Genomic DNA, 57671 nt, shown 5'->3' with positions numbered 1-57671 from the left:
GCGGCGAGCAGTCTGCCGTTGCAGCGCGCCCAGAGGGCCGTGAGGTTGAGGGCATAGGTATCCCACGGCCGGATCGCTGCCAGAAGCGGTATGCGGGGGTAGGGATGACTTTCGTAATGATCGCGGACGGCATCGTTCACGCAGGCGTCCCTGCCGGCTGGGCGCTGTCGGGCTCCCGGTCCATGGTTGCCAATCGCCTGCCATCGGCTACACTGTTTTTGAGCATCATCATGCAATCCGGAAACGGATGAGATATCTTCAGAGAGGAGAGAAACATGCAGGAACGTACCGGCATCATCACTTTCAAAGGGAACCCCATGACCCTGCTCGGCCCGGAACTCAAGGTGGGAGACCGTGCACCCGACTTCCGGGTGGTGGACAACGGCCTGGCCCCGGTAACACTGGCCGATCTGAGCGGCATCACCATCATCAGCTGCGTCCCGTCGCTGGATACCCCGGTCTGCGACACCGAAACCCGGCGGTTCAACCAGGAGGCGGCAGCACTCCCCGACCAGGCGACCCTGCTCACCATCAGCCTCGATCTCCCCTTTGCCCAGAAACGGTGGTGCGGCGCAGCGGGCATCGACAAGATCAAGGTCCTCTCGGACTACCAGGACCGTTCCTTCGGGCAGGCGTACGGTGTGCTGATCAAGGAGCTGAAGCTGCTGTCGCGCTCCATCTTCGTCATCGACGGCACTAACACCATCCGCTACATCCAGCATGTGCCGGAGGTTACCCAGGAGCCCGACTACGCCGCGGTCATCCAGGCAGCTAAGGCGTTGCTCGCCTAGTTTCCGTCCGGAAAAGGTCCTTTTCCGCCCTGGCGGCGTCAATCTGCGGGATTCCTTGTACGGCGTACCGATGTACGCCTCCGCGCAATCCCTTGATTTCCTTGCCAGGACGAAAAATCCCTCCTTTCCGATCCGGAAACCATCAGTTTCTCATCCGGAGTTTCCGGATGGAAACTCGCCTAGCTCTTCACCCCAGAGTCCCGGAACGAAAAAAAGCCCCGGTCGCGGCCGGGGCTTTTTCCGTTGCCGGAACTACTGCTGCACCTGCTGGTTGGGGATGATGGTGATGGTCACCCGGCGGTTCATCTGCCTGCCGGCTTCGGTGTCGTTGTCGGCAATCGGCCTGGTCTCGCCGTAACCGATGGTCGCCAGCCGGGCGGCAGCGACGCCATGCCCCGTCAGTGCGCTCTTGACAGCCAGGGCACGCTTCTCGGACAGCTTCTGGTTCAGTTCCTCCGAGCCGGTGCTGTCGGTGTGGCCGGCGATCTGGACCGTGGTCTGGGGATACTGGTTCAGGACCCTGGCGACCCTGGTGATCTCGTCCTGGGCTCCCCCCTTGAGGGCTGCGGAGCCGGTGCTGAACATCAGATCGGACTTGAAGGTCACCGACAGCACGTCCTGGGTCCGCTGGATGGATGCCCCTTCCACATCGGCCAGGGCCTGCCGCATCTCTGCTTCCTGCTTGTCCATATAATTACCGATCATGCCGCCGGTCAGCCCGCCGACGGCAGCACCGAGTGCTGCTCCGATCAGGGTCGAGCCGGTATCGCGGCCGATGGCCTGACCGAGCGCGGCGCCTGCCGCAGCCCCGGTGCCGGTGCCGATCAGGGTGCCTTTCTGGGTCTTGGTCATGGGCTCGGCACAGCCCGCTACGAGAGAAACTCCTAGAAGCAGCAGAGCGGTACGCTTCATATCGTTGGTCTCCTTTTGCAATGGATTTGCCTATTACATAGCACACCCCGGCGCAAATGCAAACCTTCAAGGCCGCACCATGATGCCGATTGCGCGCTGACCATCTTGCGGCTACAATAAAGAGGAAGCGCCGGTTTCCCTTTACCCTGCACACACCGCACCCGCTCTGTCGATCACGAGGACCCTTCCATGAACAGCCGACGCAAACTCCTGATCATTATCGCCGCCATCCTGGCCGCACTGTTCCTCTTCACGACCCTGATCCTGCCGGGAATCGTCCGGAACAAGGTAATCCGCAGCCTGGAAACCGCCACCAGCCGCAAGGCCGAACTTGCCGGTATCTCTCTCAATCCGTTCACCCTCAGTGCCAAACTCCGCGGTTTCCGCCTCTGCGAGCGCGACCGGTCGACGACCTTTGCCTCCTTCAGCAGTGCGCGGATCGCCGTAAGCCCGGCATCGATCTTCCGACAGGCCCTGGTGGTCTCGTCCGTTACGGTCCGGGCACCCTACCTGCACCTGGAACGGACCGCACCGAACAGCTACAACTTCTCCGAACTCCTGGTCCGCAAGGAGCCGCCAAAGCCGGATGCGAAACCGTTTCTCTTCTCGATCAACAACATCGAGATCGACCGCGGCTCCGTCGACTTCATGGACCGCGCCGTCGCCACCCCCACAGCCCACACGGTCCGCAACCTGGAGCTGGCCGTGCCGTTCGTCAGCAACGTCCCCTACCTGGCCGATCGCTACGTCGCCCCCCGGATCAGCGCCAAAGTCAACGGCACCGAGCTTTCAGCCAGCGGCAAGCTGAAGCCGTTGAGCAGCGCAATCGAGGCATCGCTCCACCTCTCGTTGCAGGGTATCGATCTCCCCCATTACCTGGCATACCTGCCCAAAGAGGTCCCGCTCCGGATCGCCAGCGGAGAGCTCACCACCTCCCTGGACCTGGCCTACCGGGTTTCCGCCGCCAACAAGCCCGACCTGACCCTGAAGGGGGACCTGGCCCTGGACAAGCTGTCGGTGACGGAAAAGAGCGGGGCTCCGCTGTTCAACCTCGGCCGGGGGGCGATCAGGATCAACGAGGCCGCGCTGTTTGCCCGCTCCTTCGACCTTGCCCGGCTGACCGTCGTTGACCCGGAAATCTTCCTCGACCGCGCCGCCAACGGCAAATGGAACCTGCAGCGGCTTACCCCGGAACAGCCCGCGGCTCAGTCCGTCAGCCCGAAAAAGGAAGAGTCTGCCGAAAAAGGGATTCCCGCCGCCAAAGAGAAGACCGTGAAACCCCGCATCAACCTCGCGGCCCTGCAGATCACCGGCGGCCGGTTCCACTTTGCCGACCGGCTCCCTGCCAGCGGCTTCCGCACCGACCTGGAGGGGATCGACCTCAACGTGCGGGGGTTCTCCACCGATGCGGGACGCCGGGCAACCTGGACCGCAGCCCTGAAGAGCAGCCGGGGCGAATCGCTCAACGGCAGCGGCGAACTGACCATGGAACCGCTGGCCGTTACCGCCCGCGTCACCCTGGAAAAGATCATGCTCGCCCCGGCCTACCCCTACCTTGCAGCGTACCTCGCCAGCCCGGTCAGCGGCACGGTCGATGCGAGCACCACCCTGGCCTACTCGCCTGCCGGGGGACTTACCCTGAGCGATCTCACCCTTACCGGCCATGCCCTGGCCGCGCGTTTCGGCGACAAGGACGGCATCAACCTGCAAACCCTGACCGTGAGCGGCGCTAATCTGGACCTTGCCAAGCGCACGGCAGGCGTTGAGCTCGTTGAGATTGCCGGTGGAAGCTGCAGGGTATCCCGCATGCCCGACGGCACGATAAGCGCAGCCCGGATTGTCGTTCCGGCAAAGCCCAAGGCCGCCGCACCACCGTCATCCCCTGCGCAGCCCTTCAGTTACCGCATTGCCAAGGTAGCGACCAGCGGCCTGACCCTCGGGTTCAGGGACCTGACCCGCAGCGATCCCCCCGAGTTCACCCTGAGCAGGGTAGCGTTCGCCGTCTCCGAGATCACCGGCCCCCGCACAGCAGCCATGCCCTTCTCCCTGCAGGCGGTCTACGGCAAAAACGGCACGGTCAAAAGCATGGGAACCGTGACCCCGCAACCATTCAAGCTGAAAGGGAAGATGGATATCCGGCGCATTCCGCTGCGCGACTTCGAGGCCTATCTCCCCGACGACCTCAATCTCTTCGTGGCGGACGGCTCGCTGGACAGCCGGATGACGATCAGCCTTGCCAAGGGGAGCAGCGGCATGACCGGCACCTTTGCGGGAAACCTGGGTATCCGCTCTTTCTACTGCCTGGACACCGTCGAGAACGAAGACCTGCTCAAATGGGAGAGCCTGCAGCTTGACGAGGTGAGCGGTGCCATCTCCCCCTTCACCCTGTCCATACGCCAAGTGGCTCTCAGCAACCCCTACGCCCGGGTAGTGATCAACAAGGACGGTTCCCTCAACCTGCAGAACCTGAAGGGGACGAAAGAGGCGGCTGCCACGGTTCAGCCCGGCGCGACCCCGGCGGTGGCACAAGCTGCCCCTGCTCCTGCCTTGGCGGCAGTTCCGGCTCCGGCACCGCGGAAGATCAAGGTCGATACCATCACCGTCCAGGACGGCACCCTCTCCTTTGACGACCGGCACCTCCCGACCACCTTCGCCACTACCTTTTTCAACCTAGGAGGGCGCGTCACCGGGATGTCCAGCGACGAGCGGCAGCAGGCCGATGTCGACCTGCGCGGTAACCTGGAGAACCATTCGCCGCTCAGGATCACCGGCACCCTCAACCCCCTCTGGAGCGAACCGTTCGTCGACCTGAAGGTCAGCTTCACCGACATCGAACTCTCCCCCTTCACCCCCTACTCCGGCACCTATCTGGGGTACACGGTGGACAAGGGAAAACTGTTCCTCGACCTCAAGTACCGGATCGAGAAAAAGACCCTCAACTCCGAGAACCGGCTCTTCTTCGACCAGTTCACCCTGGGGGAGCGGGTTGAGAGCGAAAAGGCCACCTCCCTGCCGGTCCGACTCGCGCTGGCCCTGCTCAAGGACCGCAAGGGAGAGATCCATCTCGATCTCCCGGTCACGGGCCGGACCGACGATCCCAAGTTCAGCGTCTGGGGGGTTGTCCTGCAGATGTTGAAGAACCTGCTGGTAAAAGCCGCCACCTCCCCCTTCTCCCTGCTGGCATCCGCATTCGGCAGCGGGGACGACTTCAGCGTCGTCACCTTCCCTCCCGGCTCGGCCCGACTGGAAACAACGGAACAGGAAAAGCTCGCCAAGCTCGCCAAGGCGCTGGAAGACCGACCCGCCCTGAAACTGGAGATCTCGGGTTTTGTGGACCGGGAACGTGACAGCGAGGGATACCGGCAGGAGCAGCTGCTCCGGAAGCTCAAGACCGAGAAATTCCTCACGCTCAGCAAGGCACGCAAGAACCAGCCGGGTCAGACCCCCGACAATGTGGAGGTTCTCCCCGCAGAGCAGAGCGCTCTCCTGAAGGCTGTCTACGCCAAGGAGAAATTCCCCAAGCCGCGCACCGCCCTGGGGTTCGTCAAATCGCTGCCGGATGCGGAGATGCGGAAACTGATCCTGACCAACACCCCGGTGGGGGATGCGCAGCTGCAGGCTCTGGCCCGCGAGCGGGAGGAAGCGGTCCGCAGCTTCCTGCTGCAGCAGAAGCTGCCGGCAACGCGGCTCTTCCAGAAGAGCGCCGACATCTACAAACCGGCGGAAAAAGAAGGGGTGAGCAACAGCAGGGTGGAATTCGGGGCAGGAGCCAGCTAGTTCCCGTCCGGAAAGGGTTCTTTTCCGCCCTGGCGGCGTCAATCCGCGGGATTGCTTGTGCGGCGTACCGATGTACGCCTCCGCCCAATCCCTTGATTTCCTTGCCAGGACGAAAAATCCCTCCTTTCCGATCCGGGAACCGATAGTTTCTCATCCGGAGTTTCCGATCTGGAAACCTGCGGTGATCCTCCGGTCAGGGAAGGCGGGGCGACAGATAGAGCGCGGTCTGCTTGTCCACGGCAAGGATATGGTCCCGCAGCCATTCGATCAGCATCTGGTTGACCTGCAACGCCACGTCGCTCCCTCCCCCCTTCGTCGCCACCTCTTCCTTCAGAAGGAGGAGCCGCCGGCGAAACAGGTCGTGCTGCTGCCGATGAAACGGCAGGCCGGGGTAGGCAAACCGCTCCTGCAGCACCTCCTCGGTCCGGAAATGCAGCGCCACGTAGTCGTCGAGAAATGCCAGCATGTCGATCACCTCTTCTGCCGCCTTCCCGGCCACGCACGCCTCCAAGAGCGTCTCCATCCGTCTGAACAGTTCACGGTGCTGATTGTCGATCTCTTCCAGCCCCAGGCTCAGTTCATCGTTCCAGCGTGTCATGACCTCTCCTTTCCATCTCCCGGTAACCGAATCCCTTCCGCAAGCTGCTGCAGAGATCTGGCTATAATAATATGCGGATATCCCGCAATTTCAACCTACCCCCCTGATCCATCGCAAATAATCGGTTGCAATGCAGGGTCGACGCTGCTATAAAAGACAAATATGGTCTTTTTTGTACGCAACCTCCCCATTCTGAAAGGAGCGCAGTTCCATGAAACAACGTATCCTCACCATCTTCTCCGCCTGCCTGCTGTCTGCCGCCAGTATCGGCTCTTCTCCCGCCACCGCAGCCACCGTCCTCTTCGATCAGGGGCACAACCAGCGCTTTCTGGCCGGCGAGACCGGCCCGTTGCAGCTGTCCGGTCTTGCCGGGCAGTTCACCCAAAAGGGGTTCACGGTTACCACCCAGAACGGGCCGCTCAGCAAGGAGGCGCTGGCCGGCGTCACGGCCCTGGTCATCTCCGGGCCGTTCGCACCCTACACCCCGGCAGAGGTCGATGCCATCGTTGACTTCGTCGAGCAAGGGGGCCGACTGGCCATCATGCTCCACATCGGCTCGCCGCTCATCCCCCTCCTGGACCGTCTCGGCGTCGTGGTTTCCAACAGCGTCATCCACGAGCAGGAAAACATCATCAAGGACGATGCCCTGAACTTCCGGGTGACCCGGTTCGAACCGGGACCGCTGAGCCAGGGGCTGCAGCAGTTCAGCATCTACGGCGGCTGGGCCCTTTTGAACAATGGGCCGAACACCGCCGTGGTTGCCCGTACCGGCGACAAGGCGTGGGTAGACCTCAACCGCGACCGGACGCTCACGCCGGGCGATGCGGTCCAGGCCTTTGCCGTTGCGGTTTCCGGGACAGCAGGAACCGGACGATTCGTCGTATTCGGCGACGACGCCATCTTCCAGAACCAGCACCTGGACGAAAGCAATTCCATCCTGGCCGCCAATCTGGTATCCTGGCTGGAATGATCGCCTATACCATTACCGTCCAAGACCATTGCCGACCGGTGGGGAGCTGGCTGAGACTACTGCTCCCCACCGCTCCTGCCGGTTATCTTCACCAACTGCTGAAAAAGGGGCATCTTGCCGTCAACGGGGCAACGGTCCGGGAATCCACCCTGCTGCTCCTCTCAGACCGGGTGACCCTCAAGGAGAGCGCCCGGACTCACCAGTTCCTCGCTGCAGCGGCCCCCTTCCTCGACATCCTCTTCGAAGACAGCTGGCTGGTGGCCATCAACAAGCCCCCCGGCCTCCCGATGCACCCGGCAGCAGAAGTCGGCCCCGACAACCTGGTGGATCTGGCAACCGCCATCCTGCAGGAACGGGCGCTGCTCCACGATCCCGACCACCCCTCCACCCTCCGGCTGCGCCCCATAAACCGGCTCGACCGGGGAACCTCCGGTGCGGTCCTGCTCGCCAAATCCTCCAATGCCGCCGGCATGTTCGGCCGGATGGTCATGGAAGAGGGGCTGGGGAAACTCTACCTGGCGGTCGTCTCCGGCAGGTTGCCGGGCAAGGGGGAGATCTCCGCCCCAGTCGAAGGCAAGGAGGCGATGACCGTCTTCAGCAGCCTCTACACCGGCAGGGAGACCTCCCTGGTGGCGCTCTGGCCCCAGACCGGCAGGATGCACCAGCTTCGCCAGCACCTGCGCCACATCGGCCACCCGATCATCGCCGACCGCCGCTACGGCGGCAAGCCTCTCCCCACCTATGCCGGACATGCCCTGCATGCCTTCCGCACCTGGTTCCGCCATCCGGACAGCGGCCAGAACGTGGATATCTGCGCCCCCCTGCCGGAAGGGTTCCTCGACCTCGTTCAGGCGACAGCCGGTCCCTCGTTCGAGCAGCTCCTGGCGGAACTCCCCCGTCTCACCCCGCCGTAGCGACGCTGTTACGACGTTTTATCCCATTACGGCACCACCCTTCCCCAGCGCATTTTGCAATTCTGCAAATGAGTGTAACCCGTGCATTTCATTTGCGACAATCAGTAGAACACCGTTAATACCCATAGTTAGCAAGCGATTTCCCCTGCTTCACAGCCTCTTCCGGGGGGATCGGAGTTGCAGCTCTGCGAAAATCAGGGCAGCCCGCTCCAAGCCATTTTATCCACAAGCAGGCAAATTAACCTGCATCATCGGCTGGTTATATGACTTGCCATTATAAATAAAACAAAGGTATGGAATTTGCTACAAAAAGGGAAGCAGACGTTGATCTATACGTTCAGATGTTCCGCCAAGGAGGATCGCTATGGATACGACAACACGAGGAAAAGGAACGCAGGGCAGTGCTGCGGTAAAGAGGGCTTGCCTGGAGAAACTGCCGTCGGGCCGGTTCATGGACTGCTTCCTCAAGGGTTTCGGCGTCCTGTTCGGCTTCGTCCAGGGACCGGTTCACACCTCACCCCGCAACGGGTGGTGAAAAAAATTATAAGACGCCCCCGGCATGCCCCAAGGGCGTCTTCTGTTTTCAGGCACGTACAAGCTCTTCCGCCCGGCGTTCAGATGCTCCGGCGATGGATGAACCAGTAGGCAAAGGCAACGAACACCACCCCGCCGAGGATGTTCCCCAGGGTCACCGGCAAGAGGTTGTCCAGCAGGAATCCCCCCCAGGTAAGCCCCGGCTCGCTCCGCTGCAGCTCTCCGGCCAGCAGGAGACCGGTCGGAATGAAGTACATGTTGGCAATGGAATGCTCGAAGCCGCTGGCGACAAAGGCCATGATCGGCATGTAGCAGGAGAGGATCTTTCCGGTCACGTCCCGGGCTGCCGTGGCCATGAAGACCGCCAGGCAGACCAGCCAGTTGCAGAGGATTCCCCTGACCAGGGCCACGCCGAAGGGGAGATTGCACTTGGCAGCCGCAATCCGGATGGCATGATCGGCCATCGCCCCCCCCTCCCAGAGCCGCGATTCGAACATCAACCAGGCAAAGAAGAGTGAGCCGATAAAGTTCCCCAACAGCACCACGATCCAGTTTTCCGCGAGCTTCCCCCAGGGGATGGCCCCGTGCAGGGCCGCATTGGTGAGCAGGCTGTTGCCGGTGAAGAGCTCGGCGCCGCAGACGACCACCAGCATCAGGCCGAGGGAGAAGACGCTCCCGCCGAGCAGCCTGGAAACGCCGACCCCCAGGTGTACTGCCGCATCCTGCGTCACCACGGTCGCCAGCTGCGCGCCAAAGGCGATGTAGAATCCTGCCAGAAGGCTCAGGACAAAGGTCCGCGATTGAGATTGGGTAAGCACCCGCTGCCCGTTGGCCACGATCGCCGACACCGTCTCTATTGGCGTGAGAAAGCGCTTTTCCATCGTCTATGCCCGCCCCGTCATCTGCCCCGTTTCGACCGTCCCTGCTTTTTATGCCGCTTCAGAGAGGTCTTTTTCTTCTTGTGCTTTCCCGCATGTTTGCCGTTGTCGACATGCACGTTGCCACCAACGACCACCCCCGGTGCCGGCAGCGGCAGGCCCGGCGGTGGCGGAGGTATCGGCAACCCACCCTGAACGTTCACGTTCACGTTCGCCGCCAGGGAAAGGGAAGCACCCAGCACCAGTATCAGCCCTGCAAGCAGGGCGCGTTTTCCATAAGATCGCATCGTGTGTCTCCTTGTTTCTTCCGGTCAGTAACGGATCTCGAATCCGCTGAATGCGCCGCAGCACGGCTCTTCATGGACGATGAGGTTATCCACCCGCGCCGCAGCCGGGCCGCGGCGGCACCATTCCACCAGCGCCAGGACAGCCTGCTCGTCCCCCTCGAAACATCCTTCCACATCGCCATTGCCCAGGTTTCTCACCCAGCCGTCCACGTTCAGATTCCGGGCCGTGAGCTGGGTGTTGTTGCGAAACGCCACCCCCTGGACCCGCCCCTGCACCACCACTCTCCTGCAGACCTTCATTGCTGCAACCTCCCTTATGACTTTCGACCGGTGCGCACCCGTCAAAGACGGGCACTCAGCCACGCATCAGCTCCAGAAACTCGTCCTCGCCCAGGACCGCGACCCCGAGCTGACGGGCCTTGTCCAGCTTGCTGCCGGCCTCAGCGCCTGCCACCACGTAATCGGTCTTTTTCGAGACCGAGCCGGCCGCATGCCCCCCTTCCGCCTCCACCAGCCGCTTTGCCTCGTCGCGCGTAAACCGGGTGAGCGCGCCGGTAAAGACAAAGGTCTTGCCGGTGAACCGCCCGCCAACCCTCTTTTCCTGAGCGGACGGCGCGACACCTGCCGCCAGCAGGCGCTCGATCACCTCGATATTGGCCCGGTTGCGGAAAAAGGTGGCAATACTCTGCGCCACCTGGGGTCCGACTTCCCGGATGGTCAACAGCTCCTCCTCCGACGCCTGCTCCAGGTTCCGGATGCTGCCGAAGGCGGAAGCGAGCAGCTTTGCCGTATGCTCGCCGACGTGGCGGATGCCGAGGGCAAAGATGAAGCGGGAGAGCTCTCGCTGCTTGCTCCCCTCGATGGCGGCCAAGAGGTTCTCAGCCAGCTTCTCCCCCATCCGCTCGAATTTCATGAAGTCGTCGCGGCTGAGGCCGTAGAGGTCGGCCACGCTTTTCACCAGCCCCAGGCGCAGGAGCTGCTCGATGTATTTCTCCCCCAGGCCGTCGATGTCCATGGCGTGCCGGGAAGCGAAATGGATGATCGACTCCCGGATCTGGGCCGGGCAGGAGAGCCCCATGCAGCGGACCGCCACCTCGTCCGGGATCTTCACCACCTCGGAGCCGCAGGCCGGGCAGACAACGGGGATGGCGAGCTGCCGCTCGCTGCCATCCCGCTTATCGGTCAGGACCTTCACCACGGCCGGGATGACGTCGCCGGCCCGCTCCACCACCACGGTGTCGCCGATCCGGATATCCTTCTTCTCCATCTCCTCCCAGTTGTGCAGGGTGGCGCGGCTTACCATCACCCCCGACACCTCGACGGGGCGGAGATGGGCCACCGGCGTGATCACCCCGGTCCGCCCCACCTGGGGCACGATATCCTCCACCAGGGTGGTGGCCTGGCGGGGTGGGAACTTGATCGCCACGGCCCAGCGGGGCGAACGGCTCTTCTCCCCCAGTTCCGCCTGGAGGGGGTAGGAGTCCACCTTCACCACCACGCCGTCGATCTCGTAGGGGAGTGTTTCGCGCTGTGCAGCCATCTGCCGGTAATAGGCGATGATGCCGTCCACCCCCTCCACCCTCTTGATCAGCGGGTTGACCGGCAGACCCCAGGCGGCAATGGTGGCAAGAAACTCCGACTGCGAGGCAAAGCTCCCCCCCTCCACCAGGCCGGGGGCATAGCAGAAAATCGTCAGCGGCCTTCTGGCAGTCACGCGGGAGTCGAGCTGGCGGAGCGAGCCGGCAGCCGCATTGCGCGGGTTGGCAAACGGCGCCTCCCCGGCCTCCTCCCGCTCGGCATTAAGCCGCCGGAACGGCTCCAGCGGCAGGAAGACCTCGCCGCGCACCTCGCAGAGAAGCGGGGGGGAGTCCGTATCCAGCCGTAGCGGCAGGCTCTTGATGGTCTGCAGGTTCTTCGTGATATCTTCGCCGGTGAAGCCGTCGCCACGGGTTGAGCCCGCCGCGAAGCGCCCCTGTTCATAGACCAGTTCCACCGCAATGCCGTCCATCTTCGGTTCGCAGACGTAGGCCAGCGCAGCGCCGCTCTCCATACCGAGAAATCGTTTCACCCGTTCGTCGAAGTCGAGGATATCGGCCTCGGTAAAGGCGTTCTCCAGCGAAAGCATGGGGAGGCGATGGGTGATCTGGGCAAACTTCTCCAGCGGCGCGCTCCCGACCCGGCGGGTGGGCGAATCGGCTGCGGCAAGCTGGGGATACTGCTCCTCCAGCGCCACCAACTCCCGGAACAGGGCGTCGTACTCGGCATCGGAGATCTCCGGCCGGTCATCCCGGTAATAGAGGCGGTTGTGGTGCTCGATCAGTCTGCGCAGCTCTGCTATCCGCTGCGGGGCGGCAAAGAGGTCCATCTACTCCTCCGGAGGGGAAAACTACGCTGCTTATAGCACAGCGGCTCCATATTGGCAACGGAGCCGACGGCCGGAACGAAAGAACCCCCGCTGGCATGGCGGGGGTCCGGTGTCACGATGGAAGAAAAGGTTCTCTGACCCGTAGCGGTTCGACCGCTCAGAAATCGATCTTGAACGTAGTCGGAAGGGCGTCGTTTTTGGTTATGATCGCCTTTCCCTGGGGCGACTGGATGAACTGCAGGAAACGCCTGATGGCAGGAGACTTTCGCTGTCCCAGCACCAGGGTAAACTCCTTGACCATAGGCCAGTTCCCCCTGGCAACCGCCTCCGGGGACGCCTTCTTCCCGTTGAGGGCAAGCGGCCTGATTTTCCCGCCGGATTTCGCGATCACCACCGAATCCACGATACCGATGGCATTGGAGACCCTGGCAAGTTCGTCGGCCATCTCCTTGGATTTGAGCAGAACGCGCACCCTGTCCCCCTTGCTGTTGGAGGCGAAACAGCCGAGTCCTTCCGCCACCGCCAGATAGGTGGAATCGGTGTCTGGGCGCGAGAGCAGGGCAACCGGGGCATCTCCACTGCCAAGCTGTCGCCAGTTTGTGATCCTGCCGGCATAGAGATCGCAAATCTGCCGGTCGGTAAGGTTCGTTACGGTCACGGCACGGTTCACCCCGAATTCCACCGGCACCCTGGCTATTTCGAACTCCTTCAGCTTGAGAGCCTTCAACTCGCGGCTCAGACGTTTGGCGGTCATGCCGATATCGACAGCATTGTCACGCGCGGCAAGGATGCCTCCCACCGTTCCCAGCGATTTCTGATCCACTTCGATGATTTCACCCGGATACTTCTTCATGTAGGCGCCGGCAAGGTCGTTCATCAAAGGGATCATCCCCCCGGAGCCGGCCATCCTGATGGACTCCGCACCAGCCGGCGGGCTCAGAACCGTTACCACAAACAGTGCTGCCAGAATGATCTTGATCATATCCGCTCCTTCAGTGAGGTTGCATGCCCGGCAGCGCCGCCGGAAGGATTAATGATATCACATTATATGTATATCGCATCATGCAAAGAAAACTTGATTATCCTCTCGGGCCACTTGAAGTAATCGTGCTGTAGAGCGGCCAGGGAAGATGGGTGAGGGACCTGCCGGCAAATCCCGGCGCTACGATGGGTTGGCACGGATATCGCCTTGTTGCTTTTCCGGCACCGCTCTGCTATCACAACCGTACAGCCGGATCGCAAGATCCGGCTGTCGTGCGTCCAGGAGGCTCCATCACCGTGATCGATCTGCAATCATTGAACCCCCAGCAACGGGCCGCCGTCGCCCATAACGAAGGACCGCTCCTGGTCCTTGCCGGTGCCGGCTCCGGCAAGACCCGCGTCATCACCAGCCGGATCGCCTATCTGGTCCAGTCCAGGGGGGTCGCCCCGGAGCAGATCCTGGCGGTGACCTTCACCAACAAGGCTGCCCGCGAGATGCAGGAGCGGCTGCAGGAGCTGGTGGGGGGCCAGGCAAAGGGGATGGTGGTCTCCACCTTTCACTCCCTGGGGGTGCGGCTTTTGCGCCAGGAGATCGAGCGGCTCGGATACAAGCGCAACTTCTCCATCTACTCGGGCTCCGACCAGCTGGGGCTGATCCGCCAGGCCCTGAAGGAGGTGAACGACAGCGACCGGAAGTTCGATGCCGACAGCCTGCTCTGGCGGATCTCCGGCGCCAAGAACGCCCTGGTCGGCCCGGACCGGTTCACACCGAGCCACGGCGACGACATCGACATGATGGCGGCAGCGGTCTACCCCCGCTACCAGGCCCTGCTGAAGAGCTGCAATGCCGTGGACTTCGACGACATCATCATGCTGACGGTGGAGCTTTTGCGCGACCATTCCGACGTGCTGGAGCGCTGGCAGGAGCGGTTCCGCTACATCATGGTGGACGAATACCAGGATACCAACCCCTCCCAGTACCTGCTCATCTCGCTCCTGGCGGCAAAGTACCGCAACATCTGCGTGGTGGGGGACGACGACCAGTCCATCTACGGCTGGCGCGGCGCGGACGTGGAAAAGATCCTCTCCTTCGAGCGGGACTACCCCGGCTGCCGGGTCATCACCCTGGAGCAGAACTACCGCTCCACCGGCACCATCCTCGATGCGGCCAACCACGTCATCAAGAACAACAGCAAAAGGAAGGTCAAGTCGCTCTGGACCGATGCCGGGGCCGGGCGCCCCATCGACCTGCTGGTTGCCTGCGACGAGGAGGAAGAGGCGTCAACGGTGGTGGAACGGATTCAGCTTCACTGCTTTCGCGACAAGGCGGGTTACGGCGATGTCGCCATCCTCTACCGGACCAATGCCCAGAGCCGCCCCTTCGAGGAGCAGCTCCGCTTCGCCGGCATCCCTTACGTGCTGATCGGCGGGACGCAGTTTTACGAGCGGAAAGAGGTGAAGGACACCATTGCCTACCTGCGGGCCATTGCCAACCCCAGGGACGAGCAGGCGCTCATCAGGATAGTCAACTTCCCCAAGCGGGGGATCGGCGACACGACCATGCTCCGGCTCAACCAGTGGTCCCTGGAGCATAACGTGCCGCTGTTCGAGACGCTGGGGAGGGTGGCGGAGATCGAGGATATCGCCGAACCGATGCGGGAGAAGATCCTGGCATTCCACGAACTGCTGGAAGAGGAGCGGGAGCGTTTCCGCCGCCCCGGCAACCTGGCTGCCCATGCCGACCGGTTGTTCAAGCGACTGAAGATCGAGGACGAATTCTACCGCTTGAGCGACGATCCGGCAGCGGCCCGGCGGAGGATCGAAAACATCGAGCAGGTGGTCAACTCGCTGGCGGCCTTCGAGTCGCAGACGGTCGGCGTCACCCTTTCCACCTTCCTGGAAAAGGTCACCCTCATGGACGAGGACCGCTTCCCCGGCCGGGACAAGAAAGAGCACGGCAAGGATGCGGTGACCCTGATGTCGCTCCATTCCAGCAAGGGGCTGGAGTTCCCCTACGTCTTTCTGGCCGGGCTGGAGGAGGAGATCCTGCCGCACAAGAAATCGATCTTCGAGGAATGCTCTCTCGACGAGGAGCGGCGGCTCATGTACGTGGGGATCACCCGGGCCCGGTGCCACCTGACCATCACCCGCTGCCTGAAGCGCAAGCACTACGGCAAGCTGGAAGAGCGGGTTCCGTCCCGGTTTCTGGAAGAGATACCGGCCGGGCTCGTGAACCGCCTGGACCTTGAAGGCTCACCCGGTCCCAGCGCCGAAGATGAAGAAAAACTGGCCGGCGATTTCTTCAGCATGATGAAAGGGATGCTTGGCCCCTGAGCGCCCCCTATGTTCACGCATCCAGCACCTCACGCACCTTGACCGCCAGGTCGGGCAGGGAAAACGGTTTCGAGATAAAGTGCACATCCTCGTCGAGCACGCCGTGGTGGGCAACGACATTTGCCGTATAGCCGGACATATACAGGCTCTTGATCTTCGGGCAGACCTGCAGCAGGTTTCTGGCCAGGTCCCGTCCGTTCATCTCGGGCATGACCACATCGGTCAAAAGCAGCCGAATCTCGTCTGCATGCTTGTGCGCCAGCTCGATCGCCTCACTCGGCGTGCTTGCAGCCAAGACGTTGTAACCCTGGCGTTCGAGCAAGGTGGTGGTCATGGTGAGGATGCTCGACTCGTCCTCCACCAGCAGGATGGTCTCCTGTCCGGTTAAAAGGGTCTTTGCAGTATTTTCTATCGCAACCGGGGCGCACTCCCCCTCGTACCGGGAGAAGTATATCTTGAATGTCGTTCCCTGGCCCGGCTCGCTGTACACCTTGATAAAGCCGTTGTTCTGCTGCACGATGCCGTACACCGTGGCAAGTCCGAGCCCGGTCCCCTCGCCGAGACCCTTGGTCGTGAAAAACGGTTCGAAGATGTGCAGCATCGTTCCCTTTTCCATGCCGCATCCGTCGTCGCTCACGGCAAGCATCACGTACTCTCCCGGGATGAATCCGAAGTTGGCATCGCAATAGTCCTTGTCAAAGGTGCTGTTTCTCGTCTCGATGGTGATCTTGCCGATGTCGACGATGGCATCCCTGGCATTGACGCAGAGATTTGCCAGGATCTGGTCTATTTGCGCCGGGTCCATCTTGACCTGCCACAGGTTCGCGGCAGGATGCCAGTTGAGATGGATGTCCTCACCGATGAGCCGTTGCAGCATCTTGAGCATGCTCGTCACAGTCGCATTCATGTCCAGCATCTTTGGCGCAATGGTCTGTTTCCGGGCAAATGCCAGCAGCTGCTGCGTGAGATCGGCAGAGCGCTCGGCAGCATCTCGGATCGCAGCGATATCATCCATGAACAGTCCGGACTGGTTCATTTTCAACAGGGCCAACTCGGCATGACCGAGGATGACCGTCAAAAGATTGTTGAAGTCATGGGCCACCCCTCCGGCCAGCCGCCCCACCGATTCCATCTTCTGCGCCTGCAGGAGTTGGGTTTCGAGTTTGGCTTTCTCCTCTTCGGCCCGCTTCAGTTCCGTGACATCGGAGATCAGCACGAAGAAACCCCGTGCAGTGCCGTCGATCAGATCGGGAATATACTGAGCCCATGTATAGCGAGATTCGCCGGAAGTTTTCACCAGGGTTCTCTCGAACTGCTGCGGTTCTCCCTGCAAAACGCGGCGCATATACGGTTCATTCTTGTTGAACAGCTCTTCCCCCAGCAACTCCCGAACGGTAATCCCGATCAGCTGCTCCGATGTCCTGCCGAACCATTCCCAATATGCCTTGTTGGCGAAACTGCAGCGAAGGTCATCGGTCCAGTACCCCACCATCCCGGGCAGATGGTCGGTCAGCGTCCGGAGGAACCGTTCGCTGGCAATCAGTTTCTCCTCAGCCTGTTTGCGCAGCATGGCCTCGCCGATGTTTTCGGCGATTTCTTCGAGTGTCTCTATCCCTTCCAGGGTAAAACAACCCGTGCGGTGATCGTTCAGTTGGAGCAGCCCGACAATCCCCCCCTTGGCCCGGATCGGAATCAGGGCGACCGATGCGAATCCCTGATGTATGCATTCGTCGCGGGGGTTAGTTCTGGGATCCTCAGCTGCAGCCCCATGGAGCAAGGGAAGAGAATTGTTGGTCCAGGCACTGCCGCCGCTGGTAAAGAGCGGGTTGGAAGGATCCGTTTGCCCGGAAATCACCAGGCCGCAGGTGCATTCCAGACAGACATTGCCGCAATCGTCCCGGCAAACCCCTCCGTCCCGGCTCCTGGCAAGGAGTGAATTCTCTTTTTGCAGGAAATCCTGCGGAAACCCTTCCTGGTAGAAATAGGGGAAGTCGTCCCCATCCTCCAGGCGGATACCCACGGCATCGACGCCGGTTGCCGATTTCAGCAGACCGATGACATGCTGGATTGCCGTGTGCAGATTTTCCTCTTCACTCAGTTCGAGCAGGATCTCCTGCCCCATGCTGCGGTAGGCTTCGGATCGTTTCTGGTCGGTTATGTCGCGGGCAACCACCACGGAACCGACGATCCCGCCATCCTTGTCGCGTATGGGGCTGAAGCTGTAGCTCCCGACCCACGTTTCGCCCGTATCTTTGCGCCGAAGGGTGTATTCGGCATTGGTGGCGGTCTCGCCCCGCAATGCTCGCGGAACTGCCCACATCTCGACCGGGGCCGGTTCTCCGCTTGCCATGAAGACATCGAGGAAACCGGGATATTCGGCAAACGTCCTGGCGCACTCGGACTTGTTCCTGAACCGGTGATACGTGGCAAAGGCATCGTTGAAATCGAGAAATTGGCCGGAAACGTCGGAGATAAACACGGCGTCCGTCATGCTTTCCAACGCCGCCTCCAGTTTCGCCCGGCTTTCCCTCAGCACCTCCTCGGTTTGCTTCCGTTCGCTTATGTCCCTGACAACGGCAATGATTCTCTCATTGCTCTGAGTTGTAATTTTCCGTAAGGAAACCTCGGCCCAGAAGAATGTCCCTGACTTTCTGCGACAATGCCATTCAAAAACCTGTGGTCCTTCAGTCAGTGCCTTACGCACCTTCTCGATCGCTTCTGCCTGCGAATAGGGGGGGGTCCCCTCTGACAGCCGACCGATATCGGTGGACAGGGCCTCGTCACGCGTGTAACCGTAGATCTCCAGCATGCGGTCGTTTATCTCCAGGATGCGCCCGGTCCGAGCCTCATGCACAAAGATGGCCTCGTCCGTCGCATTGAAGATGGCCTGATAGCTTTTCAAGCTCTCGGTCCGGCCACGTTCGGCAATAGACAACTGCTGGACGAAGCGGCTGATCAATGCATACAGGAGCGCTGCCGTGCACAGGATGAAAAGAGAGCCTTTCGCGACAGCCAGTTCCACCATGATGGTCGGATCATGAACCAGCCAGCCGAGCAGCGTGTCAGAACCGTAGATCCATGCCAGTCCAAAAACTGCATATACTGTTACAATCCTTACCGTTTCCAGTCTACGTCCCTGAAGAGTCTGACAAATCATGGTCTGCTCCCCATCATTACCTGCAGCACAATTATTATATGGCTATATCTCATTCTAGAAATGTAATCGATTATGTCAAATGAATACTTACCAACCATAAGCAAGCAGTTCTGCTGTGACTGGCCAGAAAATCAGCTTGCAACGGTTATGCTGGTTTGAGCAAGTACAGGTATCCGGACCTGACTGTTCAGCGTCGACCAGGGCGGGCACTTTCCGAGGCCGGAAACAACAAAGGCCGCCCCGGAACAAGCCGGGGCGGCCTTCATATTGGCATCGGGAGGGAACGGCTATTTCACCGTGTACCCCTCCTTGATCACGTTCATCTCTTTGTGGGTCTCTTCCTTCATCTCCTTGAGCTGTTTCTTCTTGGTCTCTTTTTTCTTCTTCAGCTCCTTGGCGTTTTCCTTGGTCTTTGCCTTTACCTTCTCACCTTCGGCCGCGGCATCACCCTTCGCCTTCTGCAGTTCCTGTTTCTTCATCTCCATTGCCTTCTGCCGTTCCAGCTTCCTCTTTTGCATCTCCTCCTGCTGCTCGGCCCGTTTCCTCTCCATCCCGGCGGCCTGGTCTTTCAGTTGCTTGTCCTTTGCGTCGACCTTCCCCTTGAGCTCCTGTTCCTTCTTGAGAAGAGCACCGGCCGGCGAATACTGCTCGGAAGCCATGCCAACGCCGGCCAGAGTGGCGCTGACGGTAAGTGCCGCAACCATGCAGAGAATCTTTTTCATCGCATTACCTCCTGGGGATATAGTTCCCTCAACTTTAGCAGATAAGCAGGCCAGGGCAAGCAGGGCGGAACGGACAAACGTCCGGCACGGTTCCCGGCAGCTGCTGCGATTATGGAGTCGCCGCCGTGGCCTGGCTGCTGTACGGGCCTTCCCAGACATCCGAGCAGACAGAGACCTGCTGCGTGGCAAAGGTCCGGGCATCGACCGACGGAGAAGGCTCGGTCGAAGCCAATTTGCGGACATAGAACGCCCCGAGGGAAAACGTCAGGTCAGAGGCCCCGTTTTCCTTGCCGAAAAGTGCCAGGCCATTCAAGGGGATATCGCTGTACGATCCACCGATGGCGCTCCAGGAAGAGTTGTTGTAGCTCCCCCAGAACGAATACTGCGTGCCCGTTCTCCTGACCCCCAGATAGTACGGCGCCGTGGATATGGAGCCGGTGGCAATCGCGGTGCCGTCGTTCTTTTGCAGGCTGAAATTATTGTATGTTGCCGATTGGGTCCGCCCCAGGAGATAGGCGCCGGTATCGGTGCCATACACGCCCATGCCGGCAAACGACTGGTCAGTGACGGTATAGTCGTTGAGCTTGACCGCGGCAAAGAAATCACCGGCTGGGAGGCTGTTCAGCAGTAATGCCGCCCCTTGTCTCCCACCGGCATTCCAGGTGTTGTCCTGGGCACCGGAGTAGTTGAAATTCAGGGCGCTGCCGCTTTGCTGAATGGTTCCGTTCCCGGAAAGCAGGGTCCAGAGGCTGCCCAGCGAGCCGGCGCTGAAGTCGTCGAAGATTTCGAACGTTGCGGTGCCGTTGCTGGCGGATAGCGCATTCTGGTTGCCGAAATACATGGAAATGGTGTTGGTCGCCCCCGACTTGTACCAGACCGTTGCCGTGGCGCTGCCATCAGTCCCGTAGGCAATCTTCTCCAGCCAATAGGGAAGCTCCTGCCTGCTGGTTTCGTCGTAAAACCTGATATCGCTGAAGTCCGGCCGCAAACCGGGTGTCAGGGTTGGCGAGAAGTAGATCGTGATCTTGTTCTGGTAATTGGGCTGGAAGTTGGACGACAGGTAGACGGACGTCTTTTTCGTCCAGCAGCCACTGGATGCGAACAGGCCGCTGTTCCATGCCCGCACCCGATATTGGTACGTCTGGCCGCTTTCCACGGAGGTATCCGGATACGAGGTCACATTCGCGCCGACGAAGGCAATCTGGGTGAAATCCGTGCAGTCGGCACCCAGGCAGCGCTCGATCCTGAATCCGGATTCGGCAGCGGTCGTGTCTGTCCAGGCAAGATTGATCTGGGTCGCCGAAACAGGGGTGGCAATGAGGCCTGCAGGGGGGACCAGGGCAGCCGTTGCCGTTGCCGTGGGGCTGTAATCGCTCACCCAGTTGCAACCAGCAGTTGCCTTGTAACCTCTGACGCGATAGCTGTAGCTGGTGCCGTTGCTCAGGGCATCATCGCTGTAGGCCGTCACATCTGCCCCCACCGTTGCGATTTCGGAGAAATCGGAGCAGCCCTCCCCACCGCATCTCTCGATCCGGAATCCTGTTTCATCCGGCGTCTGCGCCCACGAGAGATTGATCCGGGAAGGCGACACGGTAGTCGCGGAAAGCGAGACCGGGGGCACCGGCGTCGGCGTCGTGCCGGTGATGGCGCTGCTGTAAGGCCCGTTCCAGGTTGCCCCGCAGATGGTTGACTGGACTTTTGTTGCGTAATCGAAATAGACGGTCGGCTCTTTTGCCGCCAGCTTGCGGATATAAAAGTAATCCAAGCCGAACGAGAGGGAATTGCTTCCCCACTCCTTGCCGAACAGGACAATCCCGTTGAAGGGGACATCATTGTAGGTATTGCCTTTCTGCTGCAGGTAGAAATTGTCGGTGCCGTAGAAAAACGAGTAGTTTTGCCCCGTCTTCTTCACGGCAAAGACCTCCGGCAGTGTCGACGACGAATAGGAACCGATCAAAACACCGTCGAGCCGGGTCAGGCCGTAATCTTCCGGCGGGCCGCTGTATCTCCCCCACAGATAGGCGCCAGTATCCGAACCATAGACCCCGATGCCGGCATGGGTGGAGGTAGCGACCGTATAGGTGTTCATCTTCACTGCCGCCAGGAAGTCGGTGGCAGGCAGCGAATTCAGGCGAAGTGCCGCCACCTCCCGCCCTTTGGCCGCTGACCAGTCATTGGCCCCGGCACCGGCATAGGAGAAATTGAGAGCCCCACCGCTCTCGCTCACGGAACCGTTGCCCGGAAGCAGCGTCCAACGTGCCGGATCGATGGCGCCGTCGTCGAAATCGTCATAGACCTCGAAGACGGCAGGGCCATTGCTCGCAGATGTGGCGCTCGGATTGCCGAAGTACATGTAGACCGCATTGCTGGCACCGGTCTTGACCCAGACGACCGCACTATAGGAATTGGTTTTGCTCTCCAGCCAGTAAGGGAGCTCCTGACCGGTCGCGGCATCGTAGAAGCGCACATCCGCGAAATCGGCCCGGACTGCGGCGTTGGAGGAGATGGTCACCCTGGTCTGGTAGTTGGGCTGGAACGAGGAGATGTTCAGCGGCACGCGCCATTGCCAGCAACCGCCGCCGCTGTTTGAAAATCCTCTGCTCACGGCATTGACCCGATAGCTGTAGCTGGCCCCGGTGCAGACCGAAGCATCGGCGTACGCGCTGCCGACAACCGTTGCGATCGCCGTGAAATCGCTGCAGGCGTCCCCCAGGCAGCGTTCGACGTTGTACGCCGTTTCGGACCGGGCATTGTCCAGCCAGGAGAGGTTCAGTTGCGTGGTGTTGTAGGGCGTAACGGTCAGTGCGGGCGCCAAAACGGCGGTAGTTCCGCCGGTAGGCTCGCTGTACGGGGTTTCCCAGGCGCAGGACGCGGTTTTGTACGCTTTGACCCGGTACGAATAGGTCTCGCCGAGAATGAGCCCCACGTCGCTGTACGTTGTCACTCCGGCTGCCACGGTCGCAATCTGGGCAAATGAGCTGCAGCCCGCTCCCTGGCAGCGTTCGATGACGAAGCCGCTTTCGTCGGTGGTATGTCGCGCCCAGGTCAGATCGATCTGGGTGTCGTAGAGCTTCAGGGTCAGGGCGTCGGGCGCTTCCGGTGTCGGTGTGGTAACGGTCACCGCGGCGCTGTACGGATTTTCCCATCCCAGCGTGAGGCACGATGCCAGCGCCTCTTCGGCGCCAATGGCCGCGGTCGGTTCGGTAGCGGCATACTTCCGCACATAGAAATCATCCATGGAAAAGGACAAGGCATTCGTGCCGTTCGTGGTCTCCTTGCCGAAGAGGGAGAGGCGGGTTGGAGTCAGATCGCTGTAGGGGCCCCCGACCAAAGTCCAGTTGGCATTGTCGTGACTGAGGAAAAACGAGAAACTACTGCCGGTCTTTTTCACGGCCAGGTAGGCCGGTGTTGCCGTGGCAGCAGAGCTGGCGGCGTTGCTCCCGTCCAGTTTTTCCACCCGGAACGAATCTTCAGGGGTCGCATCGTTACGGTACCGGCCAAAGGTATATGCCATGGCCGTGTTGGAGAGCGCAATCCCGGCAAAGGTCTGATTGTTGGCCGTGTAGTTGTTCAACCTGATCTGGGCGTGGAAGTCCGTTCCCAGGCTGGAGCATGCCTCAAGAATCTCTGTCCTTCTCGTTGCGGCAGTCCAGGTGTAATCGTAGCCGGAACCGTAGGCAAAATTGGCGGTACCGTTGCCGGCGGTTATGTAGAGGTAGCCGTTGTCGTTATTATACGACCAGATGGTATCCAGCCATTTGGGCCGCTCGCTGTAGGCGAGGCTGATGGCGTCGCGGAAATCGTCGAAGACCTCGAATGTCGCCCTGCCGTTGCTTGATGAGAGGGCAGCGGGGTTGCCGTAATAGAGATAGATGTCGTTGGTTGCTCCTGTCCTGAGCCAGAAGGTAGCGGTCTCCCCGTCGGTTTTCGAGTCGAGCCAATAGGGGATTTCCCTGCCGGCACGGACATCGTAGAAGCGCAGGTCATCGAACGTGCTCTTCATATCCGGGGCATAGGGGACAACCACCCGGGTCTGGAAGTTGGGTTGGAAGTCTGTTATCGCCAATGGCGCACGCTTGCTCCAGCAGCCGCCACCGGCATTGGACAGCCCTTTGTTGACCGCCTTCGCCCGGTACCTGTAGGTGGTGGCACTGCAGACCGATTGGTCCGCGCTGCTCTGATACCGGGCCAGCACCTCTGCTGCCGACAGGGCACGGCGATAGAGCACCGCCCCGTCTACCAGCCCCTTGTAACGGTTATGCTCCCCGACCGCATACCCTTTGCCTGCGCCGAAAATCGCAACCAGCGCCTTGTCGGTCTGCACCAGGTTTATCATCTGCCTGTTGACAAAGGCCCCATTGCCATAGGTTCGCAGGCGGGTCCCGTCATAGGTGAGCACGACATGCGTCCACTGGTTGTCCGGTGCCGTTATCTGGCCCGTGGTGCTGGAACTCGTATAGGGGTTTGTACCGCCGATGTAATAGGAATATCCCCATTGCACCGTGCCGTTGCTGTTCCGGATGAGCCGGATGAATGGGGTGCTGGTGTCAACGGTCGCCGAATCCCCCCACTGGAAGATCATTTTCTGGGCATTGAGCGGTTCCGGCCTGATCCACATCTCGATGGTCCACTGGTAGAAACTCCTGCCATCGACACCTGCCGCAACATAGCCGTCTATTCCGTCAAAACTCCCGGCCCTGCCGGATTTCCCCCCGGCAACCGTGGTTGCCCCGCCAAAGGCGGTCCCGTGGTTGTCGTTGCCCGAACTGTCCGTCACTTCACCTGCCGCGCCGGTCCAGCCCGATTCGTCCAGGTTCAGGGAGAGCACTGTGGCAGGGTCCTTGTCGAGGGAAGCGATCTGCGTGAAATTTTCGCACCCGGCGCCTGAGCAGCGATCGAGCGTGTAGCCTGAAACCCTGGTGCTGTTGTCCGTCCAGAAGAAGTTCGCCGTGGTCGTGTCGCCGGCAGCAACGGCAAAATCGTTGAGCAGAGGGGCAGAGCTATCCGCTGATGCGAGAGGCGTGTAATCGCTTTCCCAGGGGCATGCGGCATCCTTGTAGGCCCTGACCCGGTACGAATAGCTCCCCGGCGCAATGCCGTTGTCCAGATACGACCTGACAGCCGTGCCAACGGTTGCGATCTGCGTGAATCCGCTGCATCCGGAGCCGGCACATCTCTCTATCCTGAAACCGGTCTGCTCGGTGCCGGTCTGGCTCCACGACAGCAAGACCCGGCTTTCGGACTGCACTGCGGCAGTCAGATCGGTCGGTGCAACCGGCAGGGAAGTGGAGACGTCGACCGTATTGGACACCTGCTCCCATTCCCCTGACTTAAAGGCCCTGACCCGGTAGAGATAGCTCATGCCGCTGCAGACAGATGCATCGGTATATTGGGTGACATCCGGGCCGGCCGTGAATATCTCCGCGAAATCGGAACAAGCCTCGCCGCTGCACCGTTCAACGGCAAAACCGGTTTCATCGCTGAAATCGAGCCAGGTGATGCCGATCCGGGTGGAATCGAGAGGGGTCGCCACGGTTCCGCTGCCGATGTTCACGGCAGTGAAGTTCAAGCTGGTATTTGCCCCGCATACCTGGCTTGAGAGCGGGCTGAAGGGGACTGCCCCCGGTTCCGGCACCACCCGGTAACAGCCGTTGTCGAGCTTGCCGAAGCTGTAGTACCCACCGCTTATGGTCTGCTGGGTCCGCAGGACCGTGCCGTTCATGTCCTGCAGAGAAAGCATCACGCCTTCCTGACCGACCCCGCCCTGGTCGGTCACCCTTCCCTTCACCCGGATCCTGGTGTCGGTCGCCTTGAAGTCGAGATTGCGGATCGCTTCGCAGACGGTCCGTGCAGCCGGCGCAAAGGTGAATGTCCCTGCCACTGGCTCGACGGTGACGCAGCTTTTGCGGACAAGGCTGCTGTACTTGCCGATGTACGTCTCCATGGTGGTCGATGTCTGTGATGAGGAGAGCAGCGTGCCGTCTGCATCCTTTATGGTGACGGTAATGGGGAAGCGCACAGGGGTCCCGCTTCCGTTGTAGATCTCTCCGCCGACATCCATGGTTTCACGCGCCAGGCTGCTGAAGTGTATGGACGAGGAACTGTCGCAGACCTCCCGGGAGGGGGGCGTGAACTGGTACCGTTCATCGACCGGTTCGATGGTGTAGCAATCCGGCGGCACCGGGTCGAATTGATAGACGCCCGGCGTCGTCCATTGGGGGCTCTTGTAATAAACCGTCCCCCCTTTGCGCAGGTGGATGGTCGCAGCGGCCGGATCACCGCTCAAAGCATCGGTTACCGTTCCCCCGATGACAATCGGAGGAACCGCGGGTTGGCCGATAACGTTGAGGGTGGTGATACTCTCGCCCCCTATGCCGCACACGCTTTGCACCGCTGGCGCAAAGACATAGCCGAACTTTTGCGCTTCAATGCTGTAGCACCCTTCGACCACCCTGTTATAGAAACTGAAGGAGCCGGTGACCGTCTGGGACAATACGACCTTGCCGCTGGCGTCTTTGAGGTTGACCGTGACGTTGGGGATATCGTCGCCCCCGTCGTCATGCAGAGAACCGGAGAGCTGCTGAATCACGCTTGCCGGATGATAGGTGAAATCGACGTGACTATCCGTAAAGCAGACCTCCCTGGTTTCGGGAGTATACGCGTAGCTCGCCTCATAGCTCGGCTTCACCGTATAGCAATCGTCGTCCACCTCGCCGAAGCTATAGATGCCGTCGTTGTTCGTCGACGTAGTCCCGACGGTGACATCCCCTTTCAGGAGCGTGAGGTAGGCCGGCTTTCCGGCTCCGCTCTGGTCGGTGATCCGGCCGCCGATGGTGATTTTCGGTTCAATATCGACGCTTGAGGAGTGGAAGTCGATAACGGCAGACTGCCCGCCGTTGATGGGCGATATCCAGGCCGTCTTGCTGGCCGGGTTGAAGAGACGGCCCTCTTTGGCGACTTCGATGGAGTAGTTAACGCCCAACTCCACGGGGTTGAATGCATAATAGCCGGCAGCATCGGTCGTTGTCGTGTCAACGACTGCCGGTACCGCCAGCGGGTTTTTCAACTGTACGGTCACCCCTTCCAGTCCGAGACCGGTTTCATGGTCGGTGACATGCCCTTTGAACGTCGTGGAGACCGGATCCCCCGGCGGGACCTGCGCCGTCAGCGGGTTGAGCTGCGAGTAGGGGGCGTCGCCGGCGTTATCCCTGATCTGCACGCTGATGCTGTACGTGCCCGCAGTCTGGTAGGTATGCTGGAACGTTGCCCCCGAAGGGCTGTCCGTCAAGGCGAGAGGCTGATTGAGGTTGGTTGAGCCGTCATTCCAGCTGATATAGATCGTACCGGTCCCGGAGTGACCGCATTCGTTGAAGTCCGGGTCGGTGGAAAGGTCGGTGAGCGTGACCGTCATGCCGTCAACGGCTACGGCGACATTGGCTGAGGGCCTGATGTTGGTCTCATCGACCGGGATATAGAGGTTATTGTAGAGGAGGTGGCGCGTCTTATCCCGCACCGTTGCCTTGACGATATAATTGCCCCTGTCGGCAAAGCGATGCGATACGGAAAAACTGCCGCTCGCAGTGCTGCCGTCGCCAAAGTCCCAGGTAATGCTCAACGGGGAGATCTCACCCCGTGCGAGCAGCTCTGCGTCATCGACGCTAAAGGTATAGGTGTGGCAGTCCGTCTTGGCATAGGTGACATTCACATAGACGGGCGCCTCGCCCCAGCTCTCATCACCGGTGGGGTGATTCCGGTTGTGGCAGACGATGGTCGAGCATTTCCCGCCACCCGGATCGTAGTCGTAACGAAAGCTTATGCCGGGGCCGGGAACCACGTCGTACACGCCATTCCCATGCTTGCCGGCGTCCTTGATCGTAGTGCCGTCATCGGTAGTCGCAAAATGGCAGCTGGTGCACCCCTCTACCCGATGATCCCCGATGTAATGGTAGTTCGCCTTCGGTCCGGGCTTGAAAAAGGAATCCTGACCATACTTGACCCAGTAAGCCTGCCCGTAGTCGGGGGGCGTATCGTGACATGAGGTGCACGTGATTGCACTGCTTTCGCCCCAGGTCGGCGTGGTATGATTCGCGAACGTCGCCCCGCTGAAGCCGATAACGCCGCTGGCCACGGCGGTCCCGTCGCTGTGGCAATAGATGTTGCGACAGGAACCGTAGGTCTTCCCGGCCGACTGGCTCGGGAGAAACCTGGTCAGGTCGCCGCTGTAGGTGCCGCCGGGAACCGGCGAGAATTGCAGTTGCAGGCGCCCGCTGGTGGCATGGCTGAAGGTGGCATGCGTCGAATGACAGGATTCGCAGGCAATGCCGGCATGTTTGCCGCCTGCGCCGGGATGGCCGCCGCTGGTCGGGTTGTCCGCATGGCACTTGTTGCAATCATCCGGCGAGGTGAACGGGGGAGAACCCCAGAGCGGTGTCTGCGACTCAAAGTGGCAGTTGACGTTGGAACAGCTCCCAAGTTGGGGCAGAGTGGTCTGGTTGAAGAAGACCGCCTTTGCCGCCCCCTTGGCATATACCCCCTTGTCGGGGTGGGGAGAGTTATTGATGTTGGCCGAAATCTGTATCTTGCCGTCACGATGGTTTGGCAAATACGAGGAAGGAAGGCTCTCCTCTCCGCTATGGCAGGGGTTGCACGACTTCGGTTCGACGGCAGCTCCCATGTGACTGCGATGGTTGCCCTGGAACCCGCCGCTTGAAATATCCCGGACCAGGGCATCGACGGGGCGGAAATCCACCGGGTTTTTTGTCCCGTGACACTCATAACACTCTATGCCGGCCAAGGCTCCGGACGGGATGGAGAAACAGGAAATACCGATAAGCAGAAGCATCTTCCGGAGCCGGGATGAAAGCCCCCCACAGAGTCGCATTTTTTCCCCTTTACCTCATGGAACTTTGCCTCCTCTCCCTGTAGTCAGACATTCGTTGCTGCATGTACGACAACTGGGCAAACTAAGGCGCTTTCATTAATTGCACTTAGTGTGCCACCGACTGACGAACAGCAACGCCATAATAAACAACGGTTTTCATCATCGAAAATGCAACAGGGATTCGCTATATAGCGAAACGTATAGGCCAAACCCCTGCTGAAATGTAATGGTAGGGCTCATGAGAAATGGGACAAAAAAAGGGGCGCTTTCGGCGCCCCTCTCGAATGATATCTGACCTGTTCTGCTATTCGACCTTTTTCATCTCGTTGCCACAGGCACATTTGCCCGGCTTCTGGCTGACGGTGCCGCAGTTGCACCCTTCACCGCAGGCACAGGCATACTTCGCCTTTACCGGAAAGGTCAATTCCTTACCCTTTACCTTCACGAAGATCTTGCCGCCGGCGATCTTGTCAATCTTCGTCTTTTCCATCGCCTTGCTGCAGCTGCAGTTGCCCGCCTTGCGAGCTACGGTCAGACAGTCACAGCTGGCGCCGCAGGAGCAGACATAGACCGTTTCACCCTTTTTGTAGACCGGCAGATCCTTGTCGGCAAACGCCGCAACGGAGAATGCCAACCCAACCGCCACCACCAGAGCAATCAATCCTTTTTTCATCACTACCTCCATGTATCAAGATGTCTATGGGATTGAATTATGCCAATTATTGGATAAATTTAGCAACCTTTTTTCTCAACTTTCCCCGGCGCTCTTGGGAGCAGCAGGTTTACGGGGACCGCGGCGCCGCTTCTTCTTGGGGGCGGCAGCTTCACCCGCTGCTTCGCCGGGCCGGGCATGGGGGCGCTCGTGGCTCCTGCCGTGGGTCTTGGTTTCCAGGGGCTTGTGCCGTGGCTTGCTCCGCTTGTAGTCGTGGACGAACAGATCGTCCTCGGCCCACTCCACCGGGATCTTTTCTTTGATGTACTCGTGGATCGCCTCGATATGGAAGACCCCGTCCTCATCGGCCAGGGAGATCGCCTTCCCTTCTGCGCCCGCCCTGGCAGTACGGCCAATGCGGTGGACGTAATCCTCCGCGTCCTGGGGGAGATCGTAGTTGATGACGTGGGAAACCCCTTCGATGTGAAGACCCCGGGAAGCGACATCAGTGGCGATCAGGATCGGCAGTTTCCCCTCCTTGAAGTCCTCCAGGATTTTCATCCGCTTGCGCTGCTCCACATCGCCGGAGATCACCCGACAGGGGGAGTCGTTGGCGTTGAGCCGGTCGAAAAGGAACTCGGCCTCCCGCTTGGTATTGACGAAGATCATGGTCCGCGCCATCCCCTCCCGGCGAAGAAGGCCCAACAGGAGCGGGAATTTTTCCTTGCGCGAGGCATGGTAGACGACCTGGCTGACCCGTTCCGCCGTCATCTGGTCCGGTGTCACCGCCACCTTCTGCGGCACGTTCATGAATTCGTAGGCCAGCTCCATGACCCGCTGGTTGAGGGTGGCGGAAAACATCATGTTCTGGCGGCGGTCAAAAGGGGGGAGACGGCGGAGGATGAAGCGGAGATCAGCGATGAATCCCATGTCGAACATCCGGTCGGCCTCGTCGATGACCAGGACCTCGATCCCCTTGAGGCTGTAGACCTTCTGCTTCAGATAGTCGATCAGCCGCCCCGGTGTGCCGATGACCACATCGGCCCCTTCCTTGAGGGCGTTCTTCTGCTTCATGTAGTCGACGCCGCCGTAGATCGCCTGGATGGCGAAACCGCAGTGCAACCCCAACTGCTGGGCATCCTTCTCGATCTGCACCACCAGTTCGCGGGTGGGGGCCAGGATCAGGGCGCGCGGCTGACGCGGTTCCCCCTGCCGTTTCTGACCGAGGAGCTTGGTAAAGAGCGTGATGAGAAAGGCGGCTGTCTTGCCGGTCCCGGTCTGGGCCTGACCTGCCACGTCTTTGCCCGACAGGGCCAAAGGCAGGGTTTCCGCCTGGATGGGGGTACAATCGGTGAATCCGGCATCCTCGATCCCACGCCTGACCTGCTCGGGGAGGTTCAACTCTTTGAATTGCATTATATTTCCTTGTACCTGCGAAGTTAGGGCCACCGTAACACAGACAGGAAGAGATGGCAAGGCAGAGCGGCCCGTGGCCCGAGGATCAGGGACTGCTCACCGCTAGTACTCCCCGCCTGTCAAAATGGCCGTGACGCTCCCCACCTTGACCTTGGTCCGGGCCTTGACCGGGATGCGGCGGTGGTCGTCGGTGAGCCAGATGGTTGCGCCCCCTTTCCCTTCGAAGACCCCTTCGGGCTTGACCAGAGGCTTCACCACGATGGTGTCGAATTCACCCACCGGAGTGCTGACCCGCTCCTTGCGCAGGACCTGCACCTCGATCCGCTGCAGTTCCTTGCCGTCAAGGATATGCAGGTAGACCGGTCGCCCGACCTTGAGGTCGAGAAAACGGACATAGTAGAAGCTCGCATAGACGTCATAGGTATTTTCGACAATGGGGATCTCTTTCCGTTCGCCACCGATCCGGTCGTGGTAGATCGCCGTGGCGGACGCCTGGAAAAATATCAGTTCGCGGTCCCGGCGGCGCGCCCCCTCGCGGATCTGCATGCGGAAGGAGCGCGACTGGCCGGGAAAGGGCTCCGTCTTGACCAGCACGCTCTCGATGCGGTCCTCCACCGGGAAAAAGGCGGAAAGCCAGTCGTTGGAGCGGGCCGTGGAGACGATCCGCCGCACCATCCCCTCCTCGGTGATCTCCTGTGTGGCAACCCCCACCGGGATGCCGGTCCAGGAGAGGTTATAGACCAGCCGCTCGGGAACCCGCCCGGCAGCATGAACCGTCCCGGCCAGAGTTGCCACGAAGAGACATACACCGAGCCAACAGAGCGCCTTTCTCATGCGTTCGGCTCTCCACCCGCTTCTCCCTCGCGTACCGAACCTTCGTGCGGGAGAATGACCGGATCGAGCGGCAGACGGACCGTGAACGTCGTCCCCTTGCCGACCTCGCTGGAGACGTCGATGGTGCCGCTGTGTTTCATGATAATGTCATTGCTGATGGCGAGACCGAGGCCAGTCCCTCTGCCAGCCTCCTTGGTGGTGAAGAACGGCTCGAAAATACGGGACCTGATCTCCTCGGTCATACCACACCCGGTGTCGGAAACCGCCAGACAGACACCCTTTTCGTCCTGCCAGGTCCGTACCGTGATCGCCCCTTCGCCTTTCATGGCATGGGCCGCATTGACCAACAGATTCATGATGACCTGGTTGAGCTGAGACGGATAGCACCTGATCGGCGGGATCTCCCCGAACTCTCTGTTCAGCGTGGCCACGTACTTGATTTCGTTCCAGACGATGTTCAGGGTGCTTTCGACCAGTTCGTTCAGATCCGCCAGTTCCAGGACATCGTCATCCTTGCGGGCAAAACTCTTCAGGCTCGCCACGATCTTCCTGATCCTGGTGACCCCTTCCAGCGATTCATCCAGAAGAACCCTGACATCGTTGACCAGATAGTCGATCTTCCGGGCCTTCCGGTACTGCTCCTGCTCCGCCAGGAGTTCCAGGGGGCAGGACGCTTTCATCCGTTCGGTCTGCCAGTCGATGAAATCCGTCAGCCGGACCAGGTACTTGTCCAGGCTCCCCAGGTTGCTGGCGATGAACGCGAGCGGATTATTGATCTCGTGGGCAACGCCTGCCGAGAGCAGGCCGATGGTTGCCATCTTTTCCGACAGCACCGACTGGGCATGCACCGCTTGCAACTCCCTGACCTTCTCGGCAAGCGCCTGCTCCAGTTGCAGGGTATGGTCCTTTTCCAGTCGGGCCAGGCTGCGATATCTGATCCCTTTTGCAATGGCGGCTAACAGGCACTCAAACTCGAACGGCTTGATGATGAAGTCGAATGCCCCCTTTTTTATGGCTTCGACCGCCATCTCCAGATTGCCGTAGGCGGTCATGAGAATAACCGGTATATCGGGATCGATGTCGCGAATATGGCCGAGGAATTCTACCCCGTTCATCACCGGCATTTTCACGTCGGTGATGATCAGGTCGCAACCGTCCAGGCGATATGCCTCCAGGGCATCAACGCAGTTGTCAAAGGCCACCACTCGATACCCGTGCCGCTCCAGGTACGACATGATGCTCTTGCGTACGTGCAGTTCGTCATCCACGACCATGATCCTGTGTCCGTGCTGCATGTCGTCAGGTTCACTGTGCATAGCCATCCCTCTTTCCCGGAGATTCGTTTGCATGTAACTGCCCGTCGAGAAGCTGCCTGACGGTTCTCAGCAGCTCCATGGGCGAAACCGGTTTGGGCAAAAAAACCACCCCGTCCGGCAAAAGACCTTTCTTCGCGATGATGTCGACCGGATACCCGCTGACGAATAGCGTCTTCATGTCCGGTTTCATCAGGACAATATCCTCATGGACTGCCCTGCCATGCTTCCTGGGCAGGATCGTGTCCAGGATGACCAGGGCTATCTCCGGGGCACAGCTGCGGAAGAGATCCGTCCCTTCCTCGCCGTCGGCTGCTTCGAGGACCTGATAGCCGAACTGCTGCAGGATATGGCTCATCACCTGGCGTATGGCCGGTTCATCTTCGACAACTAGGATCGTTTCCGTCCCTCCCCGGATCGGCAGGAGCCGTTTTTCCCGATCGACCGCCTCAGTCGCATCGGCAAGGGGAAAGTAGATGCTGAAGGTGGCCCCGGAACCGGGCCTGCTGGCAACCCTGACGAATCCGTGATGCTGCTTGACGATCCCGTAGAGGATCGAGAGCCCGAGACCGGTCCCCTTGCCCGGCTCCTTGGTGGTGAAAAACGGCTCGAAGCCACGGGCAACGGTCGCCTCGTCCATGCCGCACCCCGTATCGGTCACGGAAAGGAGGGCATAGGGGCCGTGGGCATCGGAATCGCTCAACAGAGGATTCCCCGGCTCCAACATGACCGCGTCCGTGGAGATTACCAGGGTTCCGCCATCGGGCATGGCATCATGGGCATTGGTTGCCAGATTCATCAGGATCTGCTCGATCTGGCCGTAATCGGCCATGAGGAAAAGCGAAGAAGCCGACAGATGTGTCTCGATGGTAATATGCTCGCCAACGAGGCGGCAGATCAGAGTGGTGATGGTAGCAACGATGTCGTTGAGGTTTAACAGCCTCGGATTCATAACCTGATGCCGGCTGAACGCCAATAGCCCCCTGGTGAGGTTGGCAGCCCGCTCCGACAGCGCCATCAGGCTGTCGACATAGTGCGGGATCTTGCCGCTCAGCTGCTCCTCCATCTGCAGGATCGTGCAATAGCCGATCATGGCTGTCACGATGTTGTTGAAATCGTGGGCGATGCCGCCGGCTAGGGTGCCGACCGCCTCCATTTTCTGCGACTGGAACAGCTGGTGTTCCAGGTTTTTCCGTCCCGTAACATCGCGGATCACGAGGCTCGTCTTCTGCTCCCCTTCCCGGTCGGAAAAGACTGCTGAGGATATCTCTGCCGGGAAACGACTGCCATCGCCGCGAATCATCGTGAGTTCGCCCCGGCAGCGCCCGGTTTTCTTCCGCTCCTCCAGGAGCATGGCTGCCCTGGCATCGTCCATGTCCACGAGCCTTGACCGGCCGGCGCCGCAGATCTCCTCCTCGGTCATGCCGAAGATGCGGCAGGCCTCGGGGTTGGCCGCAATGATGCCACCATCGATCCTAGTCAGCATGATCGCATCGATACTGTTCTCAAAGATCATGCGGAAGCGCTCGTTACTCTCCCGCAGCGCCTCCTCGGCGCGTTGCCGCTCACAAAGCTCCCGCTTTTCTTTCAGGGCACGCCGGACAGCGGGAACCAGGCGGTTCAGCCGGTTTTTGAGCACATAGTCGGTGGCGCCGCAGCGCATGGAATCGATGGCCTTTTCCTCTCCCAGAGTACCGGAGACAAAGATGAAGGGGATCTGGGGAAATCGCTGGCGCGCCAGAGCCAGGGCGCTCATGCCGTCATAGAGGGGGAGCGAGAAATCGGCGAGGATCAGGTCGATCCGCTCCCGCTCCAGGGCATCGATGAAGGTGGCCTCGGCGTCGACCCGCTCGACGACGATCTCGGGCCAGACCTCTTCGAGGGTGGCGCGGACCAGCTCGCCGTCTGCCGGGTTGTCCTCCAGGTGGAGCAAGCGCAACGGTTCGAACATGGCGGACTCCCTATCTCGCAATTCCGGGCGGCGGTTCGTTGATCAGCGCCCAGAAGGCGCCGAGTTCCCTGACCGCGTCCATGAAGGCCCGGAATTCCACCGGCTTGACCACATAGGCATTGACCCCGAGTCGATACCCCTCGATCAGGTCGCACTCCTCGCGGGACGAAGTGAGGATCACCACCGGGACCGTTTTCAGCGCTTCGTCGTCCTTGATGGCTTTCAGGACCTGGAGGCCGTCCACCTTGGGGAGCTTGAGGTCCAGGAGGATCACCACCGGGTTGTTGCTTGTCCGGCCGGCAAAGCTCCCTCGGCGAAAGAGGTAATCCAGGGCCTCTTCACCATCGTGCACCCATTCCACCTTGTTGGCAAGGTTGTGCTCGGCGAGCGCCTCCATGGTCAGTTCCGCATCATTGGGATTATCTTCGACCAGCAGGATGTTCCTGATTTGGTTCACCATCTCTTATGCCTCCTTTTGCGGCAGCGAAAAATAGAATGCCGCACCGCCTCCCACGCTCCCTTCGCCCCAGGTGCGCCCCCCGTGCCGGCCGATGATCCGCCGCACATTGGCCAGACCGACGCCGGTCCCTTCGAACTCCTCGGTGCGGTGCAGGCGTTGAAACAGGCCGAACAGCTTGTCCTCGTATTTCATGTTGAACCCGACGCCGTTGTCACGGACGTAAAAGACGAACTCACGCTGTGCCTCGTTGTTTGACCAGCCGACCTCGATGACGGCTTGTGCCCGTGTCCGGGTAAACTTGAGGGCATTGCCGAGCAGATTGTCGAAGACCAGCCTGAGCATGGCGGCATCACAACGGACCACCGGCAGGGGCGTCACCTGCCAGTCGATCTCCCGGCCAGCGGTCTCAGCCGCAAGACCATGCCGCGAAGCCTCCAGCACCTGCTGCAGGTTCACGGCAGTTGTAACCATATCCACCCGCCCCATGCGGGAAAAGGAGAGCAGATCGTCGATCAGTTCCCCCATGGTGCGGGCCGAGGCACTGATCACCTCCAGGTAATGGTGCTCCTTCTCGTCCAGCTTCCCCCGTGCCCGCTTGTTCAGCAGCTCTGCAAAACCGGACATCCCCCTGAGCGGTGCCCGCAGGTCATGGGATACCGAGTAGGCAAACGCCTCCAGCTCCTTGTTGGCCATTTCCAACTGGATGGTCCGTTCGACGACCCGTTGCTCCAGCTCCTCATTGAGCTTGAGGACCTCCTCCTCCGCCCTGGTCCGGGCATGCTCGACAACCAGCTGCTGCTTGAGCCACTGGTTGTCGCGCTGCTTCCAGAACAGGCTCACCCCGAAGGCAGCCACCACGACAAGGGCCAGGATGATCACGCCGTTTCTCACGGCCTGGTGGCGTAGCGGCGCATATATCTCGTCCTGATCAACCTTTGCCACCATGAACCAGGGAGTGCCGGGGATGGGGTTCACCGCAGCAAGGACCGGTACCTTGCGATAATCCGTCCCCTCCAGGATGCCGGTCCTGCCCATGACTGCCATGCCTGCGGGCAGATGCTGCCCGGCGTCGAGAGGGATGCGCAGAGAAAGGGACGCATGCGTGTAATGGCGAAGATCGCTCAGGAACAAGACATCGTTCCCCTCCCTCCGTACCAGCAGCGTTTCGGCTGTTTTGCTGGGTGTCGGCCAGGTTCGGATAAGGGGGAAAAGGAACTGCTGCGGGTCGATCTGCAGCAGAAGCACGCCGTTAGCTTGCATTCCTCCCACCAAGTCGCCCCCCAGCCGCATCCAGAGACTGATGGTTTGCGATCCCCCTTCCCCGGCATCCGACTCCCAATGCAGGTCGGTGGTGACAACCTCCCTGGTGGCAAGAACGGTACGGATGGTTTTCCCTTCGACGCGCGACGGCATGGGTTTCGCCGGCGACCAGAGCCGTGGGGTCCCGTCGGCACCATACAGGACCAGTTGCCGGTATCCGCTCTTGCGAAGCACCTCCAACCAGGAGACGATGTCGCGCTCTGACGGGGCATGCGGTGCACCGGCCAGATACCGATGGAGTTGCACCTGGATAATGGCGGTGTTCAGTGTAACAGTGGCATCCTTTTTACGTTCCGCATACCAGTCGGCAATCTGGCCGGTCTTCAGCTCCGCAATCGCCAGAAGCTCTTTCTGGACTGCCTGGCGGGAGAGCGTCAACTGATGATCGAGGTAGAAAAAACCGGCAGCACCTATGGCCAGGGAAAGGGCAATAAAGGTGACCAGGGGGCCTTTCGCCAGCAAGCCGGCGGGCTGCGGGGACGACAAGGTCTCCAACCTGAACAGGGAGAGCGGCCAGACATCCCAACTGTCGTGGAGCAGGGCGATACCCAGCATGACGAATGCAACAGCCGTCAGGACAGCCATGGGAACCGTCTGCCCCCCATACAACAACGGCGCATTAGCCGCATAGCTGAGCAGTACGATCAGCCCCGCGATCATGATCGCAGAAGCCAGCATGGAAGCGAACTGCCGCCACAACCGTCGCCGGGAGAATGGGGGTGCCCGGAGCAACAATGACAGGGAAGTTGCCAGAAAGACGCTGGCCGTCAGTGGCGACATGCGCCCCACGGGGATGTTCCCGAGAAATTGCGGAGAGGGGGAGACCCAGGTGTCCACCGGCACTGTAAAATCAAAGAGGGAACGAGCCAGCACCACCAGGCTGACGAGAATGGCTCCCGAAGAGGCCCCCTGGACAAGTCTGACAACAGCCGGGCTCGACGGCCGGCGCCGGTACAGGAGCAGGGAACCGCTGAGCACCAGCAGCAGAGATGCGGTACTGGGGGCCATGGGGATATAGTCCGAACCCAGCGCGACGATCTTCCAGGCTCCGAGAGCCCAACTCGCCAACACCAGCATCGCCAGAATGCCCACCCCGGCGGGACACCATTCAGCCGCATGACGGAATACCCTGTCGACCGGCTTGACTCGGTCCATTTTTCCCTGGCAGCTCATAAATTAGTCTGAATGCATCAAAAGTCCGTTCTATATTGTTACTATACTAATTCATTGCTATCAACTTGCAACCGTTCCGCGACAATGAGTGCACGCTCATCACCCCTGTGACAGATCTGCCGATGCCCGGAAAAGTTTCCGATGGGTTCGGCAGCAGAATCAAAGCGCCAATGATATCAGATGGTAATACTTTTCAAGGAGAAATCACTCCGTTCTGACAGTCCCGGGCTCTTCCTCCTACATGAGAGAAAATCAATTGATACCCCGATCACCATGCCTTAAGCCGCCCCACACCCGGCAGCAGTAACCAGGAAACGCCCAGGATCGGACTCGGATCGAGCGCATTTGCGCAGACCCGTACGGAACGGCGAGGTCCCGCTTCTTTTGCACGACATTGTGTGGTATGGTGCCTCCACCAATCCCCCTGGACAGGAATCGCACCATGCAGAGAATGATCGAGATCGACTCGCCGTTTTTCATTCCCCCCGAACGCCTTCCTTCGCCGGCCGGGTGGCCGGCGGTATTCGGCAACGACCGGCCGCTGGTGATGGAGATCGGCTGCGGCATCGGTGATTTCATCGCCAGGACTGCCGCCGATCATCCCGACCGGAATTTCATCGCCATCGACTACTACAACAAGGGGTGCGACAGCACCTGCCGTCGTCTCGGCCGCCATGCGCTCACCAACGTCAGGGTGGCGCGCATCGAGGCCCGCCAGTTCATGGCCGAGCACCTCCCCAAGGACGGACTGGCAGCCATCTATATCAACTGCCCCGATCCCTGGCCGAAGAAACGGCACCGGAAGCGGAGACTAGTGAACCGCCAGTTCGTGGAATATGCCGGAACCTACCTGGCGCCGGGCGGCGATTTCTATTTCGCCACCGACTTCGACGACTATGGCCGGGACGTTGCCGCCTTCATGCAGGGTGTTCCGGGGTTCGTCAACTGCCTCGCGCCCGACGCCTATCGTCACGAAATGCCCGACTACCACCTGTCCAAGTACATGCAGAAATTCATGGCCGAAGGGAAGAGCATCTATTTCATCCACTACCGGAAGGTGTGAGGGGGAGAGGAACGTGCAACAGGAAACGGGAAAACCGCTCTATCTCACCGGGGAAATCGCTGGGATCGGCGGATCGATCAAGGAAAATGCCGAAGATTTCCGGGTGACCGAGGTGCCGCTCTACCTCCCCTGCGGCGACGGCGAGCATGTCTACGCCGAGATCGAAAAACGGAGCCTCACCACGCTGGAGGCGATCCGCCGGATCGCCAAGGCCATGGGGGTGCAGGAACGGGACATGGGCTATGCCGGCATGAAGGACTCCAGGGGGATCACCCGCCAGACTCTGTCGATACCGCGGGTGAAGCCGGAGGCGCTCTTGGCCCTGGATATACCGGGACTTACGGTCCTCTCCGCAGTCCGGCATCGCAACAAGCTGAAGCTCGGACACCTGGCCGCTAACCGCTTCTGCCTGGCGGTGCGCGGGGTGGCCCCGGATGCCGCAGACCGGGCCGAAGAGGTCTGTGCGGTCCTTCACCGGCGTGGCGTCCCCAATTTCTTCGGGCCGCAGCGCTACGGCACCCAGCAGAACTCGCACCGGATCGGCCGGGCCATCATCTGCGGAGACGCCCAGGGAGCAGTGGACGCGCTCATCGGCTCTCCCGACTCGGTGGACGACGAGCGCTGGAAAGCGGCGATCTCCGCCTACCGGCAGGGGGACCTGGCAGAGAGCATACGCCTCTTCCCACCTGCCTGCCGCATGGAGCGGGATATCCTGCAGCGGCTGGTGGCCAGGCCGGGAGCCTGGGACAAGGCGCTCCACGCACTCAATCCCCGCCTGAGGTCGCTCTTTCTCTCGGCCTGGCAATCGGCCATTTTCGACGCGGTCCTGCGGGAACGGCTGGCGGGCTGCGACCGGGTGATGGCCGGCGACCTGGCATGGAAGCATGCCAACGGCGCCTGTTTCCTGGTGGAAGATCCCCAGGCCGAAGCCGGGCGGGCCGAGGCGTTCGAGATATCCCCCAGTGGCCCGCTGTTCGGCGGCAGCATGACCCCTGCTGCGGGTGAACCCCGCGCCATCGAAGAGCGGATGCTGGCATGCGAGGGTCTCCCACCCGGGGGACCTGCCGGGGGCTGGCCGGACCGGCTGTCAGGAGGGCGGAGGCCGCTACGAGTGCCGCTTTCCGACTATCGGATTGCACAGGAGGAGGACTGCCTCACCCTTGACTTCACCCTCCCCAAGGGTGCCTACGCCACGGCGCTGTTGCGGGAGGTGATGAAAGACTGGTAAGCATGGACAGAAGCCGCTTTGCTGGTACAATCATGGAAGAATCAGCTCCCAGCAGGTCGGGAAGAAGGAGGCGCGCATGCAAAACCAGGACGACTACCTGGTCAATCTGTTCAAGCCCCACCAGGGCTCCATGGTGGATGAGCTGTCAGTCATCATCGCCATCCTTGCGGGATGGGGGGTAATGAATTTCGGCTTTCAGATCCTGCTCTGGTTCCTGGCCGAGACCCCCAGCGGCGAGGGCATCCTCAGCCGGCTCACCATCGCCTCCTTCCCGTTCAACTTCTGGTTCACCGCCCAGTTTCTTCCTCTCTGGTTCATCATCCTCTGCGTGATCTTCAACCTCTACCTTGACAGGGTCAGCGAACGCCACAGCCGCAAGAGGGACAGAACCTATGAATGACGGCACGACCACCATCTGGCCCATCATCATCGTGGGCGGAGTTCTGATCTCCTTCATCGTCATCGGGATGATGCAGAAGGCCCGCGAGGGATCCGACTACCTTTTTGCCGGCCGCTATATCGGTCGCATCGGCGGCGGCGCGGCCATCGCCAGCAACTGGATGAGCGCCGCGAGCTTTCTCGGCATGGCCGGACTGCTCTACCTGAACGGTTATTTCGCCTTGGCCTACGTCATCGGCTGGACCGGCGGCTACGTGCTCCTCCTGGTCCTGATGGCCGGCCAGATCAGGCGCTTCGGCAAGTACACGGCGCCCGATTTCGTCGGCGCCCGCTACGATTCCCCCCTGGCCCGCCTGATCTCGGCAGTGATCTCCATCGTCATCTCGCTGATCTACTGCATTGCCCAGTTCAAAGGAATCGGCATGCTCTTCGCCTGGCTGTTCGGCATGGACTATCAGCGCGGCGTGCTCCTGGGGGGGACGGCGGTCGTCTCCTACGTGGTGGTGGCCGGGATGCTGGGGGTGGCCCGCAACCAGCAGATGCAATACTTCGTCACCATCGTCTCCTTCATCGTCCCGCTCATGTTCCTGGCCCACAACCTGGGTTATTTCTGGCCCCTGCCGCAGATCGGCTACGGCGTCGCCATCCAGGACCTGTCGCGGGAATTCTCGGTCAACTTTGCCGCCCCCTTTGCCAGCGGCACACTCTTCCAGTGGACTGCCCTCTGCTTTACCCTCATGGTGGGGACTGCCGGTCTCCCCCATGTGCTGTCGCGCTTCTACATCGTCCCCAATGTCCGCGACGCCCGCTGGAGCGTGGTCTGGGGCCTCTTCTTCATCGCCCTGATCTACTGGTCCGCCCCGGCCTATGCGGTCTTTGCCCGGCTGATGGAACTCCGCAGCGGCATGGTACTCCCCCCCGAGGCTGCCCGCAAGATGGCGGACATCATTGTCCTGAAAGCCGCGGTCATGGGTGGCGTCCCGATCTGGATGGTGGGCATTCTCGCTGCGGGTGCGGCCTGCGCCGCCTTCTTCACCGTTACCGGCCTGCTGCTCACTGGTGCGGCATCCCTCTCCCACGACATCTATTACCGCATCCTCAACCCCCGTGCCTCGGAAAACCGCAAGATGGTCATCGCCAAGGGGGCGACCCTGGTCCTTGCCGCGCTGGTGATGGTCTGCGCCCTGCGCCCCCCCGGGCTGATCGCCGAGATCACCGCAACCGCCTTTGCCCTTGCCGGCAATACCATCTTCCCGGTCTTCCTGCTCGGCATCTGGTGGGGAAGGACCAACCGCCAGGGAGCCATTTCCGGCATGCTGACCGGCATGGTAATAACCTTTGCCGAGCCGCTTTTTGGCAGGTTCGTCCCGCAGATAGCGACCATCTTTCCCATCACTTCGTCTGCCCTCTGCGGCGCTCCGATCGTCATCGCCGTCATGATCGTGGTTTCTCTTCTCACCCCGCCGCCATCGGAAGAGATGCGCAAATTCCTCGCCCGGGAGGTCCACGGTCACCTGGGCTAACACCCGTTGCCGGCCCGGCACCCCTGCGTATCACGTAGTGCCCCGTGCGGCAGCAACCAGACCGGAGTCACCATGTCGATCTTTCTCGGCAGCGAACGGGGAGATATTGTCACCAGTCGTCCTGCCAAGGAGCTGCTCAGCGATCTCGACCTCATCATGACCGAGCAGGCGCCGTACCTGTTGCCTGCCGAGCACCAGGCACTCCTGGAAGGTATCACCAGGGATCTGCGGGAAGAGCTTGCCTGGCAGGATGAATCAACCCTGCGCCGGGCCGCCTTGCTCAAACAACTGGCCGAGGCACCCGGCATTCCCGAGCTGGAGCGGGACTTCTCCGAATCGCGCAGCATGGCAAAGGAGTACTTCATCCGCCGCGGGTCGCCGCTGGCACTGCACGCGTTCTGCAACGACAGCCGCGACAGCCTGCTGGAAAGCGTCATCAGGCTCGCCGAGCAGCAGCTTGGCGACGAGGGGCTCGACAAGCCAGACATCCCCCATGCCTGGTGCGTGACTGGGAGCCTGGGGCGGAAAGAGGCCACCCTGACCACCACCTGCGAACTGCTCCTGGTCCAGGGCAAGGCCCAATCATCCGCTTCTTCCGACTGGTTTTCCCGCATGGGGGAAATCGTTACCGCCCATCTCGCCAAGCTGGGACTGAATAGCTCCACCATCAATCCTGCTTCTGTCCACTGGCGAGGCGACCTCGCCGCATGGCGGGAACGCTATGCGGAACAACCCTCTTCCGCCTGGCAACTGCTGGGGGCGACCAACCTGTGCGATCTTCGCCTCATCAGCGGCAGCACGCAACTGGCGGAAAGCCTGCGCACTATCGTCTGCGCCAACCTTACGGCCCATCCCGCCCGGTTGCAGACCGCTCTGCGCAGCATCGCCTCCCTCCCCCTCGGCTTCGACTTCTTCGGCAGGCTCAAGGTGGAGAAAAGCGGCAACAACAAAGGGAAATTCAATCTCCTCCAGTTTGCGCTGCTGCCACTGGTGCTGACATTCCGGGTCCTGGCAGTAAAGTCCTATCTCCCGGCCACATCGACAATGGCGAGAATCAGGCAGCTTCTGGACGAGGGTGCGTTAGGCGTCGATCAGGCAGGAAAACTGCTCCGGACCTACCACGAGTTTGCCCGTTGCGCACTGCAGCTCGAGGTGAGTGGAAAAGGCAGCGAAACCGAGGGGTTCTTCTTCGAACCGGATGATCTTTCCAAGGAGGAGGAGGCCCGCTTCAAACAGGGCCTGGAGTCACTCTTCAATCTGCAGCGGATCATCTTCCAGAGCATTGAGGCATGAGAGGCACGACGATCTGCAATGACAAAACGGTGCAGATCGGGGAGGAACAGCGGGCATGCTGATCTCCATCTCATCGGGAACCCTGTTCACCTTCCCTCTCGCGAAGATATTCGAAATCGCTGCAGAGGTCGGCTTCGACGGTGTGGAGCTGATCATCAACCAGGATTTCCAGAAGATCAATGCGCGCAAAGCGATCGATTCGCTGAAGTCAGTCCTGCCGATCCTTTCCATCCACGCGCCATTCATGCCGCTGGATGGATGGGGCGGTCCCATCGACTCCCTGAAACGTTGCGTGGAGATTGCCGCGGACTGCAGTGTCCCCCTGGTCAATTTCCACCCCGCCTCATGGATGGGGTTCGAGATCGGCTTCTGGCGCTGGATGTACGGGATTCATGACTATCGGCGGGAGATCGGCACGGAAACGGTTACCGTCACCATGGAAAACATGCCCTGGCTGGGAAAGTTCCGGATCAACCCGCACATCCTCTCCAATACCGGCTTGATGATCGAGTTTCTCGAAGGCCACAACCTGGACCTGACCTTTGACTGCACCCACATGGGCTCGGGAAAGGCCAATTTCATCAACGACTTCTATCAGTTTTACAATACTGGGCGGATCAAGAACATCCATTTTTCCGATTACGGCCACGGCAGGGAGCACCTTCTCCCCGGCCATGGCGTCCTGCCGCTTACCCGTTTCTTGAACCATCTGCGCAACACCGACTATGATCACACCCTGACGCTGGAACTCTCTCCCCATGAATTCCCGCAGGACCAAGAGATCATCATTGCCAGCCTCAGGGAGATACTCGAATACCTGCGCAGGGAAACGGGAAAGGAAGGCGCTGCTCAAAACCCGGAGAGTCTCAGCCTCTGACCACGTAGACCGAGCATTTGGCGTTTTTCACGACCTTGTGGGAAACGCTCCCCAAGACCCGCCGTTTCAGAAAGCCCTTGCCGGAACTGCCGATGACGATAACGTCGATGTTTTCACGTTCGGCAACCTCCAACAGCTCATCCGCGGGGTCTCCGTAGGCAACCTTCATCTCCAGGGGGATGCCGGCATCGGTGGCGTTCTTCTCGATGACGTAAAAGATCCGCTGCCGCAACTCCTCCCACTGGTCGGTCTCGGTGATCGGCGGTGCCGGCACGAAATCCGTAAAGGTGTTGCGGGGCGCATTGGGAAGCACCAGCAGCGCAACGATCCTGCTCTTGTAGGTGCCCTGGTTGGCCGAGGCCATTCTGACCGCCTCTTCGGCAGCCTTGTCCGACAGTGGTGAACCATCGATGGCCACCAGAATCTGTTTGGGGAAATTCAGCATCGATACCTCCGCATGGCCCGGCTTCCCCTTCTGCAGGCTGCAGCAGAGAAAACAGGCACTTTTCTTTCTTGACAATTATAAAACGTTATTCTATATTTTCAAACAAGTATTTTCGTAACTTTATGCCTTAGTTTTCAACCAATTTCGGCTCAAACCGATAAGCACTCCAAAGGAGTGTCGAAAAAAATTAAAACAACTGGGACGATACAGCCCGCGAAGCATCCCAGGCAGGTTTTTAGCTTGACAATCAACGGTTTTCTCCCTATTAATTTGGGGTTTGAGAATTTTTTCGAGACAGGTGACGCACATGGCAAAAAAGGATAAGGCCGAATACATCATTCAGGCGGTAGATCACGCCCTTGACCTACTTGAGCAGTTTCATGACGATGTCGACGAACTTGGGGTGACTGAGCTCAGCAAGCGTCTCAAATTACACAAAAACAACGTATTCAGGCTGCTTGCCACCCTGGAATCGAGAGGGTATATCGAGCAGAACAGGGTGACGGAAAACTACCGTCTCGGGCTCAAGACCCTGGAACTGGGGCAGACATTCATCAAGCAAATGGGGCTGTTGCGGCAGTCCCGCCCCGTCCTGGAAGCACTGGTCCGGGAGTGCAACGAAACTACCTACGTGGCGATCCTCAAAGACTTCCACATCGTCTATCTCGATGCGGTGGAGACCGACCTGACGGTGCGGGTCGTACCCAGGGTCGGTTCCCGGCTGCCCGCGTACTGTACGGCCGCAGGCAAGGTACAGCTTGCCTATATGACCGACGAAGAGCTGGACAACTACCTGCCGACCAAAGAGCTTAAACGCTACACCGCCAACACCATTACCGACAAGGACGAATTCAAAAAGCACCTTGTACAGGTGGCCGAGATGGGGTATGCGGTGGACAACGAGGAACTGGACAATGGCGTCCGCTGTGTCGGCGCGCCGATCCGCGACTATACCCGCAGGATCATCGGGGCAGTCAGCATCTCGGGGCCTTCCATGCGCTTCACCGAGGAACGGGTCGACAAGGAACTGGTCCCCCTGGTCAAACGGGCTGCCGAAGAGATTTCCTCAAAGCTCGGCTACCACAAATAGCAGCTCAGAGGGGTGGAGGGAGAGCGGCCCGACCCTCTAACTCCCCAACCTCTCCCAGGCCTCGAAAACCTGCCGTGTCGTCTCCTCCAGACTTCCCCGATTGTCGATGACCTCCCTACCGTAACCCCGTTTTTCCTCCATGGGCATCTGGCTCTCTATTTTCCGCAACGCATCCTGGCGGTTGCTGCCATCCCGTGCCATGAGCCGGGCAAGCTGGGTTTCCCGGTCGACGTAGACCACCCAGATATCGTCGACTCTCCCGGTGATACCGGCCTCGATGAGAAGCGGCGCCATGTAGAACACCACTGCAGCACCCTGTTTCCGCAGGCTGTCGAGCCGCTCTTCGGCCAGTTTGGCAATGGCGGGATGGGTTATGGCTTCCAGTCGCCGACGGGCTGCGGAATCGGCAAAGACGATCGCCCCGAGATTCCCCCTGTCGATGGTGCCGTCCGGGCAGAGGATATCGCTGCCGAACTCGCGAACAATGGCTGCGTGCGCATCCGTCCCCGGCACCACCACATCACGGGCCAATTGGTCGGCATCGATGACCTGCGCCCCTTTTTCTTTCAGAATGCGGGCAACCGTGCTCTTGCCCGAAGCGATCCCGCCGGTCAGTCCGATGATCCGCATACCCCCTCCTGTCAGCCATCTTTCCACAGGCTGTTCTGCCTGTCAACCAAACGGGCTTGCACTGGAATGGAAATCTGCCATTATGGTATCGTCAAGGAACAGAGGCATTTCTGCCTTTCCACACCTTACCAAGGAGGAATTCCATGGAGATGCTCATCAGGCTGCACGGTGCCAATAAAATCTCGGCTGAATTCGACTCGTACCAGGTCGTCACCGATCAACCGGTCGAAGCGGGCGGAACCGGCTCGGCACCCACTCCCTTTCAACTCTTTCTGGCTTCCCTGGGGACCTGCGCCGGTGTGTACGTCGGGGCTTTCTGCGAACAGAGGGGCATCCCCACCGAAGAGATCACCATTCACCAGACCATGGAATTCACCGAATCCGCCGACGGCAAGCAACGCCTGGCAAAGGTCGGTTTGGAGATCCGCGTCCCACCGCAATTCCCGGAGAAATACCATAACGCCCTGGTCAAGTCGGCAGAACTCTGCACCGTGAAAAAGACCCTGGCAAATCCACCTGATTTCGCCATTTCGACACGGGTTTTTTCAAATGAGGAGAAGAGAGCCCAATAAAGAGACCGTGCAACTACCATGCAACAGAGATTCACAGCGGGAAAGGGGGGCGCCGATCGACCGGCAGCGGGTCATCGACGCGGTTGCGGGGGAAAGCGTCAGGTGCGGGGCAGGAATACCACCTCGTTTTCGATGCGGCGGAAGGTCCCGCCGAACTGGTCGTCGTCCAACTGGCTCTGGCGGTCGCCGATGCGCACCACCACACCATAATAGATGTCGCGCTCAACTTCGACGCACGCTTCGGCATCCGGCTCCAACCTTTTCAGCAAGCGTTTCTTCTGCTGGGCGAGTTCAGTCAGTTCTCCCTGCAGCGAGCTGAAAGACTCCTTCAGCTCACGGGAACGGTCGGCGTCCACCCGGCCGGGATTCTCGCGACAATAGGCAAGATCCTTTTCGACCTCCTGCAGATCTTTCTCCCGGGAGAGGAGCAGGCCGTTCACCTCTTCGAGTTTCTCGCTGGCCATCGGATCTACCCCCACCTCGATCCTGGTCTGCACCCCAGCGCGAGACCCGACAACGATCGCCCGCACCTTACGCGCAGCCCTGCAGACCCCTCCGATCAGATGTCCCTTGCGGGAACCCTCCTCACCGATAGCAATCTCGCCACCAGCCGTCAATTCGCTTTGCATGGCCAGTTCCTTCACCAGGATGTCTCCGGCCGCTTCCACGCAGGCATTTTCCACAAAAAGAACCGACAGGGAGCCACCGGTCACCACATAGGCATGTTCCGGCCCGAGTTCGCCGTTCTGGTTGCGAATCTCGCCATGGCCGATGATTCCGCCCTTGATGGAGATGTCGCCGCCGCACTCGATGTTCGCCGCCTCCACCACACCACCAATGGTGATTTCCCCCGCAACCACGAGCTCCATCCCCTCCCTGACATCGCCGGCCACTTCCACCGATCCGTCGAAGTGGAGATTGCCGGTGGAAAGATCGACATTCTTCACCTTGATCACCGGCTCAACGATCACGCCATTGGCAACCAGCACCGGCATGCCGGCAACGGAGGCTAGCAGCAGGTCGTTATCCTGGGGGTCGGAGGCCACACCCTGCAGATCCGGTGCAAACTGGAGATCCTGCCCGTCTTCGGCATGAAGCGGGGTTCCCAGAATGTCTTCGCCAGGGATGCCGAGAGTGGGGGGAATGCGACGCATGAGCGGCGTCATCTCCCGCACGCTGACAATATCGCTGAAATTCCGGTAATCGACTATGTCCTGATCATCGGCTACCGGCTCCCGTTCCCTGGCATCAGGGATCAGGCTCACCAGCTGTGCATGTTCGCCGTTCACCGGCAGCCGCCCGGTGGCAATGACCACGTCACGGAGTTCGCGGCCGACTGACACCGCTGTCTCGATCTCGTCGGCAAGAATACCGCTGACGATCCGCTTCTCACGGAGAGCATCATGTACTTGCGATGCGGTAACGGGTTTTCCGCCATAGGGGGGGGAAATGGCAAGGGTTGCGGACATCAGGTCAGGGGCCATGCTGATGGCGACGGCGCCGTCCCTGCGCTCGCCGATATCAATGGTAAAGGGGCCGGTAGCGGCATTGTACAGTTTTTTCAGCTCAGCCGATACGGTTTCAAAGATATAGAGCCCTGTCACGGTGCGCTGGATATCCAGGGCATGCTTCAACCAGGCAAAATCTACGGGGACAACCGGTCCATCAGGCGTATAGACCGCTTGCAGCCGACTGCCGTCGGCACTCAACCTGAAATCGAGCCCCCGGCCCTGTTCAGATTCTGCTGTCATCTTTTCCAAGCGCCTCCTGCGCTATCCCGGACCGCGCATGGTGGTCCGGGCTCCATTCAAGGAATGATATACCGTTTATCGGCCCTAAAAGGTCGATACTTTAATGCCTTTTCCCCTATGCCCGACAGTTCAGATCGTCAACTGCCCGTTTTCCAGCACGATTCGCTCTTCTCCGTCTGCCGATACTGCAGTCAGCGTCGGATGATAGAAGACATAATCCTCGTGAAACGGCACCTGAACGGCCCCACCAAATCCCGAGTTGTCTCCCAGCGCCACATGCACGGTTCCGAGGATCTTTTCCGCCTCAAGGATATTGTCTGGACGACTGGCGCGATCATTGGTCCCGATACCCAGTTCAGCAACGTTCCGCACCAATGGGTTCCCGACGATTGCCTGACGCAGCCGGTCGGCATACGGGTCGCTACCATGGATCTCCGCAACCAGCCCCTCCCTGACCACGAGCCGGACCGGCGACGCCAGTTTCCTGGTGGGAGCGTATTCCAGCACCAGCTCCCCTTCGCTGGTCCCCTCAAGGGGCGCAAGGTAGACCTCTCCGGCAGGGAGATTGCCAAAACTGCCAGGTCCGGTCAACAGTCCGTCGTCTCCGGCAGCACATCGACCGGCGCAGCCAAAGGTCATCCGCGTACCGTTTCGAGTGACAAGCCGAAGCGACGCTACCCCCTGCAAAACCGCGGCAAGCCGGGCGGTTCGCGCTGCAAGCGCCTGCCAGTCGACCTGCATGGAGGTAAAGAACATCTCTGGGTCAAAGTGGGGAAGACTGGCGAACCTGCCGCCGGCAGCGTTGACCAGAGCCCGGAACCGGGTGTGGCTGGTAGAATTGTTGGCCAGTGCCACGACCACATCCGCAACCTCTCCCCTGCCATCCACCACGATTTTACGGGCCTTTTCCAGATCATCCCCATCCGCATTCTTCTCCAAAAGCCTGGTCAGGATGCCGCCCGCTTCCAGACGCGCCACGTTCGACTCCCCCAGAACCGCTCTCCAGAGTGCGACCGGCGGTTCGGCCCCCGATGAAGGGGTTGCGGGAAAGCAGACGAACTCGGCCGTGCCGAATCGCTCCGCAGCAAAAGCTCCCAATGCCTCTGCAGTCTCCGTGAGCCTCTTTCGCCGGTCCGCCTCGGCCTCGGCAAGATGTTCGTCCTCCCGCGCACGATCGCCGAAGACCACGATCCGCTCACCCGGTTTCACTCCCATATTGATCTCGAACAAAAGCGCAAACGCCTCACGAAATTCCTCTAACCTCTCCATTTGATTTCCTCCTCTTTCGACTCAGTAGGGTAGCCTAGAAGCACCTGCACCGTCAGGCCTTCTGCGCTCCCTCTTTCCCGGTATAACAGAACAGTCGCGCGCTGACAATTCTGAACAAATTCCAATGGGTTATTTTTTTCACTTGATTTGAGCTCATTTAGTGTGCTAATACTTGCATACTGTATACACAGGCAGCACGGTATTTTACCGTATAAATGCAACGAGTTAACTACTTTTACGGGCAACTGCCGAACGGTTTTTCTGGAGGCGCACGTGGCACAGGTGGTCTTTTCCAGCTGGGGGCGAAACATCATTGACAACCGCGCAGGCGGGGAACTGAAGGATACGACGTTCCGCCTGCCCACCACCTTTGACGGAGAAAGGGCACTGGCTGCCTTCATGGGTTGGGACGGAATCATCCTGTACGACAAGGATGTGGATGTTCCCGCCATGGCAGCCGACTACATGCGACGGGTCCAGACCATGTACGTCTGCGGCAAGTGCACCCCGGGCAAGAAAGGCACCAAGGTTCTGATGGACACCCTGGCGGCCTTTGTCGCGGGAACCGCCAAGGAAAGCGACCTGGCGGTCATCGAAGACCTGGCCGAGCTCCTCAAAAACTGCAAATGCACGCTCTGCCCCACCTCGACAATCCCGATATTCGATGCGGTCAAACATTTCCGCAACGATTTTCTCGCATACGTCGGTGGCTCCCGCACCCCTGCGGAGAAGCACCGTTACGTGCACAAGTACACGGCCCCCTGCCAGGACAAGTGTCCGGCCCATATCGACATTCCCGCCTACATCGAGGCGATCAAGGAATACCGATACGAGGAGTCGCTGGAAATCATCCGTGAGAACATGCCGCTCCCCTCTGTCTGCGGGCGCGTCTGTCCGCACCCCTGCGAAACGGCCTGCCGCCGCAAGCAGGTGGATGAACCGATCAGCATCATGGTCCTGAAGCGGACCGCATCGGACTACGAGTGGCAGCACAACTTCACACCTCCCATGCAGCCCAAGCCCAGGAAGAGCAAATCCGTCGGCATTGTCGGCGCCGGCCCTGCCGGTCTGGCAGCAGCCTACTACCTGGCCCTGGAAGGCTATCCCTGCACCATTTACGAGGCGCTGCCCGAAGGCTTCGGTGGCGGCATGATCGCCGTCGGCATCCCGCCCTACCGGATGCCGCGTCATATCCTGCAGCGGGACATCGACATCATTGCCAGCATGGGCGTGGAGATCAAGTACGGGGTCCGCATCGGCAAAGACATCTCCCTGGCGGAGCTCAAGCAGAAGCATGAGGCGGTTTTCCTCGCCCCTGGCGCGCACCGTTCCAAGCCGATGGGCGTCGAAGGCGAAGACAAGGGATACAAAGGCTTCCTCCGCGGCGGGATCGACTTCCTCCGTGATGCCTACATGGGCGCACCCACCGGCATGGGGAAAAAGGTCTGCGTTGTCGGCGGCGGCAACACCGCCATCGACTGCGTCCGCGTCGCCCTGCGCGAAGGTGCCGAAGAGTCGACCCTTCTCTATCGCCGCTCCCGCAAGGAAATGCCGGCCGACGTCTGGGAAGTTGACGGCGCCGACGAAGAAGGGGTCCGTTTCGAGTTCCAGGTCCTCCCCACCAAGATCCTGGTGGATGCGAACGATCAGGTCACCGGCGTGGAATGCGTCCGGATGGCAATGGGCGAGCCGGATGCCTCGGGCCGCCGTCGTCCCGAGCCGGTTGCCGGCAGCGAATTCGTGGTCGAGTGCGACACGGTGATCCCGGCCATCGGCCAGGACCCCGACCTCTCCTTCATCCCGCCCGACCTCGGCATCGACATTACCAAGTGGAACACGGTGGTCACCAAGTACGTCCCGCTCAAAGGAGCCGATGGCAAAGGGCTCGTTGACGGCATGGGCAACCCGCTGTCCCGTATCCTGATTACCGACATGGACGGCGTTTTCGCCGGCGGCGATGCCGAGATTGGCCCGTTGACCGTTGTCGCCTGCGTCGGTAACGCCCATCGCGCCGCACACGTCATCCAGCGCTGGCTTGAAGAAGGAAAGGCATACCTCACCGACGAAGATCTCATCGAGGACATCCTCACCTACCTGCCGGTTTACGACAAGAACGAACAGGTTCCCTGGCTCGATTCGTCCAGTCGTGCCCATCAGGCAGAGGTTCATGGCAAGGAGAGGGCCAGTAAGGGAAATTACTCCGAAGTGGAACTCGGCTTCAAGGACACCCAGGCGGTTACGGAGGCAGAGCGCTGTCTGCGGTGTTACCGTATGGCAATGATTGCCATCTAGTTCGCGAAGGTGCGCCTCCTCCGGCGCACCTGTACATTTTCGGCGCGAATGCGCTACTGGCGCGACGCTACCGTGCATACGGAGATATATCTAGCGTGAGCTTCGGTTCGCCACTACCAGGGAATCTCTCTCTTCTCAGGAGCAAGACAATATGGTCACATTAACGATCGACGGCAGAGATGTCACGGTACCGAAGGGCTCCACCATTCTGGAGGCTGCCCGCCAGCTCGGGATAACCATCCCCACTCTCTGCTGGCTGGAGAAAGTTTCTCCAACCGGCGCCTGCCGTGTCTGTGCAGTCGAGATCGAAGGGGTTGACCGCACCATGACCGCCTGCAACACCCCGGTCAAGGCGGGCATCAAAGTCACCACCCAGTCCGAGCGACTGATCGAGATCCGCCGCAAGATCATGGAGCTGATGCTGGTGAATCACCCTCTGGACTGCCCGGTCTGCGATGCCGCCGGAGAGTGCGACCTGCAGAATGCCACCTACGGCCTGGAGGCGAACAAACCGGGATATTCGGCCAATCTTGAACGCCACAAGATTCGCTACGACTGGCCCCTTATCGAGAGCGACCCCAACCGCTGCATCCTCTGCGAAAAATGTGTCAAGGTGGACCATGAAGTCGTTGGCTGCGACGCCATCAGGGTCGTGAACCACGGCGACAACACCATCATCGATACCATCGACGGCAAACCGCTCAACTGCGAATTCTGCGGCAACTGCGTCGGCGTCTGCCCCACCGGCACGCTGATCAGCAAGCCCTTCAAGTTCCGCGGCCGTCCCTGGACCTTCTCCGTCACCAAGAGCGTGTGCGGTTTCTGCTCTACCGGCTGCCAGATCGAATACCACTCGCGCAACAACCGCGTCGAGCGGGTTACCAGCGACGATTCAACCTACAACAGCGGCAACATCTGCATCAACGGCCGTTTCGGCTATGCCTACCTGAATGCGGCCCAGCGGCTCACCGTTCCCATGGTCAACCAGTCGAAGACCGACTGGAACAAGGCCATGGAGTTTGCTACGGCCAAGCTGAAAGAGATCGTCGCTGCCAGCGGCTCGGATGCCGTTGCCGGCATCGGTTCCCCCCGGGTCACCAACGAGGAGAGCTACCTGTTCCAGAAGCTCCTTCGCGAAGGTCTCGGCAGCGCCAACATCGATTCCGAGGCACGGTTCGGTTTTGCCCAGGCAAAACTCGCCCTCTGGGAGCGCCTCGGCAGTGCCGGCGCCGGCACCGCCATTGACCGTCTCGACAAGGCCCAGGCCGTGCTGGTTCTCGGCTGCGACCTGAATGCCGAATCGACCGGCATGGAATACCGGGTCATCAAGGCTGCGACCAAGAACGACGCCAAACTGGTACTGGCCAATCTGCGCGACGTCAAGCTGAAGAAGTTCGCCAACAGCCACCTCAAGTACCGTCCCGGTGCCGAACTGGCCCTGGTCATCGGCCTCATGAAGGCAATCGTTGCCGCCGGTCTCGAAAGCAAGGAGTTCATCGCCAGCCGCACCAGCGGTTCCGATGCCCTGCTGGCGTCCCTTGCCAGCCTCAACCTGGCCGATCTGGCAACGGCAGCCGGCGTCACCGAAGCAGCACTGACCGATGCAGCCCGCCTGCTCGGGGGCAAGGCTGATGTTGCCGTCGTCTTCGGCGCCGACGTCATCCGCGGCGCCAATGCAGCAGCAACCGTGGAAGCGATTGCCAGCCTCTCCCTGCTCCTCGGCCTGCCCGCAGCTGCCCAGGGCGGTCTCTTCCCGGTCGAGCAGAAGAACAACATCCAGGGGATGCTCGACATGGGCGTCTCTCCCGATTTCCTCCCCGGCTACAAGGCCGCAGTCAAACCGGGCAAGGATCTCTGGCAGATCATTGACGCTATAGAAAAGGGCTCCATCAAGGCACTCTATGTCCTGGGCAGCAACCCGTTGGTCTCCTTCCCGGAGAACGCCAGGATCAGGGCGGCACTGGCCAAGCTCGACCTTCTCATCGTTCAGGACATCCTTGCTTCCGACCTGACGGCAATGGCCCATGTGGTCTTCCCCGGTGCGGCAGCAGCCGAGAAGAACGGCTCATTCACCACGCCGGACAACCGGGTCCAGTGCCTGACACGGGCCGTCACCCCTCCAGGAGAGGCCCGCGAGGACTGGGACATCATCGGCGAACTCCTGAGCCGGCTCACCGGAATGCAGCATGCCCGCACAGTGGCTGAAGTCACCATCGAACTGAAGGAAGTCACCGGCTTCTACACCGGCAACTGCAGCGTGGCCGAAGGACGTTGCAGCGGCCTGGTCAAGAACCTCCCGGCTCCGCCGGATCGCTTCACCTTCGCCCCCCTGCCGGCTGTTTCCGGCTCTGCTGTCACGGACAGCCAGTACCCGCTCTTCATAACCATCGGTGCCATCGGCTTCCATAACGGCACCATGTCAACCGCTTCGGAAAACAACCTCAGCGTCTCCGCGGCCGGATACCTGGAGATCGCTGCCGAAGACGCCGCCCGTCTCGGCATTGCCGACGGCGCGACCGTCAGGGTCACCTCTGCTGCGGGAAGCACCACTGCGGCTGCCAAGGTCAGCAGCAAGCTGCAGCCCGGCCTGCTGTTCGCGCCCTATCACTTCAGCGGGCTGAACGCCAGTGCCCTCCTCAAACGGAGCACCAACCTGGTCAATGTCAAAATAGAAAAAGCCTGAACAGTAGTTCACTGAGCTGATACGAAAAAGCCCCGGCAATCGCAGCCGGGGCTTTTTTTATGCATATTCCATGGCATGAAAACGGCACCGGCCGACTTGGACGGTGCCGAAAGAGAAACGGCCGCAGACTCTACTTGCAGAGCCTCTTGGCAATAATATCGTGATTGAGCCACCAGACCGGGGCTGAAGGCTCCCAAGAGGCATCGAGCATCAACCGTCCCACGCCACGGAATACCGCGCCGGAAAGGGCACCGCAGACGATCTCCTTGGGATTGGCGTTCATGGCAAGCAGTTCCGCTGAACGGGACAGCATCAGCTCCATCTGCTCCCTGGTGCTGTGGTGCGGCCATTGCGCAAGACCGGCAAAGTCCGCCATGACCGACGAGGCAAGATAGTCGTTGGCCCGCGCCAGCATGGTTTCAATGGTTGCGCCTTCTGCCAGGAGCCGGGTGCATTCCGACCGGACGCTTGTTGCCACCGCTCCGCCCCCTTCCTTTTCCAGGGCAGCCAAAAGCGGATAGAGAGAGATCTCCACCCCGAGAAAGAGCGCGCTGGAATTGGTGAGAATCTCCGGGGCATTGAAGACCGTTGCCTTGATCCCCTGCTCCCAGGCCGTACGCGCATGCTCCTCCAGCCGCATCTTTGCCCACCCCTGCAGGTAGGGGGTATAGGACTGCCAGCGATACGCCCCGTCGATCAGCACTTCGCAGCCGTGGTAGCCGTAGGCGGCATAGGCGACACTGCAGCCTTTCCCCTCGATCGTGCCCCGCAGTCCTGCCGTTGCCTCGATCAGGTGGGCAAAGGAGTCGGCGGTTACCTCGTTAAAGGAGAGGTCGCAGAGTTTCCCCAGTTCACTCCCCCAGAAGTCGGATGACGCCAGGTACTTTTCCCCCTGCCCCTTGAAGACACGGTTCAGAAGCGGCATGAAGAGCCGCGCCCGCGGAATGCCACCAGCCATGGAGTGGACGATGAGCAGGTTGGCCGCAACAGGCAGCTCCTTCTCGACCTCGGCCGCCACCCTGGCCAGGTTTTCCTTGAGACGTGCCACGCCACGATCGCGGCAGAGGGTGATCGCATCCCAGTCGAAACGGGCCGTTGCCCACTCGTCCGGCTTGATCCCCTTGAGCCGCTCGGCAACAGTGACGCCTGAGGCATCGGGTTCCATGTCGAAGCCCGCCTCCAGGGGGATGTTGATGATCCTCCCCCCCAGATACTCCTCGGCAACTGCCAGCTCCTCGGCATCCAGCGGCCGCAGGGCGCCTTCGCCGGTGCGGCGGCCGACGGTGGTGCCGATGATCGTCATCCCGCGCTGCCGCGCCTCTTCGACGATCCCGTTGGCATAGCCGCGGCCGAACAGCTCGCCGCAGAGCAACAGGACGTCTCCGGGCTTATAGCCGGCCACTGCCGGCAGGTTCCTCATGGGGTTATAGTTCATTGTCTCCTCCAATAGTGTTCAAAAGCGGCAGACGCTGCACCGGACATGCGGTCCCCTTCAGAGGGGCCGTGCAGATATCGCGGGATCAGTGGTCGTCCCGCCTGCTCAGGTTCTCGAAACGTGTGTATTCGCCACGGAATGCCAGCTGAACAGAACCGGTGGGGCCGTTACGGTGCTTGCCGATGATGACCTCGGCCTCCCGCTCGTGGCCCTCCTTGTCGCAGGAGCCATCCCGCTTCTTGCATGCCTCGCAGTAGACCGTATCGCGATAGACGAACATCACCAGGTCGGCGTCCTGCTCGATGGCTCCGGACTCGCGAAGGTCGCTCATCATGGGGCGTTTGTCCGCCCGCTTCTCCAGCTCACGGTTGAGCTGGGAGAGCGCCACCACCGGCACCTCCAGCTCTTTGGCCAGGGCCTTGAGGGAGCGGGATATCTCCGAGATCTCCTGCTGCCGCGATTCCGGGTTGGAGCTGCCCCGCATCAGCTGGAGGTAGTCGACGACGATCAGGCCGATGCCATGCTCGGCCTTCAGGCGGCGCGCCTTGGCCCGCATCTCCATGATGGCCAGCGCCGGGGTATCGTCGATGAAGATCTGTGCCTTGTGCAGCCCGCCTGCGGCTCGGGTCAGCTTGGGCCAGTCGGTCTCCAACAGGTGGCCGGTGCGCAGCCGGTTGAGATCCAGCTTGGCCAGGGAGCAGAGCAGGCGCTCCACCAGCTGTTCCTTGCTCATTTCCAGGGAGAAGACCGCCACCGGAACCGGCTTCTCCGCCTCCACCGCGGCATAGGAAGCGACATTGAGGGCAAAGGTGGTCTTCCCCATGGAGGGGCGGCCGGCAACGATGACCAGGTCGCCCTTCTGCATGCCGGCGGTCATCTCGTCGAGATCGACGAATCCCGAGGGGACCCCGGTGATCCGCTCCTTTTTCTCGTAGAGCTGCTGGATGTTGTCGATGGCCCCCTTGAGGAGGTCTCCGACCTTATAGAATGCGGGCCTGATCCGGCGTTCGGATATCTCGAAGATGACCTTCTGCGCGCCGTCCAGCAACTCCTCTACCGCCACCTGGCTGTCATATCCCTTTGAGGCGATGTCGGTGGCAGCGGTGATCAGCTTCCTGACAATCCCCTTCTCCTTGACGATCCGGCTGTAGTAATGGATGTTGGCGGCGGTCGGGACGAAATCGACCAGGGTTGCCAGGTAGGCGGCGCCCCCGACCTCATCCAGCACACCCTTCTGTTTGAGGGTCTCGGTCAGGGTGATCAGGTCGCAGGGCTCTCCCCGCTCGTTGAGCCCGATCATCGCCTTGAGTATCTTGCGGTGGGACTCGCGATAGAGGTCCTCCGGAGTGAGCACCTCCAGCACGCGGTTGATGGCCTCGTTCTCCAGAAGGATGCCACCCAGGATCGACATCTCGGCCTCGATGCTCTGGGGGGGGAGTTTATGGATATCGGCAGCAGACATGAAAAACCCGTTACAGCAATATGGACTGTGGCGTCAACCGCCTGGAATGCAGAGGGAAAACCGTAACCAGCACCAGCGATGCAGCAGTCGGGGGAGTTACTATACCCCGCCGGCACAGGACGGTCAACCCCTTAACGGCCATGGCTGCAGAAGGGGTCGCACAGCGCCGTCAGGGGCGGGTTTCGTGCTCGATCTCCCGTAAAAAGGCGAGCGAACGGAGCGGAGCTGCCAGATGGGAGGCAATGGCGCTGTCCAGGAGTTCGCCTGCCTCGGCAAGAATCGACTCGGGAAAACTGACCGCGCCAAACCGTCCGCTCCGCAGGGAGAGCGCGAGCAGTTCCAGGGCAGGCCAGGTCAGATGCCGCCCGGCCGGGGCGCAGGTACGACAGAGCAGCTCGCCGAAGTGATGGCGGATGTCGCCGGCGTCATGGCCATATTC

At 60.5% G+C, this 57671-nt stretch carries 41 protein-coding genes (2 of these 41 cut by a window edge); 16 read left to right on the top strand and 25 right to left on the bottom strand.

What is annotated here, in order from left to right; translation table 11 throughout:
- Positions 1-140, bottom strand: partial view of a methyltransferase domain-containing protein gene (locus GJT30_10475; protein ID MSM40032.1) — the 5' portion only. It extends 967 nt beyond the left edge of the window; only the first 140 of its 1107 coding nucleotides appear in the window; the start codon lies at positions 138-140; its stop codon lies beyond the left edge, outside the window.
- Positions 141-275: 135 nt separating this feature from the next.
- Between GJT30_10475 and GJT30_10470 the strand changes: the two genes are divergently transcribed.
- On the top strand, positions 276-791 hold the full coding sequence (locus GJT30_10470) for a thiol peroxidase (protein ID MSM40031.1): 516 nt from the start codon (positions 276-278) through the stop codon (positions 789-791).
- A 252-nt stretch (positions 792-1043) separates the two neighbouring features.
- On the opposite strand, the gene GJT30_10465 is transcribed toward GJT30_10470, so the two are convergent.
- Positions 1044-1703: an OmpA family protein gene (locus GJT30_10465; protein ID MSM40030.1), complete on the bottom strand. Its 660-nt coding sequence runs from the start codon at positions 1701-1703 to the stop codon at positions 1044-1046.
- A gap of 189 nt (positions 1704-1892) precedes the next feature.
- On the opposite strand from GJT30_10465, the gene GJT30_10460 reads away from it, so the two are divergent.
- Entirely contained in the window at positions 1893-5480 is a 3588-nt protein-coding gene (locus GJT30_10460) for a DUF748 domain-containing protein (protein ID MSM40029.1), read from the top strand.
- 193 nt (positions 5481-5673) lie between these two features.
- On the opposite strand, the gene GJT30_10455 is transcribed toward GJT30_10460, so the two are convergent.
- Positions 5674-6078: a bacteriohemerythrin gene (locus GJT30_10455; protein MSM40028.1), complete on the bottom strand. Its 405-nt coding sequence runs from the start codon at positions 6076-6078 to the stop codon at positions 5674-5676.
- Positions 6079-6289: 211 nt separating this feature from the next.
- Here GJT30_10455 and GJT30_10450 point away from each other — a divergent pair, with 211 nt between their 5' ends.
- The 3 genes from GJT30_10450 to GJT30_10440 all read left to right on the top strand — a co-directional run bounded on the left by GJT30_10450 (position 6290) and on the right by GJT30_10440 (position 8497).
- The gene (locus tag GJT30_10450) at positions 6290-7048 is read left to right on the top strand and encodes a DUF4350 domain-containing protein (protein ID MSM40027.1); all 759 of its coding nucleotides are present in this window, start codon (positions 6290-6292) and stop codon (positions 7046-7048) included.
- Positions 7045-7962, top strand: a complete 918-nt coding sequence (locus GJT30_10445) for an RluA family pseudouridine synthase (protein MSM40026.1) — start codon at positions 7045-7047, stop codon at positions 7960-7962. Before GJT30_10450 ends, GJT30_10445 begins: the two co-directional genes overlap by 4 nt.
- A 364-nt stretch (positions 7963-8326) precedes the next feature.
- Positions 8327-8497 (top strand): hypothetical protein, encoded by a 171-nt coding sequence (locus GJT30_10440; GenBank protein MSM40025.1) that lies wholly within the window; start codon positions 8327-8329, stop codon positions 8495-8497.
- Positions 8498-8576: 79 nt separating this feature from the next.
- Here the strand turns inward: GJT30_10440 and GJT30_10435 are convergent, their stop codons facing one another.
- The 5 genes from GJT30_10435 to GJT30_10415 form a co-directional block, all read right to left on the bottom strand.
- Positions 8577-9377, bottom strand: coding sequence for a formate/nitrite transporter family protein (locus tag GJT30_10435; protein ID MSM40024.1), 801 nt, complete (start codon positions 9375-9377; stop codon positions 8577-8579).
- A gap of 17 nt (positions 9378-9394) precedes the next feature.
- Positions 9395-9661 carry a hypothetical protein gene (locus GJT30_10430; GenBank protein ID MSM40023.1) on the bottom strand — a complete coding sequence of 89 codons (267 nt, stop codon included), beginning with the start codon at positions 9659-9661 and terminating at the stop codon, positions 9395-9397.
- A gap of 24 nt (positions 9662-9685) precedes the next feature.
- Complete coding sequence (locus tag GJT30_10425) at positions 9686-9961, bottom strand: acylphosphatase (GenBank protein MSM40022.1); 276 nt, start codon at positions 9959-9961, stop codon at positions 9686-9688.
- 55 nt (positions 9962-10016) lie between these two features.
- Complete coding sequence (gene ligA / locus GJT30_10420) at positions 10017-12026, bottom strand: NAD-dependent DNA ligase LigA (GenBank protein MSM40021.1); 2010 nt, start codon at positions 12024-12026, stop codon at positions 10017-10019.
- 157 nt (positions 12027-12183) lie between these two features.
- Positions 12184-13008, bottom strand: a complete 825-nt coding sequence (locus GJT30_10415; protein ID MSM40020.1) for an ABC transporter substrate-binding protein — start codon at positions 13006-13008, stop codon at positions 12184-12186.
- Positions 13009-13304: 296 nt separating this feature from the next.
- On the opposite strand from GJT30_10415, the gene GJT30_10410 reads away from it, so the two are divergent.
- Positions 13305-15341 carry an AAA family ATPase gene (locus GJT30_10410; GenBank protein MSM40019.1) on the top strand — a complete coding sequence of 679 codons (2037 nt, stop codon included), beginning with the start codon at positions 13305-13307 and terminating at the stop codon, positions 15339-15341.
- A 13-nt stretch (positions 15342-15354) separates the two neighbouring features.
- Here GJT30_10410 and GJT30_10405 read toward each other — a convergent pair whose 3' ends face one another.
- The 10 genes from GJT30_10405 to GJT30_10360 all read right to left on the bottom strand — a co-directional run bounded on the left by GJT30_10405 (position 15355) and on the right by GJT30_10360 (position 37220).
- Complete coding sequence (locus tag GJT30_10405) at positions 15355-18366, bottom strand: PAS domain S-box protein (GenBank protein MSM40018.1); 3012 nt, start codon at positions 18364-18366, stop codon at positions 15355-15357.
- A 419-nt stretch (positions 18367-18785) separates the two neighbouring features.
- Positions 18786-19220: a hypothetical protein gene (locus tag GJT30_10400; GenBank protein ID MSM40017.1), complete on the bottom strand. Its 435-nt coding sequence runs from the start codon at positions 19218-19220 to the stop codon at positions 18786-18788.
- Positions 19221-19329: 109 nt separating this feature from the next.
- Positions 19330-28101: a DUF2341 domain-containing protein gene (locus GJT30_10395; protein ID MSM40016.1), complete on the bottom strand. Its 8772-nt coding sequence runs from the start codon at positions 28099-28101 to the stop codon at positions 19330-19332.
- Between the two features lie 304 nt (positions 28102-28405).
- Positions 28406-28774 carry a hypothetical protein gene (locus GJT30_10390; GenBank protein MSM40015.1) on the bottom strand — a complete coding sequence of 123 codons (369 nt, stop codon included), beginning with the start codon at positions 28772-28774 and terminating at the stop codon, positions 28406-28408.
- 75 nt (positions 28775-28849) lie between these two features.
- The gene (locus tag GJT30_10385; protein ID MSM40014.1) at positions 28850-30169 is read right to left on the bottom strand and encodes a DEAD/DEAH box helicase; all 1320 of its coding nucleotides are present in this window, start codon (positions 30167-30169) and stop codon (positions 28850-28852) included.
- Positions 30170-30271: 102 nt separating this feature from the next.
- Positions 30272-31003: a DUF3108 domain-containing protein gene (locus GJT30_10380; protein MSM40013.1), complete on the bottom strand. Its 732-nt coding sequence runs from the start codon at positions 31001-31003 to the stop codon at positions 30272-30274.
- Positions 31000-32352, bottom strand: coding sequence for a response regulator (locus GJT30_10375; protein ID MSM40012.1), 1353 nt, complete (start codon positions 32350-32352; stop codon positions 31000-31002). Before GJT30_10375 ends, GJT30_10380 begins: the two co-directional genes overlap by 4 nt.
- The gene (locus GJT30_10370; protein ID MSM40011.1) at positions 32309-34267 is read right to left on the bottom strand and encodes a response regulator; all 1959 of its coding nucleotides are present in this window, start codon (positions 34265-34267) and stop codon (positions 32309-32311) included. Before GJT30_10370 ends, GJT30_10375 begins: the two co-directional genes overlap by 44 nt.
- Before the next feature lie 10 nt (positions 34268-34277).
- The gene (locus GJT30_10365; GenBank protein MSM40010.1) at positions 34278-34724 is read right to left on the bottom strand and encodes a response regulator; all 447 of its coding nucleotides are present in this window, start codon (positions 34722-34724) and stop codon (positions 34278-34280) included.
- A 6-nt stretch (positions 34725-34730) separates the two neighbouring features.
- Positions 34731-37220 (bottom strand): hypothetical protein, encoded by a 2490-nt coding sequence (locus GJT30_10360; protein MSM40009.1) that lies wholly within the window; start codon positions 37218-37220, stop codon positions 34731-34733.
- Positions 37221-37662: 442 nt separating this feature from the next.
- On the opposite strand from GJT30_10360, the gene trmB reads away from it, so the two are divergent.
- From trmB to GJT30_10330, 6 genes are all read left to right on the top strand, one after another.
- On the top strand, positions 37663-38283 hold the full coding sequence (gene trmB, locus GJT30_10355) for a tRNA (guanosine(46)-N7)-methyltransferase TrmB (GenBank protein MSM40008.1): 621 nt from the start codon (positions 37663-37665) through the stop codon (positions 38281-38283).
- Positions 38284-38296: 13 nt separating this feature from the next.
- Positions 38297-39511: a tRNA pseudouridine(13) synthase TruD gene (gene truD, locus GJT30_10350; protein ID MSM40007.1), complete on the top strand. Its 1215-nt coding sequence runs from the start codon at positions 38297-38299 to the stop codon at positions 39509-39511.
- A gap of 76 nt (positions 39512-39587) precedes the next feature.
- A complete protein-coding gene (locus GJT30_10345) occupies positions 39588-39911 on the top strand; it encodes a DUF4212 domain-containing protein (protein ID MSM40006.1) in 324 nt (107 codons plus the stop codon).
- Complete coding sequence (locus GJT30_10340; GenBank protein MSM40005.1) at positions 39904-41433, top strand: cation acetate symporter; 1530 nt, start codon at positions 39904-39906, stop codon at positions 41431-41433. The genes GJT30_10345 and GJT30_10340 overlap by 8 nt, the downstream gene beginning before the upstream one ends.
- Before the next feature lie 72 nt (positions 41434-41505).
- Entirely contained in the window at positions 41506-42726 is a 1221-nt protein-coding gene (locus GJT30_10335; GenBank protein MSM40004.1) for a hypothetical protein, read from the top strand.
- Positions 42727-42781: 55 nt separating this feature from the next.
- Positions 42782-43603 carry a TIM barrel protein gene (locus GJT30_10330; protein MSM40003.1) on the top strand — a complete coding sequence of 274 codons (822 nt, stop codon included), beginning with the start codon at positions 42782-42784 and terminating at the stop codon, positions 43601-43603.
- Here GJT30_10330 and GJT30_10325 read toward each other — a convergent pair.
- Positions 43593-44048 carry a universal stress protein gene (locus tag GJT30_10325; protein ID MSM40002.1) on the bottom strand — a complete coding sequence of 152 codons (456 nt, stop codon included), beginning with the start codon at positions 44046-44048 and terminating at the stop codon, positions 43593-43595. The two genes, GJT30_10330 and GJT30_10325, sit on opposite strands and share 11 nt — an antisense overlap.
- 307 nt (positions 44049-44355) lie before the next feature.
- Here GJT30_10325 and GJT30_10320 point away from each other — a divergent pair, with 307 nt between their 5' ends.
- A complete protein-coding gene (locus GJT30_10320) occupies positions 44356-45138 on the top strand; it encodes a helix-turn-helix domain-containing protein (GenBank protein ID MSM40001.1) in 783 nt (260 codons plus the stop codon).
- Between the two features lie 36 nt (positions 45139-45174).
- Here GJT30_10320 and GJT30_10315 read toward each other — a convergent pair whose 3' ends face one another.
- Positions 45175-45768, bottom strand: coding sequence for a dephospho-CoA kinase (locus GJT30_10315; GenBank protein ID MSM40000.1), 594 nt, complete (start codon positions 45766-45768; stop codon positions 45175-45177).
- 143 nt (positions 45769-45911) lie between these two features.
- Between GJT30_10315 and GJT30_10310 the strand changes: the two genes are divergently transcribed.
- Complete coding sequence (locus tag GJT30_10310; GenBank protein ID MSM39999.1) at positions 45912-46340, top strand: osmotically inducible protein OsmC; 429 nt, start codon at positions 45912-45914, stop codon at positions 46338-46340.
- Between the two features lie 98 nt (positions 46341-46438).
- Here the strand turns inward: GJT30_10310 and GJT30_10305 are convergent, their stop codons facing one another.
- Both GJT30_10305 and GJT30_10300 read right to left on the bottom strand, forming a co-directional pair.
- Positions 46439-48091 (bottom strand): DUF342 domain-containing protein, encoded by a 1653-nt coding sequence (locus GJT30_10305; GenBank protein MSM39998.1) that lies wholly within the window; start codon positions 48089-48091, stop codon positions 46439-46441.
- A 129-nt stretch (positions 48092-48220) separates the two neighbouring features.
- Entirely contained in the window at positions 48221-49360 is a 1140-nt protein-coding gene (locus GJT30_10300; GenBank protein MSM39997.1) for a peptidase, read from the bottom strand.
- A 273-nt stretch (positions 49361-49633) separates the two neighbouring features.
- Here GJT30_10300 and GJT30_10295 point away from each other — a divergent pair, with 273 nt between their 5' ends.
- Positions 49634-51652 (top strand): NAD(P)-binding protein, encoded by a 2019-nt coding sequence (locus tag GJT30_10295; protein MSM39996.1) that lies wholly within the window; start codon positions 49634-49636, stop codon positions 51650-51652.
- Between the two features lie 151 nt (positions 51653-51803).
- Positions 51804-54335, top strand: coding sequence for a molybdopterin-dependent oxidoreductase (locus tag GJT30_10290; protein MSM39995.1), 2532 nt, complete (start codon positions 51804-51806; stop codon positions 54333-54335).
- A 130-nt stretch (positions 54336-54465) separates the two neighbouring features.
- Here GJT30_10290 and GJT30_10285 read toward each other — a convergent pair whose 3' ends face one another.
- The 3 genes from GJT30_10285 to recO form a co-directional block, all read right to left on the bottom strand.
- Entirely contained in the window at positions 54466-55770 is a 1305-nt protein-coding gene (locus tag GJT30_10285) for a hypothetical protein (protein ID MSM39994.1), read from the bottom strand.
- 85 nt (positions 55771-55855) lie between these two features.
- Positions 55856-57232: a replicative DNA helicase gene (dnaB, locus tag GJT30_10280; protein MSM39993.1), complete on the bottom strand. Its 1377-nt coding sequence runs from the start codon at positions 57230-57232 to the stop codon at positions 55856-55858.
- Positions 57233-57401: 169 nt separating this feature from the next.
- A protein-coding gene (gene recO, locus GJT30_10275) for a DNA repair protein RecO (protein ID MSM39992.1) crosses the window boundary here: on the bottom strand, positions 57402-57671 show its 3' portion. The gene runs 474 nt beyond the window's last position; the window shows 270 of its 744 coding nt (coding positions 475-744); the start codon falls outside the window, past its right edge; its stop codon occupies positions 57402-57404.

Origin of the sequence: Geobacter sp. (genome assembly GCA_009684525.1) — a bacterium.
GTDB lineage: Bacteria > Desulfobacterota > Desulfuromonadia > Geobacterales > DSM-12255 > Geoanaerobacter.
This window is presented reverse-complemented; position numbering and strand designations above follow the sequence as displayed.

Coding starts and splice junctions, on each gene's coding strand:
- GJT30_10465 (MSM40030.1), bottom strand. CDS start 1,703: ATGAAGCGTACCGCTCTGCTGCTTCTAGGAGTTTCTCTCGTAGCGGGC.
- GJT30_10460 (MSM40029.1), top strand. CDS start 1,893: ATGAACAGCCGACGCAAACTCCTGATCATTATCGCCGCCATCCTGGCC.
- GJT30_10340 (MSM40005.1), top strand. CDS start 39,904: ATGAATGACGGCACGACCACCATCTGGCCCATCATCATCGTGGGCGGA.
- GJT30_10285 (MSM39994.1), bottom strand. CDS start 55,770: ATGAACTATAACCCCATGAGGAACCTGCCGGCAGTGGCCGGCTATAAG.
- GJT30_10380 (MSM40013.1), bottom strand. CDS start 31,003: ATGAGAAAGGCGCTCTGTTGGCTCGGTGTATGTCTCTTCGTGGCAACT.
- GJT30_10325 (MSM40002.1), bottom strand. CDS start 44,048: ATGCTGAATTTCCCCAAACAGATTCTGGTGGCCATCGATGGTTCACCA.
- GJT30_10330 (MSM40003.1), top strand. CDS start 42,782: ATGCTGATCTCCATCTCATCGGGAACCCTGTTCACCTTCCCTCTCGCG.
- GJT30_10370 (MSM40011.1), bottom strand. CDS start 34,267: ATGTTCGAACCGTTGCGCTTGCTCCACCTGGAGGACAACCCGGCAGAC.
- trmB (MSM40008.1), top strand. CDS start 37,663: ATGCAGAGAATGATCGAGATCGACTCGCCGTTTTTCATTCCCCCCGAA.
- GJT30_10300 (MSM39997.1), bottom strand. CDS start 49,360: ATGGAGAGGTTAGAGGAATTTCGTGAGGCGTTTGCGCTTTTGTTCGAG.
- GJT30_10405 (MSM40018.1), bottom strand. CDS start 18,366: ATGGTGGAACTGGCTGTCGCGAAAGGCTCTCTTTTCATCCTGTGCACG.
- GJT30_10290 (MSM39995.1), top strand. CDS start 51,804: ATGGTCACATTAACGATCGACGGCAGAGATGTCACGGTACCGAAGGGC.
- GJT30_10440 (MSM40025.1), top strand. CDS start 8,327: ATGGATACGACAACACGAGGAAAAGGAACGCAGGGCAGTGCTGCGGTA.
- GJT30_10450 (MSM40027.1), top strand. CDS start 6,290: ATGAAACAACGTATCCTCACCATCTTCTCCGCCTGCCTGCTGTCTGCC.
- ligA (MSM40021.1), bottom strand. CDS start 12,026: ATGGACCTCTTTGCCGCCCCGCAGCGGATAGCAGAGCTGCGCAGACTG.
- GJT30_10455 (MSM40028.1), bottom strand. CDS start 6,078: ATGACACGCTGGAACGATGAACTGAGCCTGGGGCTGGAAGAGATCGAC.
- GJT30_10385 (MSM40014.1), bottom strand. CDS start 30,169: ATGCAATTCAAAGAGTTGAACCTCCCCGAGCAGGTCAGGCGTGGGATC.
- GJT30_10400 (MSM40017.1), bottom strand. CDS start 19,220: ATGAAAAAGATTCTCTGCATGGTTGCGGCACTTACCGTCAGCGCCACT.
- GJT30_10305 (MSM39998.1), bottom strand. CDS start 48,091: ATGACAGCAGAATCTGAACAGGGCCGGGGGCTCGATTTCAGGTTGAGT.
- GJT30_10360 (MSM40009.1), bottom strand. CDS start 37,220: ATGAGCTGCCAGGGAAAAATGGACCGAGTCAAGCCGGTCGACAGGGTA.
- dnaB (MSM39993.1), bottom strand. CDS start 57,232: ATGTCTGCTGCCGATATCCATAAACTCCCCCCCCAGAGCATCGAGGCC.
- GJT30_10345 (MSM40006.1), top strand. CDS start 39,588: ATGCAAAACCAGGACGACTACCTGGTCAATCTGTTCAAGCCCCACCAG.
- GJT30_10430 (MSM40023.1), bottom strand. CDS start 9,661: ATGCGATCTTATGGAAAACGCGCCCTGCTTGCAGGGCTGATACTGGTG.
- GJT30_10445 (MSM40026.1), top strand. CDS start 7,045: ATGATCGCCTATACCATTACCGTCCAAGACCATTGCCGACCGGTGGGG.
- GJT30_10415 (MSM40020.1), bottom strand. CDS start 13,008: ATGATCAAGATCATTCTGGCAGCACTGTTTGTGGTAACGGTTCTGAGC.
- GJT30_10425 (MSM40022.1), bottom strand. CDS start 9,961: ATGAAGGTCTGCAGGAGAGTGGTGGTGCAGGGGCGGGTCCAGGGGGTG.
- GJT30_10335 (MSM40004.1), top strand. CDS start 41,506: ATGTCGATCTTTCTCGGCAGCGAACGGGGAGATATTGTCACCAGTCGT.
- GJT30_10315 (MSM40000.1), bottom strand. CDS start 45,768: ATGCGGATCATCGGACTGACCGGCGGGATCGCTTCGGGCAAGAGCACG.
- GJT30_10320 (MSM40001.1), top strand. CDS start 44,356: ATGGCAAAAAAGGATAAGGCCGAATACATCATTCAGGCGGTAGATCAC.
- GJT30_10310 (MSM39999.1), top strand. CDS start 45,912: ATGGAGATGCTCATCAGGCTGCACGGTGCCAATAAAATCTCGGCTGAA.
- GJT30_10390 (MSM40015.1), bottom strand. CDS start 28,774: ATGAAAAAAGGATTGATTGCTCTGGTGGTGGCGGTTGGGTTGGCATTC.
- GJT30_10375 (MSM40012.1), bottom strand. CDS start 32,352: ATGCAAACGAATCTCCGGGAAAGAGGGATGGCTATGCACAGTGAACCT.
- GJT30_10435 (MSM40024.1), bottom strand. CDS start 9,377: ATGGAAAAGCGCTTTCTCACGCCAATAGAGACGGTGTCGGCGATCGTG.
- GJT30_10395 (MSM40016.1), bottom strand. CDS start 28,101: ATGCGACTCTGTGGGGGGCTTTCATCCCGGCTCCGGAAGATGCTTCTG.
- GJT30_10470 (MSM40031.1), top strand. CDS start 276: ATGCAGGAACGTACCGGCATCATCACTTTCAAAGGGAACCCCATGACC.